This is a genomic window from Spirosoma migulaei, from assembly GCF_054776855.1.
This window is the reverse complement of the sequence record NZ_BAAHBG010000011.1, coordinates 242,143-299,813: the sequence shown is the minus strand read 5'-3', so window position 1 is coordinate 299,813 and position 57,671 is coordinate 242,143. Positions and strand designations below refer to the sequence as shown.

Here is a 57,671-nt window from a genome sequence, read left to right as displayed (position 1 = left end):
CTAATCAGCGAGGCTTTGGCTTTATCGGTCTTTAACGTTGCCAATGCGCCCAGCGCGGCTTTCTGAACGCTTTTATCACTCTTTTGGGCCAATCCTACCAGCGTTCCGGTCAACTCGTCCAGATGCCATAAGCCGATCAATCGAATGGCGCTTGTTGCTACGGCTTCGTCGTCGCTGTCGATAAAGTCCGTAATTCGGTCCAGTTGTCCGGCTGGTTTGACACCCCGACGGGCGGCTTCTTCCAGCGTACTGAGTACCATAGCAAGCTCGTTAGCCGTACTGCTTTTAACCTGTATCTCTTTTCCAAACAGACCGCCCATGTCAGCCGCACTGCCGAACTTCGCTATTGACCCGAGCACGTCCTTCCTGTAGTCTTCCGGCACTTTACCCTGCTGATACAGTTGCCTCAACTGCGTCACCGCTTCCGGGCTGCTCACCGATTTCAGTGCGAAAACGGTTTTGCGGGCATCGCCAAAGAAGTTGGGATCGGTTTTCAGGCGGCTTGCCCATAGGGGTTCTCCTTCGCGAACGGTTTGCCAGAGCGCATAATCCAGGAACTCGTCCATTGGATTGTCCAACACCGATAAAGCCGTCCGGACAGCATCGGGCGTTTTTACGTTTCGTAGCGCAATAACGGCCTCCATCCGTACCTGTGGATGTTTATCTGCTACCGCCTTGGTAAGCAGTGCCGGTACGTTGGATAGCTTAGGATACCATAACTCCAGGGCACGTAAGGCCGCAGCCCGTGCTTTATGGTTTTCGGCATTCAGCAACCGTAGCAAAAGCGGTTCGTTCACCACCTCAAGCGTTTGATAGAGCCAAAGAGCTTCCAGCAGATTATGTTCGTAGTCGGGGTTCGTTTTGTCCAGTTCCTGAACCCATTTCTGAAGTGCTGGAATTACGTCGGTAGCACCACGCGCTTTCAAGACCTGTTTCGCCTGCCCACGGGTCCAGTCTTCGGGTAGCTTTAGGGCGTCTAACAGATCGGGAACACTGGCTTTCGTTAACGCGGGCTTTTTGACCAACGGGCGATTTTTAGCAACAATTCGCCAGATACGACCGTGCTGCTGATCCCGGCGCGGGTCGTGAAAATCTACTTCGCCGTGCTGAATGATTGGGTTATACCAGTCGGCTACGTAAATGGCTCCATCCGGCCCAACGGATATATCGACGGGACGAAATGCGACATTATCCGTCCACATCAGATCCTCCATCTGCTTGGACGCGTACCCACTCCCCTGCTCTTCCAGCTTAAATCGGTTAATCCGATTGGCCCGGAAGTCGTTGGTAATGACGCTCCCCTGCCAGGATTCCGGCAAATGCCGACCCGAAATCATTTCCAGTCCGCTGTGTTTGGGCTGTCCCGGATTTAAGCCCCTGAGAATGCGGGCGGCACCCGGCGAGGTGAGAAACGTAGCCCCCGGAAACGCATAATTGATCCCTTCGAAACCGGCTCCATCGGTCAGGAAGGTTTGCCCCCAACGGTCAAACTGCAATCCCCACGGATTGACCAGACCTTTAGCGTAGATATCCAATTCGAGGTGTTTGGGATTCAATTGCCAAACGCCACCCCCTTCCAGTCGTTTAATCCCCGACGGGGTTTCCACGTGGCTATAGATATAAATAGACTGGTTGAAATACAGCAGCCCTTCGGGTCCCCAACGGAAGGTGTGAATCAGGTGGTGGGTATCCGCAGTACCGAATCCGTTTAAAATCCGGCACTTTTTGTCGGCTTTCCCATCGCCATCCGTATCCATAAAATGCAGGATTTCGGTTGAGTTAGCTACATACACACCGCCATCGCCCGGCAGGATTCCCGTGGGCGTTAACAAGCCTTCGGCAAAAATGGTCGATTTGTCGGCCTTGCCATCGCCATCGGTATCTTCCAGAACAAAGATTTTGTCGTTCGCCGTTTCGCCCGTTTTCAGGTGCGGGTACGCGGTGCTACTTACTACCCACAAGCGGCCGTCGGCATCCCAGTTCATTTGAATGGGCTTGGCAACCAGCGGTTCAGCGGCAAACAGGGTCACTTCAAACCCATCAGCAATCTTGAATGACTCCAGTTCACGCTTCGGGTCGGGGTCGGGATTGTCTTTTCGATTATCCTGGTTGATGGCCGAGGCACTCAGCAGAACGACAGAAAACAGGATAAGTCTACTTATTACGTTCATACTACTTCAAAAAGGAAAGTTGATACACGCTGGATTTGGGCTTGCGGGCTACGGCAATCTGTCCTTCCAGCCACTTAATGAGAATACTTTGTTCTTCGAGGCCTTTCACATGACGGCCCTGCTCATAGGAGCGAAATCCAAGAATATAGGTCGTGTTTAGTGGGCGATACTGGAAGAAAAACAGCTCATTCTTTTTCAGGATCATCTGCCGGAGTTCACGCACCTGTTCAAAATTACTGCCCTGCCGGATCGCAACGCCTTCCTCCCATTGTTTCGCCGAAGCGGTTACTAGTTCCTCGTTATCGGCGGTGAGCGTATAGAACCCCTTTTTCAAGCCCGTTAGTTTAAGCAGCTGTGCCTGATCGGGTAGCCCTTTTGCGTCTGCTGGCGTTGGGAGCGGAAGGTAGCGTTCGTCGATGGTGAAGCGCAGGTTTTCGTTCGTATTGCCAGCGCCCAGCAGCTTAGCCGGTCCCGAAGTCTCCGCGGCCTGTTTTGAGGTGCTGATCGAGATGGGAGCCGTTCGGGGTCCTAGTCCCAGGCTTCGTTCCAGAATCATGGCCAACTGATAGTAGCCGGTTTCGTTCAGGTGAATACCGTTATCGGTCAGTGGCGTTTGTTTACTGATCTCCTGAATCGGCTTAAACATGTCGATATAGCGTTTACCACGCGCAGAAGCCATTTTTGCAATAGCCGATGCATAGACTTCCAGCATGGCATTGCGCTTCGTCAGGCTCTGGACGGAATCAGCGGCCAGGATTGGAATGGGTGACAACAGAATTGCTTGGGCACCTAGCTGATCAATTTTGTCGAGCAGCTTGCCTAAGCCTTCGGTAAAACTGGGCAGACCAGCCTCTCCATCCTGCGCTTCAATACCGCCATACGCCACAAAAACCAGCGTTGGCTGCGCTTTGGTAATGTGTTCCATCAGCAAGTCATAGCCCGTAGGTGGGTTAGTAATCGTGCTGCGGGCTATACCATATACGTTGTCGCCAGTCCAGCCAAGATTTCGGTAGGTAACGTCCCGATCGGGCCAACGGGTGGTGAGGGCTAATTCCAGATAACCGTATTGAAAATCATTTTCGAAGAGTGAGTTTCCCAGGAACACCACTCGATCGCCATTTTTAAGCTCAAACGGGGCATTTGTCGATTCAGTACCAACTTGTGGTTTATTCTGAGCAATGGCCAATCCGAAGGGGAGGAAAAGGAACACCAATAAACTATACCCAAGCGTGGCCTTAATCTTTCTCATACTTTTTTAGTCAACGTCAAGAGGGTTTCGATTTGGTTGGCGGTGTCAGATACACCATACGCCATATCTATTTTCACTCCGAACTATACCTTTCGGATGTGCTCTATAAAGAAGAGAATACGGGTACGGTCTTACTCTTTCTTTTTCTCCTTTTTAACGGTTGCCCAGGCTGTTTTCCGTAACTGTTTAGCAAAAGCCGGATCAACCCCTTCGGGACTAAATGTCAGTTTAACTGGTGATTCGTTATACAGAAACCCATACCATACCAAAGCCCCTAAGTAGCAACCCGCGTCGTTCGCATGGTGCGAATCAAAGGCCAGTTTCCCGTTATCCCAGCGATACCCCATATGCAGGGAATGCGTTTGGTCTGGCAGGTTTGGCGCTTGAAGCTGACGGAAATCAACGGTATTATCCGCCTGGTACGCCCATTTCTTCTTCGCATTCATCTGATAAAAAGCATCGCCATTGGGAATGACCGGAATCCCCAGCTCGTTCGCAATCGTGTGATAGGCCGCTCTTGATTTCTCCCACATTTCCTGTGCACTCTTTGCCGAATCTCCTTTCGAAATTTGACTAAAATCCTTTGAATCGGCCCGGTACGCCCAGGTCTGATGAAAGACTACGTTAGCCCGAGGCTGTAGTTTTTTCACGTACTCATACAACTTACGAGCGTAGGGTCGATACGTTTCCACATCGCCGGAAAGGATGGAAGCCTGCTGAATGGTAACCACATCCCAGACGCCGTCTGACAAGAGCATCTTCAACGATTTTCCGCCATAGGGTTTCCCCTCGGGGTCATCGGGATTCCGTTCTGCTGCTTCGGCATGGTTCCAGTGCCGCTGTAGGGAGCTACCACCAATTTCGGCACGCCCAATCACCAGGTCATGGCCACCCTCTTTGCTTAGTTGCGGCAGGTATTTCGTTGCGTTTTGCGAAAAACTATTACCAATCAGAAATAAGCGCAATGGCTGTTTCCCACCGTTGGTAACGGACTGCGAGAAGGCAGTTCCGACAATAAAGAACAGTATAATAAGGAGTCCTGCCTTTTGTCTGGTATGTCTGAGATCAATCATTTTTGTTATGGAGAAAAGTAGTCTGGACGTCCACGTCCGGGCTAATAAATCAGTATTTGTTCTACCCGGACGTGGACGTCCAGACTACTTCCGTTCTCCGTTCTCGCTTGGCTTTGCCGAGTGAGAATTATATTTTCAACGGCCTCTGGCCGGTGAATTGCGACAGAAACGGGCCAGAGGCCCTTAAACCAATACCCCTCACTCGGCGCAAAGCCAAGCGAGAACGGGAGTATTTGTTCTACCCGGACGTGGACGTCCAGGCTACTCCCGTTCCAACAGAATCCAAACCTGCTTAAATACTTATAACCTTGGCGCAGTAGGTTTATTGGGTGCTTCCCAGGCATTGGCGCCTTTGACATGTAGTTTACGTTTGTACACCTTATCACCGCAAGTTGCGTAGAGTATATCGAAATTCGATCCGCCAAAGCAGATGTTGGATACGTTTCTGTTGGGAATAGGCAGGATGGCATTGACCCGACCTGCCTGATCGCATACCTGAATCCCCAATCGCGAGGCAACGTATAACCGCCCGTCGCGGTCCGTTTTAAGGCCATTTGCCCCTGCATCATCGGCGGTATCTGGTGCGTGAAGCCAGTAATATTTCTGCTTATTAGCCAGCGTGCCATCCGGCTTGATTGAAAAACTATAGACCCAATGCGAGCGATTGTCGGCCACATATAACAGCGTTTGATCGGGTGAAAGCGTCACGCCCGTGGCCGACATAAGACCCGTATCGACCTTGCTCTTTTTGCCATTGGGTTGAATCAGCCACACGCTACTCGGCTCGTTGGCATGCTGAGCCGGGCTGGTGAGGTACCCGTTTCCATTGCTGGCTACAACACTGAAATTCCCCTTGAGTCCGTTGGCGACCGAGCTAGTTTTACCATCATCCCGGCTTAGTTTATCATCCAGGCCTACCTTCCATAGTTTTCCATCCGACCCATCCGAAAAAAATACCTCGCCTTTGGCGTTGGCACTAAGTCCTTCGGCGCGTCGATAACCTTCGCCAACCAGTTGCCAGCCTGCATTGGGCAGTAAAATATCCGTAAGCATCTGATTTTTAGAAGTCCCTGTTTTTACAGGCTCGGGCCACCCTTTCCACAGATAACGCATGGCATCGGGAAAAATAGCCGTTCCATGTTTGCCATTGTGAGCCCCTTCTCCCCAGACGTGCTGTACCTCATAGCCCGAAAATATGAGCGCGCGTTCCATCGTCTGGTTCGCCATCCACCAGTCGCCAGCGTAGATATTGAGGTCGTTAGTACCATCTTGTAGAAAAATACGGAGTGGTTTAGGCTCCGTTTTACGGACCAATGTATGTTCCTGATCGGCCCCGCGTAACCCAACGTATGTACCAATCGTACTGAATACCCGACTAAAGGCGTCCGGGCGTTCCCAGGCCGCGGTGAATGCACAAACCGCCCCGCTGCTTGATCCGCCAATGGCGCGATCGTTACCATTTTTAGATAGGCGTATCGCTCGTCCGTCAGTCGTTTTTCTGGTTTCTACGTCGGGCAAAAGTTCGTCCAGCAGGAAACGGGCATAATTATCGCCCAATCCATCATATTCAAAACTACGATTGAACCGATCGAGCGCAGCGTCTGGATTAGCTGCTTTAACCCGCCCATGCATAACGAATACGCCAATGGTAACGGGCATTTCTTTTTTATGAATCAAATTATCAAAAACGGCCGGGGCCTGCCACTGAATACCGTCCTGATTTATATAAACGCAGGCGGGCTGAGAGGGCTTGTATTGGGCAGGTACATACACCCAGTACTCACGCCAGGTACCCGGAAAGATTGTAGAGGTTTCAAACGTAAATTTGAGTACTTCGCCTTTGGGAACACCCTCCTGAGGCTGGGCATCGGGATGAACCGGATACGATTCGGTTGGTTGGCCCCAAAGCAATAATGGGGTAAAGACCAAAAGGCAAAGCAGAGAAAGCGCTTTCATGTACGTAACGTTTAGGCTTATAAGATAAATTCTATGGTTTCTTCTGAAGCACCTTCTACTTCCAGATCGACTTGACCTTATACAGCGTAAAGTCCTTAACATCAATTCGATTCCCCCAAAACAATAGACCTTCTTTATTGCCTGAGACAGGCTTTCTTTCCATCGAATACGAGTAAGCCCCACCATCAATGAAGACTTCTATGGAGGTTCGGTCCACATAAATATCGGCCATAAGCTCCATACTGCTCATGTTTTCCGGCGAATAGAAGACCTTATTTATCAAGTTGGCATTCAGATCGTAGTCGAGTATTCGCTGGCCGAAAAGAGACAAGCCCGCACTGGTTGCATGCGACAGTTTAACGGTTGTTTTTATCCTGAACTGGTCGAGCTGATTAAACGATTTCAATTTCTGATTGGCATCATCGGCGCTCAGAGACGCCCCGTGCAGAATTGGTTCAACGAGTTGTTCCGTTTCCTTGACCGGTACGCTACTCAATCGCAGGCCATTTTTGGTTGTATGAAGCCTGAGTTCAGTGGGTAGAAGCATCATGTGGTTAAAGGGCATTCCGGGCTGCGGAACCCGGCCCCAGCCAATCTGAATGCGTCGGGGATCACGTTCGGGCATATTGGCAAAAGTTTGTGCCGCATAGATGGTGCCGGTTGTATAGTAGTGTTTTCCCGATTCGGGTGTGAAGGTTTTCCCATCGAATGAGCCGATCATATACGTAGTTGATGCCCCATACATAACCCATTTCGTCTTACTTTTATCGCCATCTATGGGTAATTCGAATAAATCAGGGCATTCCCAAAAACCCGTCACATGGCTCGCATACGTCCATTCCTTCAGGTTTTTTGAGGTATAAATCGAATGCCCGTCCCGTTCGTTCAGAACCATTACCCAATGCTTGCCTGGCTTATACCAAAACACCCGTGGATCACGAGTATCCTTGCTGTTCCATTTCGCTTTCGAATCAATCAGCGGGTTGCGGTCATATTTTGTCCAGGTACGGCCTTTATCCAAACTATACGCCATGCACTGAACTTGTTTTTCCGGATTATCAACGGTAAAAAAGGCAATCATGGCGGGTATGCTCCCTTTGTTAAATCCAGCGGTATTGTCGTAGTCGATTACGGTTGAGCCCGAAAACATGGTTCCCATACTATCGGGCGACAGAGCAGTTGGCAGTTCCTCCCAATGGATCATATCCTTGCTTACTGCATGCCCCCAGGACATGTTTTCCCATTCCCGTTCGTAGGGGTTATGCTGATAAAAAAGATGGTACTCCCCTTCATAGAAAATCAGTCCATTCGGGTCGTTGATCCAGCCCCGGCGGGTTGAGAAGTGGTATTGCGGACGGTTCGTTTCGGTATACAGCGAATCCTGACCCGCAATTTTATCGTCCTGATAAATTTTACTCAATCCGTCTAACTTGCCATCGTAATTAATGGTGATGGTTTTCCCCTGAAGAGCAGCCATATCGCAAAACACCCAATAGTCGGGCTTATCGGCCGCCAGGCGTATCTTAAACGAGCGCTCCTGTTTGTTATTGATCAGGAACTGCATCGTTCCCCTAGTTTGAGTTTGGGAGACCGGCAGATTGAGGTATCGTTTCGTGATTGTTAGGGAAAGCGGTTGTGCCAGAAGTGAACGACTGCCGGATACAATCAATACGGCTAGAACTATACGGGTAAAAGCTAATTTCATCTGATCAGGGTAATTATAAGCTTGAAGCAGCTACTAAGTCAGTTATACTTTTTGAGGTGTAGATCGTCCTTAAGGAATGGAAGTTAGTTGCCGACTGGGAAGACCCTTTGTCGCCCATGTTATCTGCTAGCACACCTCATTACTCTATAAAAGTTGACATGGTTCATAAGCTTTTCCAGCTTTGCGTAACCCCATTAAATTATTTAGATTTTTTCTAAATAAATAAGGCAATTATTTGGAATGAATATAAACAAGAATTACGTTTGTAAGGAATTAAGCGGGTGTGATTTATTTTCTGCCCAGCTTGATCGAATAACCGTAGTCCACTGGAATCCACATCAACCACGTATTCAGTTTTTAATGCCTTCGACCAACCTCAGATTTAGCTTTTTGCTTGTGAGCTATCTGGCTTAAAGCAATTACTGAGGGATGCTAGTGTAATTGTACCCTAGCAGGAAGTCCTGAAAAAACTCGGAACTAAATACGTTTCAGTTCTTCAATAAAACTCGATTGAGTACCTCAAGCCCTAAGCGTGGCGGCTGCTGTTTCGGATTAACGCTCACATCAGTCGCCCGCTCAGGCACAAAACCTGGTAATCATGAATAACTGGATGAAATGCCCTTTACAACTGGCCAAAACACAGCATGGGGAGGTTGTACTCCACAACGATGCCGAATTTCAGTATGCTTTCCGCTTTGGCTCTATACACCGGCTACTCACCGCTGAACAGTTTCACCTTCTTTATCATTCTGCATTGAGCATTGACCTTATTCCTGTTTCAATGCCACCCAACCAACCGGATAGCAGAATGGTATCACCCACTACAGCCATGTTTACACTGTTTGGCCCATTGACCCATGTTGAACTTTTAGAGTTAAAAACCCTGCTAGGCCAAGCAACTTTGTTGATCACAAGCTTAGCGAGAGCTTACGAATCCATTAACTAACAATTGGATAAAACAGGACAGCTATGTGAACTGGATCGGCTCCTGAAGTTACTGTTTCTTCTAAACTAACCCAGTATGAACCAACGAAAAGAACCTCTCTTTCAAAGTTGTTACGGGCAGGCTACAGTTTGTCGTCGTAGTGGTGGATTCTGGCTTGATTTCGGTGAAACCCAGATTTGGCTTTGTCACGAGCGCTTACGGCAATTAGCCCGCAAGGTAAATCACCTGGTGAACGTTTCGGAACGGCCACACGGCCAGGCATTTTCCCAGCAACTATTGTTGTGTCTACCTGGCTCGTCTACCTGGCTCGTATGACACTGTGTCGGTTTTCTCTTTTGACGAATTGCTGGATTTGCAGGCTTTAGTCAATGGCTCACTAGCGATGGTAGATCTGTACGATTTCCTGCACGTTAATCAACTTCATATTGCCAGTTGATGTGCGTGCAGGAGTCTGGCTCGGGTAACTATCCGCACCAGCCAGAGTAGCCTGTATCGGCAAGTACAAATACCTATACGTATATAGCTATACGGTAGCAAAAGAACACTCAGCGTATAAACCTGAAAATAGTATCGCTATTGACTAAATCTGCGGAGAATACTGCTACCGATGTGCTTCTATTGATAGATACCAATTGATCTGTAACCGCATCTCTACCTATACACGTAACGAGTATGAACTATCAGACTGGATTGGCTAATGAGATAGCCATTGATCCGCAGGAATGGAGAGAACGGTTAACGAGTTATTATCGTGAAACAGGCACCAGATCGTCCGCAAAGCAGATATCGGTAGCCATGGCTCTTGGCGAACAAATGGCCTATACAGATGCAGATACCTTATGGTTGTTTATGCGTAGACAAAAAATTCAGATTAGTAGGGCAACTGTTTATAAAACCCTAACGTGGCTGGTTGGGGCTGGTTTTGTTCATAAAAAGGGGAATGGCCATCGAACCGCCCTGTATTTGATTCACTAAATACAGGCCAGATTTTTAGCGACAGAACAAATTATTCAGAAAAATTCTAAATAAGGCTTGTTTACAAGCGCGACATTACTACATTTGTGGACTATTTTTATTCTGTCTAAATAAAAATCACTCTATTATTGGTGCTTGCCTTTTGCCAAACAGGTGCCAATTCTGAATGCTACGCTGTTTGCCAAAGCACTGATATTCAGCAAAAAGATGTTTGCATTCGATACCAGTAAGCCGATTGACTCCCCGCTATTTTGACATAATTACTATGAAAAAGAAGTATACCCGTCACCTATATACAGCATGTCTCCTGGCCCTGCTCATGCATACAACCCGACTCTGGGCGCAACAAACCGTTGGCAGCGTAGAGGGTACAATTTTGCTAGCCGATGGTACACCGGGGGCATTTGCTACCGTACAACTTAAGGGTATCAAAAAAGCCAAAATGGCTAATGGAAATGGTCAATTCACCCTAACTGGTCTGCCGGTCGGCAAACATGAATTGCTACTATCTATGGTTGGTTATGAGACTGTTAATCAGATCATTCAGGTTGAAAACAACAGGCCGGCCAACGTGACTATCCGCCTGAAAGCTGCCAGTAACGCACTCGATGAAGTGGTCGTAACTGGGCAATATGAGCCGCAGTCAATAAAAAAATCGGTGTATCAGGTACGGGTGATCAGTAGCGAACGCATCCGTTTACGGGGCGCTCTGAACGTAATGGGCGTATTGAATAATGAGTTAGGATTTCGGTTCTCCAATGACCTTACGCTGGGCACAACGGATGTACAGTTGATGGGTATGGCCGGGCGTAGCGTAAAAATCCTGCTGGACGGGTTGCCGATGGTTGACCGGGGCGATACGCGGGAAAGCATCAACCAGATCGATATCAACAGCATCGAACGGATTGAGATTGTCGAAGGGCCCATGTCGGTTTCGTATGGCTCAGATGCACTGGCTGGGGTTATCAACATTATCACCAAAAAACCCGGTGCCGAACGGCTGGGAATCACGGCCAGAATTCAGGAAGAAACGGCAGGCTCAGACTATAATTTATTGACCAGGCAAGGTGTTCATCTGCAACATGTAGGTGCCTCTTGGCAAAAGAACGGCTGGAATGTATCGGCTGGCGTGACCAATAATACCTTTGGTGGCTGGCAGGGCCTGTCAGAAGGACGCGTAAATGACTGGCTACCCAAAGATCAATTATTTGGGCATGGTAAATTCGGTTACCGGTCAGCAAGGGCTAATGTGTACTATCGGCTGGATGCCCTGAACGAAAATCTGCTCAGTCAGGGAGCTGAAAATATCAATACAAATCAGGCGCGTGACCAGAAATACATCACCAATCGCTATGTGCATCAGCTTCAGGGCGACTGGAAAGTAAATGACCGATTCCAGCTTACCGGGCAGGCTTCTTACACAGATTACCAGCGCCGGACACAAACCACGATTCTGGATGTAAGCACGGGCTTACGCACCCTATCGCTCGGAACGGGCGAACAGGATGTATCGAAATTTACGAGTCAGACATACCGGGCCACTACTCAATACACGGCATCATCGGTATTTTCCCTGCAATCTGGCATCGACATTAATTTGGATGGAGCGTCTGGTGCCCGGATTTCAGGCTCACCTACCATTAACGACTATGCGCTTTTTGTTTCGTCAACTATCAGCCCTACCGCCCGTATTAGTATTCGTCCGGGTTTGCGTTTCATCAGGAACTCGGTTTACGATGCGCCACCGGTCATTCCGTCCCTTAACGCCAAATTTGCCCTGAGTAACAAGCTCGATTTTCGGGTAGCCTATGCTCGTGGCTTTCGTTCCCCTGCCCTGCGCGAATTGTATTTCAACTTTTTCGATGCCAGCCATTCGATTCGCGGGAATCCGGATCTGAGAGCCGAGACCTCCAACAGTTTTAATGGATCGCTGGCGCTGCAAACCAGCTCGAAAGTCAAATCGACACTCGGCTTTTTCTACAACGACTTCAATAACCTGATCAGCTACGGGGTCGATCCAACGAACCCGAGTATCTCGATGACCATCAACATCGACAAATTCAAAACGACGGGTGCCACCCTGGAGAACGTCTTTACCTGGAAAGATCTGCAAGCTACCGTGGGGTTCTCCTACATCGGTCGTTACAATAGCCTGCTGTCCGACACCACGGCTTATGGCTCGTTACCCACGTTTATCTGGTCGCCGGAGGTCAATACGAACCTGACGTACAACCTGAAAAAGATCGGTACGAAACTGAGCGTTTTCTACAAATACACCGGCAAACGGCCCAGCTACACCGCTACGGTAACCGCCGACAATCAGGTATCGGCCACGTTAACGGAGATCGCGGCTTTCCATTGGGCTGATGCTACGCTCACGAAAACGCTCAATAAATTCCTGACCCTCAACGCGGGTGTTAAAAACCTGCTCAACATTACCCGCCTGGCCAATACCTCAACCGATACAGGCAGTGCGCACAGTACGGCTGGGCCCGTACCCTACAGTTATGGGCGTTCTTATTTCCTTGGGCTCAGCTTTCAATGGTATAAAAACTAGATAATGAATAATGAATAATGAATAATGAATAATGAATAATGAATAATGAATAATGAATAATGAATAATGAATAATGAATAATGAATAATGAATAATGAATAATGAATAATGAATAATGAATAATTACAAAACACTGACTATCAGACATTATGCATCCTCCATTACACATTATTCATTATAAATCAGCTTTGCCAACAAACCTCCTCAATGTTTTTTAATCCTTCAAATTCCAACAATCAAATGAAAAGAGTCTTCATAATCATGTTTGCCCTGGCGGTAAGTACACTGAATGCCTGTAAAGAATCCGATCCCCCACTTCCAGACAATTTAGTGCAATTCGAAAGCGCGGAACAGGGTCTGGATGCAGCCACTAAAGAAGCGACCATTAAACTCAAACTATCACGGGCGGTCGATGCCGCTACACCCGTAACCATACAAGTTACACCTACGGGCATTGCCAGTGGAACCCAGTTCACGACAACACCAGCGCTAACCTCCAATACATTGTCTCTGACAGTGCCAGCGGGTGCCAGCGAAACCTCCTTTAAACTGACCAAAGCCGACAATATTTTTCTCTCCGGCACGGAAACCATTGCATTCGCCATAGCCTCGGCAGGTAGCCCGGTTTTAGTTGGAACGACGAAACAGCTGACGGTTAAATTCACCTCCATTGTATCGGCGGGCACGACACTGACGCTGGATGGTGGAACGGGGGGCTCCAGCGCTATCAATGCCGTGTTCGTCGATTTGAGCAACAATGCCCAAAACGCTGTGAAGCGGGCAAGCTGGGATTTAGGCTTCTCTTCGGGCACTGACTTCCGGGTTATTATCAACAATATGACTGGTGCGGCTGCCATTGCCCTGACCAAAACCGATCTGACACAGGTAACGGCTGCCGATACCGTTGGCCTTGTACTGAGCACAAGTGATTTCAGTCCAGCCGGGTTAAAATTGATAGACGACGTATCGGGTGATCTGACGAAAACAGTAATTCCGGCTATCTCGGCTACCGATGCAGACAACAAAGTGTACATTCTTAACCGGGGTACAGGTGGTGCAACACCCGCCAAAGGTTGGATAAAGCTCAGAGTACTTCGTAATGGCACCACGGGTTATACGCTTCAGTATGCAGGGATTAAAGAAACGACGTTCAAGACCGTTTCAATCACGAAAGACGCGGCCTACAATTTCAACTATGTATCGTTTGATACCGGAGCGGCTGTAGCCGTTGAGCCTGCCAAAGCCAAGTGGGATATTGAATGGACCGGCGGCATCTACTTAACCAGCGATGGTACCAACAACATCCCCTACTACTTCTCCGATCAGGTCTATATCAACTTTCTGGCGGGTGTAACAGCGGCCGAAGTACTGACCAGTACAGTTACGTATGATGCGTATGTCGAAACCAATATTGCAACAACCACCTTCAAAAGCGATCGCTCTGTGATTGGGTCAAACTGGCGGGCAACTACGGGAACACCAATCGGCGTCAAAACCGACCGGTTCTACGTGATTAAGGATGCTGCAGGCAACGTTTACAAACTGAAATTCATCAGCTTCATCTCCAACGATGGTGGCGTACGGGGCAACCCGAAATTCGAATTCAAACTGGTTAAACAAGGTAGCTAATCAAGATAATCATGACGAAATCAATCCTATCCACAACGGGGCTTATTTGCCTTTTGTGGAGCCTGCTGATCGGAAATTATCCGATATATGCAGCCAAACCACCTAAAGAGGAACCGGTTCGTATTGTGTCACTTGATGGCACAGTCAGTGAAATTCTGTGCGAATTAGGCTTACAGTCTCATTTGATCGGGGTCGATGTAACGAGCACCTATCCCGAATCGCTGAAAAGCCTGCCGAAAGTGGGCCATAACCGCAGCATTTCGGCCGAAGGCGTTATTTCGCTAAAGCCAACGCTTGTACTCACGACCCAGGCTGCGGGAACGAAACCAGAAGTGATCGATCAGATTAAAGCTGCGGGCATCAAGGTTATTTCGTTCCAGCAGGAATACAGTGTTGCCGGAGCTAAAAAACTGATTCAGGACGTGGCCACTACCTGCCAGGTTGGTTCGAAAGCCAAGTCAATACTCAAAAAACTGGACGCCGATCTGGCGCAGGTCAGGAAGGCACCAACCAGCCCAAAAGTGCTCTTCATTTACGCTCGGGGTACGGGTACCATGATGGTATCGGGCCGGGGCACGCAGGTTGCCAAAATGATCGAACTGGCGGGCGGTGTCAATGCCACACCTGACTTCGAGAATTATAAACCCCTCACCGCCGAAGCCCTGGTGACGGCCAATCCCGACGTGATTTTGCTGTTCGACAGTGGACTCGAAAGTCTGGGGGGTAACGAAGGCTTATTGAAAGTGCAGGGCATTGCCCAAACGAATGCGGGCAAAAACGGCTGGATCATCGACATGGATGGCCATTTGCTGAGCGGCTTTTCACCCCGTTTAGGAAAAGCATTACAGGAGTTAGCCCAGAAACTTACCCAGAAACCCAAAGCGTAATCACCATGACCAGCACCACGATCGATCCGCCAGAAACGCTAAAGCGAACCCAGAAATCAGTGCTGAGAACAACCCTCAATCCGTGGTTGCTGCCTACGCTGGTTGCCGTATTGGTGGTAACGGTTATCCTGTCGGTAGGGATTGGTGCCGTGCAGGTAACGCCCTATGAAATCGGGCTCATTCTCCGCAAGGCGTTGGGAGAATCGGTGGACGTAGACGGGACGAAAGAGGCCATTCTGCTGGTAATTCGGTTGCCCCGCGTCTGTCTGGCCGTGTTGATCGGTGCGGGATTGGCCATCTCTGGAGCCGCTATTCAAGGGTTGTTCCGGAATCCCCTTGCCGACCCCGGTCTGATTGGGATTTCGGCAGGCGCTTCACTGGCCGCCGTCACAATGATTGTGCTGGAAGTGAAATTTTTCCAAACCCTTACGGGTGTGTTGGGCATGTATGCGTTGTCGGTGGTGGCGTTTGGGGGTGCCTGTGTAACGGCTTTTTTCGTGTACCGGATTGCCCGCATGGCGGGTAAAGACCTGATCACAACCATGCTGCTGACGGGCATTGCCATCAACGCACTGTCGGGCGCGTTAACCGGCATTATGACCTATCTGGCAACCGATGAACAACTTCGCAACATTACGTTCTGGAGTCTGGGTAGTCTGGGAGGGGCTAGCTGGACATCGGTACTGGGAATTTTACCCTTTACGGTTGTGGCGTTAGCGGGTATTCCACGCCTGGCAAAGTCCCTCAATCTGCTGGCTCTGGGCGAGAGTCAGGCCAGTATGCTGGGGGTGAATTTAAAAAGCGTCAAACGACAGGTTATTATTTTCGCCACAATGGCCGTGGGTACATCGGTAGCGGTGGCGGGCATCATTGGTTTCGTTGGGTTGGTCATTCCGCACCTGATCCGAATGGGCGTTGGTTCCGACCACCGCCGAGTGCTAACCGGCTCGGCCTTAGGCGGTGCCATCGTACTAACGCTAGCGGATTCGCTCGCCCGAACGCTGGTTGCTCCGGCAGAACTGCCCATCGGTATTCTTACTGCGCTCGTTGGAACACCCGTTTTCTTATGGATTTTGTTTCGGGACAGACGCCGGCCAGGTGCTTAACTTATCATGACTCACGTTCTCGCTTGGCTGTGCCGAGTGAGGGGTATTAGTTCAAGGGCCTCTGGCCCGTGTGATAAAAAATAATCTCTAAAACGGGCCAGAGGCCCTTGAACCAATACCCCTCACTCGGCGAAGCCAAGCGAGAACATAGAAGCACATAGGGAAGGCACTTAACGTATCACGACTATGCTAGAGGTCAACAATTTGTCGTATCGAATTCGGAATCGGAAACTGCTCGATGGGGTTTCGTTCCAGGCTAAACCGGGTGAATTACTGGCAATCGTTGGGGCAAATGGCGCGGGGAAATCAACCTTGCTCAAGTTGTGCACCCGCGAACTAACGGCTTCGGAAGGTGGAATCCAGCTCTACGGCCGGGCGATTAACACGTATTCCGAAAAAGAGCTTTCCCTGTTTCGGGCGGTGTTACCGCAACAGAACTCGGTGGTGTTTCCGTTTCTGGTCAGCGAGTTAGTCCTGATGGGTCGGTATCCTCATTTCGAGTTTCATCCGTCCGAACAGGATTATCTGATTGCCGAAATGGCTCTTAAAAAAGTGGGCATGTGGGCGTTTGCCAGCCGCATTTTCACGACCTTATCGGGTGGCGAACAACAGCGGGTACAATTGGCGCGGGTGCTGGCCCAAATCTGGGATGTGGAGCAGGGAATTCTATTTTTAGATGAACCCACCACCGGTCTCGATCTGCTGCATCAGCACCAGATGCTGGAACTCGCCCGTGAGTTTACCCAACGAGGCTTTTGCGTCGTCGTGATTCTACATGACCTGAATCTGGCCGCACAGTATGCCGATCAGATCATTATGCTACGGACCGGTCAGGTGGAAGCCGCCGGGACACCCCGCGACGTCATCACGGAGGCCACAATTCTCCGCGTATTCAACTTGAAAGTATGGCTCCTTTCACATCCCGAAATGGACTGCCCTATGGTAGTCCCTCAACATCACCAATTCTCTGACAATCAACTTTAACATTAACTTATCAATACGCCATGACGACAACACAAAGTCTCAAAGAACGCTGGGCTGCGTTCAACCTGGAAAATCCAAAAACCAGAATCCGCGATGCGGCAAAACAATTGGGCGTAAGCGAAGCTGAACTCCTGCAAACGCAGGTTGGCGAAACGGTGCAGCGACTGGACGGTGATTTTCGCGACTTACTGAAAGAGGTGACAACCCTGGGCCATGTGATGGCGCTGACTCGTAATGACAACATCGTTCACGAACGCAAGGGCGTCTACGAAAAAGTATCGTTCAACGATCAGACAGGACTCGTTCTCGGGCCGGACATTGACCTGCGCCTGTTTATGTCGCACTGGCATTTTGGGTTTGCAGTCAATGAAAACGGCCGCAAGAGCCTTCAGTTCTTTGATCTGGATGGCACCGCCGTACATAAGATCTATCTGACGGATAAATCAGACGAAGCTGCCTATGATGCCTTGGTTCAAAAATACCTGGCGGTAGACCAGACGAGCCCGATTGGTACGGTAGCCTATCCTGAAAAAGAAGCCGGTATATCCGACGCTGACGTTGACGTACAGGCATTTCAGGAAGCCTGGTTAGCCATGGAAGATACGCACCAGTTTTTCGGCCTTTTGCGCAAACACAAACTCGACCGGGAACAGGGACTTCGGCTGGCTCCTGAAGGGTACGCGCAGTTGATATCGGCAGAGCAACTACAAAAGCTATTCGAAACCGTGGCTGAACGGGCGCTACCCATTATGATTTTTGCCTCAAGCCCAGGGTGCATTCAGATTCATACCGGGCCGGTTAAGAAGTTAGTCACTACAGGTCCCTGGTATAATGTACTGGACCCCGAGTTCAACATGCATTTGCGTTTAGATCAGGTTCACCATATCTGGGTAACCCGCAAACCAACGAAAGATGGTATCGTAACGGGACTCGATTTATTCGATAGCGAGGGCAACAATATTGCGTTAGTATTCGGGAAACGTAAACCGGGCGTCCCTGAACTAAAAGAGTGGCAGGAAGCTGTAAGCGAAGTGGTTAGCGCTTAGTACACTCTCTGTATTTTTGTGGTGTCAGATGCTTTCATCTGACACTTTTAGGTTTCTCAAAACCTAGTGTTAGTAGGTTTTGAGAAACCGACATCACGGCATGCTATATCGTTTACCGAACTCGCTCCTTTTTAGGGCCCGTTGGTTTGATCACAAACCGGGCAATTACAAGGAGTGGAATACCGAGGGTGAGCCAGGAAAGCGCATCCCAACTACCGTCGCCGACCAGGGCCGATATAAGCCCGACGAGGCTGCTGATTCCCAGTAAAATGGGTATTGTCCAGGTATGTCCGAATGGCTTAGTCACGGTAGTCTCCCTCCTGGGCGTTTAGGGTTAAAATTTCGGTTTCCTCCAACTGCTGGCTGGTTTTAGCCGTTTTGGTTTTCTCCATACGCGCCATCTGCGCTTTGGTGGCTTTGTTTCGGGCAAACCACAAATACAGCCCACTGATCAGGACAACAATCGTAATGATATCGAATATTGCCCAGATGATTTTCAGGGTCAGTCCGCCGTAATCGCCGAAGTGCAGCGGTTGCGAAAGAAACACAGCATTGACGTACCAGGGCATACTTCGCATATCGGTTAGTTTGCCCGTTTTAGCATCAATCAGAGCCGGTTTAGCCAGCCGTTCGGTTAGGGGTGTGCTCCCTTTCATAAAAACGGCGTAATGGTGCTGACTTGAATATAAGGTGCCCGGATAGGCCACAAACGAGGGTTCCATATCGGGAGCGGCTTGCTGGGCCACCTTAAGCGCCTGATCGAGCGGGCTCAATTTACCTTCTAACGGAGCGGCTCCTTTGTAGGGAGCGACCATCTCGGCGAGTTGCCCCTGCTGCCATAGTCCCTGTACCACTTCGGCCAGGGTGTTTACTACCCCCGTGAAGCCAACAACCGTGGCCCAGACGACCGTTACCACGCCAAGCAGGTTATGCAAATCGAGCCACTTCAGCCGGGTTGATTTTTCAGTGCGGACCATCCCGAAATTAAACCGACGCATGATCGGACTGTAGAGCATGAGTCCGGACACAATCGCGGCCACAAACAAAAGCCCCATCAGACCCAGAAACAGCTCTCCCTTGAGCCCCATGAACATATTGATGTGCAATTGCAGCATCACGTACATAAAACCTTCCTGCAACTTGGGCACCTCCAGTACGCGGGCCGTCCGGTTATCAAAAATCACCAGCTTATAGTTATCCGCCGGAGCGGTCATCGAATCCGACAACGTAAAAGTGGTGGTATTGGGCTCGTGCTCGTCCCAGTACACAAAGCGGATAACATTTTTTGGAAATTTCTGACGAACCGCTTCCGCCAGTCGCTCCAGTGGTACAGATGGCGTTCCCGCGGGCATGGCTGGAGCCAGCGGGGGCTTACCTTCCAGTCGCTCAATCTCTTCCGTAAAAATAAGCGGCAAGCCTGTCAGGCAGAGCATGAGCAGGAACGCCGTGCAGATCAGGCTTGTCCATTTGTGGATTTGAAACCAGGTTTTGACTTGTTTGGCGGTACTCATACTGACAGGAGATATAGGCTAAACGAACGAATTAAGCCCCCGGCATGTGCTTACCGGGGGCTATTTTTCTAGAATTTATACGCAACACTGCCCACAAAGCTCCGCAGTTTCTGCGCGTTCATGGTGGTATAGCCAATCCAGTAGTGCTGGTTGGTCAGGTTGTCTACTTTAGCAGCCAGCCGGAATTTCCGTCGGTCGTAAAAGGCCGATGCGTTCAGGACGGTATACGCAGGCAGGATGAATTCACCTAAACTGACACTGTTCTGAATCTTGTTGTCGCTGGCGTAATTACCCCCAAATCCAAAACCAAGGCCTTTGACCAGGTAATCCGGCAATCGGTAGCTGAGCCACAGGTTCGCCCGTACCGGCGAGGAAGCCGTGCTTGGCCGGCGACCATTCACATCCGCGTCTGCATTGGTCAGCTTCGAATCGTTGTAGGAAAAACCGGCTACGACATTGAAACCGGTAAACGGATTCGCAATAACATCGACCTCAACCCCACGGCTTAACTGAGTCCCATCCTGTGTCTGCGCAAACCGAGCGGCTGCCAGTGGATTAGGATCGGTGCGGAGCAGGTTCTTCACCTGAATGTCATAATAGCTGACAGTTGTGCTCAGTCGCCCACCGAAAGCATTCAGTTTCACCCCCGCTTCGAACTGGTTGGCCTGTTCAAGCTTGGCGAATCGTTGCGTCAGGCTATCGACTGCCGTCACATCATAGGCGTTATAGAGGCCCTGATTATTGAAACTGTTCTGGTAGTTCGCGAAGACTGACACCTTGTCTTTAATCGGTTGATACACCAGACCCAATTTGGGCGAGAACGCCGTTTGGTTATAGCCAGCCACTTCGGAACCAACAAGACCGCCCTTATTATGGAAATCATCTACCCGTAAAGCGGCCAGGATGCTGAGTTTGTCGGTCAGGTTGAGCACGTCGGAAACAAAGGCGCTATAGGTATCCCGAATTCCGGTAAGGGGATAATTAAAATCAGGGGCTTTGCTGGCATACAGAGCGGCCATAGCTGCCCCGTTGAATTTGCTGTAATCGTATCCCGTTGTAAGGGGCACTGTATCGTAAGTACTGCCGTAGAACAACTGGTTCGCGTTGGTGTGCAGGTAATCCAGGCCCACAACGATCCGGTTACGCAGACTACCTAGTTGGAAATCACCGTTGAACAGTTGCTGAACTTCAAACACATCGTTGGTACTGTTACGGGTCGATTGATCGGCACGTACGAGCAGGTTTGACCCTAACGTCTTTCCATCCGGAATGATGTAGAAGTAAGGGCCATTCCCGTTCGAGTAGCTGTGACTCGAACTGAAATTAGTCGATGACGTAAATGAAGGTGAGATACGGTAGTTGACCTGACCAAACAGGTTCGTGCTGCGTGATTTCTGCGACAGGCCACTGCCCATGTAGGAGTTGCGGTAATCGACGTTCAACTGATCGGCACGGGTAGCACCGAGCGTATAGCCGGGCACATAGAAAAAGAAATTCTGCTCAACCACATTCTCGATCCGATAAATCTCGGCATCGAGCAAAATCGACAACCGCTCGGTGGGCTTAATTAACAGGCTGGGGGCCAGCGCAAAACTCTTATTGAAGCCTTCGGTCTGAAACGTTCCTTCGTGACTGGCGGCTGAGTTAAGGCGCAGGAGTATGTTACGGCTTTTGTTGAGGGGCGCATTCACATCCACGCTCACCCGCTGGAAATCGTAGTTACCACCCGACACAGCGACTTCGCCCCCGACTGTTTCATAGGGTTTCTTGGTCACCCGATTGACCAGGCCACCGTAGGAGGTTAACGCACTTCCGAACAAGGTCGCAGAAGGGCCTTTGATCACTTCCATTTTTTCCAGATTGACGGCGTCGATGCTGCTCGTGACGTTTCCGGCTAATCCATTACGAAGCTGGCTTTGCACGTAAAACCCTCGAGTGTTGTAATACGCGCCACCATCGCCGGAACGGCCCGTAGCGTTCCACATCTTCTGTAGACCAGGCGCATTTCGCATGGCATCATCCACCGTAAAAATGACCTGTTCGGTCAGCAGCTCTTTGCCAATCGTATTGTACACCTGCGGATTTTCCAGGTTTTTTAAGGGCATCTTGGAAACATAGTCGCTGGACGACCGCGAAAACCGGTTCGTGCGGCTGCCGTTTACGATCACCTCATTCAACTGAGCGGCATTTTCCTGTAAGGTAAAATCGATCGTTATCGGTTGTGCATCCTGTACCGTAACGGTTTGTTCGGTCGTTTTCAGGCCCACTGCCGACACCTGAATCTGATAGGTACCTACTTTAATGTGGCTGATCGTAAAATCACCTTTGGCATTGGTGACGTCTCCTTGTCCTTTTCCTTTCAGGCTGACCGTAACAGCCTCCGCCGGATTCCCATCCGAGGTTTGTACGTGGCCCCGAATAATTGCCGTTTGTTGAGCCAGAGCGGGCAATGTGGTTAACAAAAATAGGAGTCCAAGTAGAGATTTCGTTGTATTCATTTGTACTGAACTATTTAGATTTATTCTAAAGAGTTGCAAAAGAACAACAGAATCCGATCAGATAAAAATTATTTTTATTAATTCTAAATAAAAACCCCTCCATATCTACCTAAATGGAAGGGCAATTGCTGTAGTACCGACCGGGACGGTCGGGCGTGTATCCAACGGCTTCTCATCCGACTGGGACGGTCGGTGCTACAAAAAATCAATCTTAGAGCAGCTCAAACAACAGCATCACTTCGCCCCCCAACTCAATCTGGTCTCCGCTTTGGAGTGGGTAGCTTATACCCGCAATATCAGCCCGCTCCATCGTATCGTTCGGATGGATGAGTTTCGTTTTATTGCCTCCGGCGGGTAGTCCGCCCGGGTCGACAAGGAGGGCGTACCGTCTTTGAACCATATCATAGCGGATCGTTGCATGCGCCCGGCTCACAGCGCCATTGCCAGCTCCTTTTTGAGAGTCGAAACCAGGATCATCGTCATTCAATAGAATAATATCGTTGGTCCGAACCCGTCCCGATGCCGTTTGGGTCGTATGCCCGCGACCGATGCAGAACGTAGTTTGTTGAGCTGAATCGAGGACATACTCAGCCTGCTCCATCTGGCCGACCAGGGCAACGATTCTGGCTAAACGTGGTGAACTTTCCGGCTTCGACTTATCGACGACGACCAGCCCCAAATTCCCTTCCCGATAGGTGCTTTCGGGCAAGTCGTCTGTAAAAAAGGCATAGTCGAACTGCCAGTTTTTAGGAAGCGTAATGTAATTATCGGCCAGTTGGCGACTTAGTTCAGCCTGAAACTTCCCCGGCTGATTTGCCCATAAAGCGACCCGATACAACTCTTCGTCTTCAGGGCTGGGGCCTAAAATAGACAACCGAAGTCCCACAGGCGCGGTATCCGGCTCATTCTGATAAGCCCGAAGTTTACTCACCACAAACCGCATGACCTGTTTCCGCAGCTGAGCAGCGGGCGGAGGACCGGTTGGGGTTGGGGTAACAGGAGATGTCTCACTGCGTTCATTCGCAGGCGTAAACCCAAATAAGTTCTTGACCTTTTCTAATAAGCTCATGGTAAGTTGGTTTAAAAGCTGTTTAAACTTTTAGTTTTCTTGCTAGGATTTGCGCGATTTTTGTCATTCCGACTTTAGGAGGAATCTCAAGCTTCCGTAATAGTCAAGCTTGAGATTCCTCCTAAAGTCGGAATGACAAAAATCGATTTAGTATCAATAGAAATTAGAAAGTTTGAACAGCTTCTTAATGTAGCGTGGATATCCCACCCGCGCTACGGTTAAAAGCTCCCCAAATAACTCCGTTGTTTTAAAATGGGCGCTACTACCGTATTTGCTAAGTTGACCGCATCGGCAGAGGATTCGCCCAGCTCGATCCGCACCGTAACTACGGTATGCGAACGGCCATCGGGCGTAGGGGCGAAAAATACGTACCAGCCATCATTCCGCTGAACGCCCTGCACGATTCGTTCGGGGGTGCCGGTTTTACCCGCCACCCGCGCCACACTAATCTTGCTCCGCCCCGCCGATGGATTCGACTGTTCGATCATAAACTCCGCTAACTGCTCCGCATAATCAGGCCGACGGGCAATGGGTTTCCCTGCACTGATCGACTTGAGTTTTCCGCCCAGATCCAGCACGTAACGCGACGGCTGCAAGACACCTCGGTTAGCAATGGCACCCGCCATCCGGCCCAGGGCTGCGGGGGTGGTTGTCAGTTGCCCCTGCCCCCACGCCAAGCCCGAGAACTCACTCCGGTAGCGTGGTGGATACTGCGTGCTCTGGTACAACTTCCGACGAACGACAAACGAAGAATCACGCCAGTGCTGCCGAATCTGAACACGTTCGACGTCGGTATGGGTATCCGAAAAAGAGTAGCCACCAATCAGATCGACGTTCATGCCCGTGGCCAGATAGAGATCGGCCAGTTCGTTATCCAATGCATTATCGTTCGCCGTTCGGATAAAATAGACGTTGCTCGACCGAACAATCGCCTTCCGCATATCGACCAGTTCTCCACAGGGTTCCGATTCCCGCGTGCCCCGGCGAATGATCTCCTGACACGAAATCGGGTAGCGAACCGCCGAGGCCGACGAGCCCAGTTTATTAAACGCGGCCATCGCCGTCAGAATCTTAGCCGTCGAGCCGGGGGCCGTTGGATAGGTCATACCCAGATCGCGTTCGGTTACCAGGTAGGGTAGTTCCAGCCGATCCCGATCCGAGAGCAACATGACTTCGGGCGTTTTAAGGTTCGGTAACGGGTAAATCGCCGACGCCAGCACATCGCCCGAAGCCGCGTCCAGCACCACTACCGAAAGGCGTTTGTTGCTGTATTCAGACTGAGCCAGTGCCTTCTGCAACGTCACTTGTAGCTCGGCATTTACGCTTAGGTGGAGATCACGGTTTTTGGCTTTTCGTTCGGCAACTTCGCGACTATCGATCCCGGCCCGCAAGGCCGGAGCGAGTTCACTGTAATCATAAACGGATAGCGTCCGCGTTTGCTGAACCGTCGGACTGAACCGATCGGCCTGGTAATCGGTGGCAACAAGGGTCGTTTTACGTGGCCGACTGTTGAATCCCCGCAACTCGCTGAAGTGCGTAGCCTCGGCATAGTAGCCATTGCTTTGCCCCCAGAAGAGTTGTGTATTCAAATCGCCGGTCCAGAAAAACAGGTGCTCGCCGAAGGGGTAATACCGTTGCAGCCGCTTTTGGGTGAGCGTTTGAAGCTGATCAGCAGTCAGCCCACTTTGCCGAAGCCGTGCCGACTGTTGCGTAACCAGTTCGGGCGAGCTTGTTGCCAGCACAAGGCCGTTCCGGTCGTAGACGGTGCCTGCTGCCAGCACACGGGTCAGCCGCTCGATTCGGGGATTGTAGCTGTACACAGGATCGCCGTTGCGGGTCACTACCCGCGCGGGCCGCACAATATACTCGCTACCCTTCCAGCCAACAATCGGCAATAAGCGACCAATCAGAACCACTACGCCGATCAGAAATCCGGCAATACCGGCCATCAGCACCACATCGTAGTTCTTCTCCAGGTATTGCCGTTGCTCTGGTTGTCCCGGCCGATGCGCCACACTGAATACAACGCCCATCGCCATTAAATTGATAATCAGCGAGATTTTGCCGTAACTCAGAAACGGCACACTAATTCCCGTTAAGGGCAACAACCCAATAGAACCACTGGCGATGATCAGGAATTGAACGCCAGTCGCAATGGCGATACCAGCCACCAGGAAAAAACTGAACGGCTGCCCTGCCCGCCGGGCGTGCAACAAGATCCGGTGCAATAGTATGCCCATGAGCAGAAAAACGACCACTACACCCAATCCACCCAGCTCTTCGCCTACACTGGGTAAAATCATGTCGGTATGGGCGGCTGGCATGGCATTGGCATACCCTTTTCCAAGCCCCTGTCCCGTCCAGCCACCAGCGGCCAATGCCCAGAAACTGTGCGCCAGATGATCGCCCCCATATACATCGTTATTCCAGGGATTGAGCCACATGGCTTTCCGGTCCGCCAGGCGGCTCCCCACGAACGGCAACTGATCGCCAAAGGCGAACATCGCGATCACCAGCAGGAGCAATACGGGGGCTTCGGTCAATAAAGCCGCCCACCCCAGTCCGGTTCGCGAACGGGCTTCGCCCTGCCAATACATATACCCGACCAGCACGACTAAACTGAGCAGTGTTGCGATCCAGCCGGGTAATAGCCAGAGTGCGATGCCATAGCCGAGACCTGTTGCCAGGGTCAGGGGCAGGTTTCCCCGAGCGATGCTGTAAAATAGCAAAAACGTAAAGCAGACAACCAGCGACGGCCCCATATCGCCCAGCAGGAGGTAAAGCAGCATGAGCAACCCCGCTCCGGCCAATGCCCCAAAGCTCACCCGAAAACGCCAGCGAAGATCGGGCAGTTGCCTGATTTGCTGCTCATTGGCGGCAAAGAACCCCGCAAAGAAAATCAGCAGCAGGTATTTGGTAATCTCGCTGGGTTGAAATGTCAGGCCCAGGATGGACAGGTTCACCCGTACACCACTGCCCTCCGGCCCCGAACCGGCGAGCAAGGTCAGCGTAGCCAAACCAACGGCCAATACCAGCCATGTCCAGCCCGAAAGCCGGACGGAAGACCGGTTACGGAACGTGAACAGCCAGTCAAAACGCCAGTCGGCATAAAAACGACCGATATTCAGTTGCGATAAAATCGTCATCCCCGCCAGACCAAGCGCAATCCCTTGCAAGGTTTGCCAGGCGTAAAGCATATCCTGCAAGGGGTCCTGAATGGCCAGAAGTGTCAGCACCGATATACCCGTCAACAACATTAGGATGGGCAACAGCAACGGATCGGGTTGAAAGCGCCGGAGGTCCCAAACACACTGCACGGCCCAGAACGCCAGCATAAACAGCACCACAACCGCCCAGAACTGCATCGTAAACGCAGTTGGCGTGCGAACGGCAAACGCATGATCGGTCTTGAGCTGCCCGTACACCGTTGAGCCAATGAGCCGCAACTGATGCCGACGGGCGTTAAAGGTATAGTTTTGATCACTGGTCAGATGGCTCGTGCCCCGTCGGCTACCAAATTCGAAACCGGGCTTAAGCGGCACAACGCTATAACCTGAACCACTCGGCAGGCCTGTGAAGGAAAACTGCCCATCGGCATCCGTTCGGGCGTAGGTGAACCGGTCAGCGAGTGTATCGGGTTGGGCGGTGGCAGGATGGCGCTTTAATTGCACCAGTACATCTGCCATTGGTTTTTCGTCGCGCATAACCCGGCCCGAAATTTCCTCCGTTCCGCTTCCTGCGCTAACAGCCGATGGGTATGCTTTGGGATTGTTTAGCTCACGGACATACAGCACCGAGTCGAAACCCATTTGCTGACGGGACAACTGCAACCGACTCTGGAAATCGCCCCCCCCAATCCGACTACGCCAGGGAATGGGTGCCAGCACCGAAAACAGCCGTTTGTTTAGTCCTCCCAAATTATCGGGCGCGCCGTTTTGCCGAAGCTTGGTCGCCATTGAATCGGCGACCAATGCCCTGTCTTTCGGGTCGCTGTAATAATTGCCGCTATTGAGTAATCGCTGGATTGCTGCTGATTTCAAACCAGTGTTGAGCGTCAACGCCTGACCATTGGCAAAAGCTTCTTTGGCCTGGCTCAGTGCAGGCAACAGGTTCATATACAGCCGCCCAAACAGCAGTAGTAACAGAACCGATGCGCCTACTAAATACAATCGCCCGGACGGGACGGAGGTTACTTTCATGTGTTGGTGGTGATGCTCTAAAACTCCCAGACTCCCTAAAGGGCAAGATTCTTATAGCCCCTCACGTTCTCGCTCGGCAAAGCCAAGCGAGAACGTGGATGTGCGGTGAGCCAAGTCCCTTTTAGGGGATTTAGGGGTTTTTAGATGTATGTCAATTAAAACGTCCTCGTCGTATCAACAACAGCATTCGATGAATCGGGTACAGTTACAGGCGTTTCCGGTATGGGTTCCGAATTACGTTCTGTTGTGGTCGAATCGGTGGTGTTTTCCATTGGGTAGTCTGATGAGGTTTCTGTCGTGTCTTCGGCCATCGTGTCGGTAACCGACGAATCTGGCATTGTTAACGTCGAATCTGCTACTATCTGGGCTTTTTTGTTGGCTTCGTCCTGGTGGTTCTTGTACAGAATAGCCAGCCCAATCAGTAAGGTCACGATAAAGCAGGCCAGCCCGATCGTCCAACCGTTCGATCGTTGCTCAGGTTCGTAATCAGGTAGCGGGGCAACGGGTGCCACCGGCCTCGGTGCCTGTATCGGGGCCGCCATCGTCCGCGACGAAACGGGTGCCCGGCGGTCCATAGATCGACCAACCTGTAATTGCTCCACATTCGTCTGCCCCAGCAGAAACACGAGTTCGTTGACATCACTCAGTCGTTCGGCTGGATTTTTGGCTAACGTCCATTCCAGAATCGTATCCAGACTTGGCGGCAGGTTGTTTCCCGAAGGCAATTGCAGAGCCGGCGGTGGTGTTCGCAGCACATGGCCCATGAACGTGGCGATTCCGGCACTGTCGGTCATCGAAAACGGCACTCTCCCCGACAGGCATTCATACAAAACGACACCCAGCGAATAATAATCCGTGGCCTCATCAACTCCCCGTGGATTGTCGAACTGCTCGGGCGACGCATATTCGTAGGTCATCAGCGATTGACCCGTCATCGTTTGCGACTGTTCGCGGATGCGGGCAACGCCAAAGTCTGTCAGTAGAAAATGAAGTTCGCCACTGGGCAGCGGCCGGAAGAGAATATTCTCAGGCTTTATATCGCGATGAATAATACCCCGTGAATGAATTGCCTTAAAGGCTTCGGCCATTTGCAGGCCCAGTCGAATCGTATTGGGTACATCCAGATACCCCTGTTCGCCCAGCAGCGTACGCAGGTTTCCACCCTCGACCCATTCCATAACGATAAATGGCATGGGCATATCCAACTGCACCTCCCGCACTCGCACCACGTTCGGATGCTGGATGTCGGTCATTAGTTGCGATTCGAGTCGAAACCGCCGGAGCGTATCGGCATCCGTATTGAGCGTGAAGTGTTTAATGGCCACCAAATCGCCCGTTGCCAGATGGCGTGCCTTCAGGACACGAGCGTTCGAGCGGCCCAACTCACCGATAATTTCGTAACCCGGGAAATGCGTATTGACGCTTACGGTTGGCATGAGTCAATTAATGATATAGAACGCTGATTGTTATGATTGTTAAGATGGAATATGATTTTCTGCATTCGTCAACTAGTATTAGATGAAAATTCAAAACAATCTTAATAATCATACTAATCTGCGTTCTATTGTGTTGAATCAGCAGTCATCAGTGAATCCAACGATGGAGCAAACTGATGCTCGACAATTTTGTACGTAAGTTTAGTACCCCGGTCGCTGTTGGGTGCGGTCTCGATTAACGACGATTTTGGCCCGATGTCACGGAAATACACTTTCTCCGATTTATACAGACCTCCACTTTCCTTGTAATAATTCACCTTAACGGCCACCGACGAAAACGTGACCTGGCTCGGGTTCGTCAGTTGAAGTTGTACGTTTTTGATGCCCCCAAATAAACCAACCCGGTAATCGTTTACTTTAACCGTCAGCCCCTCAACGGCGGCAAGAGCCTCCTGCCGGAGTTGTTCCCTTTGTATGGCTTCCTCCGCTTCCCGTTGATGGATGGCAGTCTCTTCGTTCAAATCAGGTCGCCCAGACGTATCGGCATTGGTTATTGGTGTATCGGCAAGCGCCGTAGGATTTCTGGCTTTCTGGTTGAGAATGGCGTAATACAGGCCAATGCCTCCAAGCAGCAGGACAACGATAAGCAAAGGCCAGTTTATGCCCGCCCGTGTGGGTTTACGGGGACCTCGGCTCGGTACAGACGTAACCACGGGCACCTCTTCCGGAACAGCGTTTACAACCTCAACCTCGTTTTGTACGGGTTCACTGATTACTACGGGCTTCGTTGATTCTGGAGTTGAAGGCCGCGTAGAGGTGGCACGATTAGCCTGCAAATAGTTCAGTTCGGCCTGTTTAAGCAACCAGGTTAGCTCATCCGGATCGCTGAGTCGGTCGGCGGCTTTCTTTTGCAACAAGCCCTGAAGCAACTCGGCGAACGCGCTAAGGGACTGTTCGGTGGTGGTGATCGTCAGCGCGGGCGGGGCTTCCGTCAGCACTTTGTTCATGAAGGTTACGATGCCGGTATGGTCGTCTAACGCAAAGGGTACACTTCCATGCAGGCACTCATACAGGACCACCCCCAGCGAGTAATAATCCGTTGCAACACCCACGCCTTTCGGATCGTTGAACTGCTCGGGCGATGCATATTCGTAGGTCATCAATGATTGGCCCGTCATCGTATTCGAATGCTCGTGCAGGCGGGCCACCCCGAAATCGGTCAACAGAAAGTGGAGTTCACCACTGGGCAAAGGTCGAAACAAGATATTCTCGGGCTTAATATCGCGGTGAACGATGCCCTGTGGGTGAATCGCCTTAAACGCACTGGCCATTTGCAGGCCCAGGCGAATGGTGGTTGGCACGTCAAGCTGGCCCTTACCGGCAATGAGCTGGTGCAGGTTTCCGCCCTCAATCAGCTCCATGACAACATACGGCAATTCAGCCTCCAGTTGTACCTCCCGGACCTTCACCACATTGGGATGAGCAATGCTGGTCATAATTGCCGATTCCCGCTGAAACCGCCGGAGGGTTTCGGCATCGGTGTTGAGGGCAAAATGCTTTATCGCCACCAGATCGCCCGTTGCCAGATGACGTGCCTTGAGAATGCGCGCGTTACTGCGACCCAATTCACTCAGCACTTCGTAACCCGGAAACCGCGTGTCAAATCGAATCGTGGACATTACTAGTGTAGTGTTTTTTTGGTTGAATCAGGCTGCTTTTGTACCGAAATCGTAACAACGGCGTTGCGGAAGGTATCCTGCCGAACAGTCGCGTTAATGGGCAGCCCCACGTTTGTAAAGTACACGTTCGAGAGCTGTACCTTCGTATCCCGGGTTGTCTCGATACCCGTCCTGAACCCATTGATCACGATATTTTCCAGTTGCACAGTGCCTGATCGGGTAATTTGAAACGCTACGGATGCCTGTGCCGAATCGGCGGGCATCAGGACCGTCAGCCGGGCATTGCCCAGGACACGTTGCAGCGAATCGGTGAATAGCAATGGCCCGGTAAGCCGGAACGTATCGGCGGGCAACACCAGCCGGTGGTCTTTACTTCGGTAGGCGATTTGTAGCAATGAATCGAGTTTGGAAAGCGTTTCCGTTACTGCCGATGTTGCATTAGGTTGGCTACTGATGGGCAGGCTATCAACCACCGGCCTGTCGGATTGACTGGCTGGTTGATATTGATACCACACAATTGCCGCAATCAACCCGATGGCTACCACACCAAACAGCGCCCATAATCCAGTCGAACTACGCTTAACCGGTTTTGTTGCAACGGAAGCTGTTTTGTTGGCTTCAGACGTAACGGGAACGGCGGGCAGTTTCGGCGCGGGTGCCTTTTCGGGGCTGGCAGATGTGATCGACTGGTCGGGGGCTGGCGCGTTGTTTCGGGCGAGCACGACGGTAATATTATCGTTGCCACCCTGTTCATTAGCCAGTCGAATCAAGGCGGTTATCTGGTCATCAAGGCTTATTTTTTGATCCAGAATCGCTTTGATCTGCGCCTGCGTGATCATATCCGTCAGGCCGTCACTACAGAGCAGCAACTGATCGCCCGGTAGAAAATCGGTCTCCCCCGACTCCAAAAAATCAGGATCATCGACCCGGTGTTCTGTGGAGCCAACGTCCCGCAAAATTTCGTTCCGGCGCGGGTGTTGCATGGCTTCGGCCTCGGTGAGTTCCTGGGCATCTTCCCGAACACCAACCAGCGAGTGATCGTAGGTAAGTTTTTCCAGGACTCCCTGCCGATACCGGTATAAACGGGTATCGCCCACATGAACGAAATACAACTTCCCCGACTGACTATCCGCAACAGCGGTGGTCAGAACGCAGCACATCTGCGCTAATCGCAACTCCTGCTGCCTCTGGGTATTGATTTGATTATTAGCGAACACGACCGCTTCGCGTAACATCGATAAGGGGTTGCCGTTGGGCGTGGCCATGTATTGCTCAATCGACTCCTTCGCAATAGCCGCAGCCCGATCGCCCCCGGCATAACCGCCAACGCCATCGATAACCGCCAGCAACGCGCTGCTATCTGCCCAAATCGTTGAGCAGACAAAGGTGTCCTGATTATCCTTTCGGCGCTGACCTACATCGGTCTGACCGGCAATTAGTAATGAATTCATGGAGTAACGCGGGTGGAAGCCCGCGATTCTGATATAAAATCGCGGGTTTCCACCCGCGTTACGCGTTACTATATTATCGGGGTAAATCCTGAAAATGTTTTACAACTAGTAAAACGACGAACAGGAATAGTACGAAAACAAGGAGCGCATCGATCATGGCTAGGCAGTCCGTTGAAAGTGTAGCGTAACCATACTATTGAGCAGAATCTGGGCCTTGTCGGGTAAGGCATACCACTGCGGACTGGCGGGTTCACTACGGGGAATAAGCTGTTCATTCACGCGGGTTTCATTTCGGCTGAATGACGCGAGTTGAAAGCTCTCCGTTGCATCGTCGTACCGAATGCGGGCGTGTGGGTTCGAAACGTAGGCCGACTCAAGCAGCAGGTAATTTGGAAAATGCTGATTATCGGGTTCTTTCCGGGCCACCACAATCTCCCGATCGCGCATCAGGTACGAATCCTCTTTGTTTAGCTCGGCAATGTAGTAGTTGATCTCGGCCAGTCCGGCGGCAAGGCTACGCGGTAAAACCGTCGCGTTTCGGGTGGCGGAGCCCGGCATGGGTGGCCGTTCGTTCAGAGCGGGCGACGAATCAAATTTAAACTTTACCACAAACGCACCCGGCTCGCGGAAGTCGATATGCTGAAACGTGTTCAGGTCAACATCTACTTTTTCGTAGCGGTTGGTTTGCTTTACCCGGCGGGTTACGTGCAGTTTATCCGGCGACTGGCGCTGTTCATTGCCAGGCAGAATACCCGTCAGGGCACCCACAACGTAGACATCCGACGGGCTGACGTCTTCTCCCCCAAACTCCCGGCCACCGCCAAACTTAACGAACCAGCTTAAGGCCACCGGCGCTACCCGTTCATACTGCCCTTTCTGCGACTCGATAATGGCTTTAAAGGATTTTACGGCTTCATCGACAATAACCGGAAAGGCATTCTGGCGCTCCTCGTAGGTGTCCGGATGCAGGATAACCAGAAAGTGCGCATTGAACAGCATACTTGTCCCAACCGATTCCCGATGGATGGAATCCTCGAAGGAGGCCACCAACTCATCCAGAATCCGTTTGTTGGTCACCGTAGCCACAGGGCGGGTTTGGGGTTGGCTGGCGGGTACCAGTAAATTGCCTAATTTATGAAGCCAGTTGGGCTGATCGGCCATGAGAGAACGTGACTAGGTGGTTGCTACACCCTTAAACGATAAATTTCAGCGTTTTCTTTTGGCAATCGTTAAGTTGTGAGCAACTGAGCCTGTTTATTAACTCAACAGACACTAACGAACTCAGGAAAGGCTTTTTTTTATTGTGTTGCCCGTGCATATCATTGTTTCACAATGCGGCTTTCCCAAACTCCCTTATCTGTTTCACATCGAATCAGGTAAACTCCGGCAGGCCAGGATTGCGTAGTTAATTCAAGGTTGCCGGTGGCCTGGGGTGGTCCAGCTACACGCATGACAACAACGCCTTGCATAGTAATCACCTGTACGGTTCGCATCTGAATGGATTGATCGTACCGAATGTTTAAAACAGACGCTACCGGATTGGGCATCAACTGTATTACTGGTTCATTGGCTGGCTGGCTAAGGGCGGTTAGTAAGCCAACTTGAACAGATGCTGGCGTGCCAAGAGTACCTATTCCACAGGAATTCGAAACACTTACCAGGCGATAGGTGGTAAAGCGATTTGGAAATACATTGTGGATGAGAGGGCTACGACTGGTTGCTAAATAAACTGTTTGTAAGGAATCAGCGAGTCTTATGGACCAGGGAGCGCTTCCCGTCAGATTAATAGTCAGACTAACAGGCTTACCAGACTCGAAATAAGGAGGGCCACTCAGCGTTGCTCCCGCTGGGGAACGAACTGCAATAGGAAAAGGACTGGCTGAGCTTACTACATTTGTTTCGAGTAACCGAACACGTAACCGGTACGTGTTGCCGGATGGCGTATTCAGGGGAATCGTTGCGGTTAAGGAACTGGCCTCACCAACGGTTGGTATATCCTGAAATGATAAACCCAGGGGATCTGACAACTGGACACGATAAGTTTGTGATCCTCCGCTTGATCCGCGAATAGTAAGTGGCACACGCACCTTCTCGCCGGCACAAATGCTCGTCAGAAAAAATCCAGCCAGGGATAGAGTAACTGAGCTAAGTGGCAATACATCTACAATTGCACTACCGGATACTTGTCCGCTTCCGCAGGCGTTTTGCACTGATTTCAGCGTAAACGTAGTTGACTGACTGGGTTGAACCACAATATTTATGTCACCCTCCTCAGTCGAGTTGCCAGTCTGCCCAGTCGATAATTCGTATTGATAAGGGCCTCCACCTGACAAGTTTAGTCGGATATAGGTTACCTCACCACTATTAATGATTGTATTACCCTGTAAACTAGCCACTGCGGGTTGCACAATCCGAATTGATTCAACATTACTAAACACATTATCCGGGCGCGTACTAATCACTTTGATATAGTATGGGGTTCCGGCCAATAAATCCGCCGGGAGCCTAACCTGTAGCGGGCCAGTTATTGAGTCGAAGCGAGCCAGTTCACGGTCATCCGATTTTAGGACTGCCTCAGAAGAGGTACTCAACAGGATGCGTAGCTGATTGCCAGAGTCAAAATCGCCGGAGCTAACTGCCGTTAGCGACAGTAGATTACCGGGACAAATACCCGTTGTATACGTATTAACGATCCGCAGGTTGATTTTTGCTTTGACCGTTACGGTTACCTGCCCGGCCGATGTTCCATAGCCACATTGATTAAACGCCGTTCGTAGGCTATAGGTCGTTTTATGTTGGGGTGTTACGCCGATTGATCGAACGGTTTCATCACTATCGTTATCATTAGAAAACTGCTGATCCACTTCGCTATCTCCCTCACTGGCATACGAACGGTTGTCTATATAAGCAAAAAAAGGCGCACTTCCTTTGGCCCCAATTCGCAGTTGAACAGCACCTTGAGCTGGATCATACACAGTTTCGCCAGCGGCTGATAAGGTAACCGCCACGGTTCGACGCATATACACCTGCACCGGCGCTACCCCACCAACTACATCCTTGTTTTTAGACACAACCCGTATGTAGTACGAATTATTGGGCATTGAGCTACCACCGAGTCGGATATTGGAATGTTGAAGCGTATCGGGTAAGCGGACAAGCAACTCGCCCGGATAAGGGGATGGCAGCGAAGGAATATCATAAAAACCACCGGTTCGTCTACGGCTTATCTGAACTGAAAACGCGGCATCTGCTGGCGCGTTCCCCTTCGTTGTAAAGGGCACATTTAGGAGGCTGCCCGCACACAGGACGCCAAGGTCCTTTAAATTTGTCGTGATGCTGAAGGGTCGAACAAACAGCGTATCCGTTGATCGGATAGTGCCAGCACCACAACCATTTTGAACCGACTCCAGGTAGTAGTTGCCAGGTACCGAAATCTCTATATTGGGAAGGTTGTTGTTTTCATAATGAAAGATCTTCCGAAAATCTCTTCCATTGGTAAAAGTTATGTCAAAGGGTTGGCCACCTGAAACGCCCAGATTCATGGGATATTCAATCTGCTCGTAAAGCAGGGGAACAGTTCTCCCATTTGGGTAGTAGGACGCAACAGCTGGCTTTTGCACCGAAAACCGTTCCGGCTCACTTACTGCCAGTGGGTCGGTGGTCACGATCCGAATAAATGTTTCGGGAAGCGCATCCTTGCCCAGGGTTATCTGTATAGGGCTTTGAGAACCTGAGCCAATCGTCTGCTGTACAACAAACCGACTGGTCATGTAATCGAATGTACCCAACTCAACTGAATAGACTGTCGCTGTCGTTGATGTACCGGTTACATCAAATGCAATACTGGCACTGGTTCCAACGCATCCCGATTTGGGATTGGAATCACTGAGTCGGATGCGAAGCGGGTTCGGATTATCGTACTGAATGGGCTGTTGACTGACAACACCTATACCACAAACGTTGGACATGCTTAAGACACTGAAGGTGGATGTTGGATAACCTTTCAGCGGCAGGATATACCCAAATGCACTCGCTGGTGGCATGGCAATATCAGTTCGTCCGTCGTTCAGTCTGAACGTAACGGGAATGGTGCCGCTAAAAACCAGCCGCAGTGATTTCTGACTGTTCGACTCATCGATCTGAAACGTCGTCAGCCGGGGAGCCGTCTGAACCGAAAGCGTATTCCAATCAGAAGGTGATAACAGATCAGTGCCTTCTATACGAAATTTAGTTTGGCCCGATATAATCGTTGGTATCACAAGGCGTAATACTCCGGCTGAAAGTGAGGCTGGAACCAACAGCGTATCTAATCGGTAAGGCCATTCCTGCTGCCCATAGGCTATTCGCACTGAAAGGCGATTGGTTGCCGGTATCGTACCCCCAATTGTTACGGGCACTTGCCATTCTGTACCTGCACAAGCGGTTAAATTATCCGGCGAACTGATTTTCAGCCCTGGCCCTACCTGCACCGTAACCGCTCCCGTTGCAGGCCCGCTGCCACAACCAGTTGAAAACGATTGGACTCGGTACGTGGTGGTCTGCATAGGTGAAACGGTATGCGAAAACCGGTTCTCAATGACCTCATTCGGATTATATAGGTAATCCCATTGCTGCTGATCCAACACGGTCCCATCGCTTAATGTAATCGCAATGGGATCTTTACCGGTTGCCACCATTGGCAATTCTGCCGTGGCCCCCCACATGATGTTAATGGTGCTGTTTGTGAGCTGAATAGCTGGCTTTCTGCGTACCACCACGAAGCCATTCAACCGACTGACCACGTTAGGTTTATCCGCGATAACGGTGAGATAATAATAGTCAGATGGAGGTATCGATTCTGGCATTACGGCCGTCAGCCCATTGGGTGTCGCTTCGGCCGGAAACTGGGCGGCCAAACTATCCTGATACGTACGCACCTGAATGGTAAAATGGTTACCCGTTTCAAACGATCCGCTGGTCGAATACGCGATATTGAATTGACTACCCGCGCATACCTGGGCGGGTAGCACCGACAGCAGCCGAAGTCCAACCGGGCTAACGCGCACAGCCGCTGCTCCGCTGCCAATGCCATTACCACACACCTCTGTCGTAACCGAAGCAATGGTGTAGGTAGTACTCTGGGCTGCTCGGACTAAATAGTTGCGGGTAGTTTTCGGAGGAACATAGTTAAGCCAACTGAGTGGAATAATTGTGCCATCGTTCAAGGTGATTTTAGCATCAGCGGGTCCACTGTACGTGTATTCAATGGGTATTGGCTCAAACGGCCCTACTACGTCTTTCTGAACGGCCCGGATGCTGGCCGTTGGCCTTGGGGCTATCAGGAAGGGCTGACTGAGAGGAGAGGTCAACGCCGGATTCGACGAACGGAGCGTCATTCGGTACTCACCGGGTGGAATGTCATCTGGATATCGCAACTGAAGCCCGAAATCGGAAACCGCCGTAGCGGATAGTTCCCGGCTAACGATACCATTGGTGCTTTCTAGTTTGATGACAAACTGATTATCGGAAGCAAATTTAACGCCATTGGCCCCAAAATCGGCGGACACCAATGCGCCTGGACAGTTGCTCCGTCCCGGATTTATGTAAATCGACTGAGCATAGCCATTGCTAATCGAAAGAAGGCTAAAAAAGGCCAATAAAAATCTAACCATCAGTATTTTATCAGGCGATACGTCAATGTTGTTTGATTAACATTAACCCGAAGAAAATACATACCAACGGGTAAATCATGAACGGGCAGCGAGGCTGCTTTAGCGGGCTGGTACGTTTTACGGCGAACAAGCCGACCATCTGTAGACCAAAGCTCAATTTCCAGTGGCACTATGGGTAAGTTTTCGATAAAAATGTCCTCACTTACCGGATTAGGGAAAACCTGAATGGAAAGTCCGGTGGGTTCTATAGCGGTTATCAGCTCTAACCGTACAATACCAGTACCCTGGATGAGGCCAGGGCCGCAGTCATTCTTAACGCCCAATAGCCTAAACGTGGCGGGCAATGAACCAGCTGGCAGGCTTACAATTGTTACAGGCTCAGTGACCTGCCAAATTCTGGTAGCGCTCCCATCCTGCCCCAGCGTTACCGAAACCGGTACAGAGCCGGTCACACTAAGCGTGAGATTGGCAGGTTTACCGGGAGCGGTGAACGGTGGCCCTAGAATTGATCCTGTTGTTTTTTCCAGAATCGTTACCGGCGACAGCATTACGGAACTGGCAACTGTCGGATCAGAATTCGTAACCCGGAAGCGATAATTAATACCAGTCGGTAAACCCATAGGCAACACGGCTCGCAATGGGCTGGTCTGGCCAATCGTGGGTACAGGAGCGTATTGATCACCATTTCGGTCGGAAAGCTGGACTGTCAGCGTACTGGTAGCGATTCCCGCTGCCGTATAGTCAATCAGTACCGTATCGCCCCCGCACAGCCTACCACTTACCCGGTCCGTTGTAATGAAACTGGAGCTTGTCGGGTTGACCGAAATCGTTAGTGAACCGCTAACGGAACCAGCACCACACACATTACTGGCAGAAGTAAGCCTGTATGTACCACTCTGGCTGGGTGTTAATTCAATGACGGGTGCTCCTGTTTGCCACATACCAACAGACCCGTTAGACAGACTGTAGTTTATCGGAAACGTTCCGCTAATCACTGGTTTGATAACAAGTTTCTGACCAGCATTGATCACAAGATTACCCGTCAGTTGGGCCGTTACAGGAGCGGCTATGCGTAGGGGTACCGATGTGCTCAGTTGAGGGTCAGCCGACCGAAGTCGCAAAGTATAATCACCCGGCAATAAATCTGTGGGCAGTGTAAGCGAGAGCGTTCCCTCACGGGCGGTTGTACGGCTTAGTTCCCGACTGGAATTATCCGCGCTAACGAGTTCGGCCACAACGTTTATGCCATTACTCCAGTCGCCAGTGGTGTTATAGGCAACGGCCAATGTTTTCCCGGCGCAGGTCAGTTGCTGCAAACCGGGTATAGGTGTGGTTATGTTGAGCGTTGGCCGTACGGAGACCGTCGCTTCTCCGGATACAGTTCCGTAACCACAGCCATTACGCACAAACGCCAATGAATACGTTGTTTTGTGACGGGGAACCATAATGTACAAGGTTCCATTGGGATCCGTAACACTGTCAAAGTAAGTACCCGAATAGTCTGGTTCATAATTACGAATGCCGTAGGTCGTGAAATTGTCGGCATTGGTTACGCTTACCAGTATGGTTACAGTTGGGTCGGCAACGGAAGAACTGCCTGGTTTGAGGCCGATCGTGGCCGTTGGTGGTTCAAAAACTCGAAAGAAAGGTGATGTCTGACTAATGATGCCCGTCTTCCGACCAACAACACGTACCTGGTAGTTACCATAGGGATTGGCCGTAAATGAATCGGGCAAACGTCCTACCAGTGGGTTACCGGTTGAGGTTAACGCTATGGTTTCAAACGGAGCACTGTTTCCCCTGGAAACCTGGAGATCAAAGACTTCGTCGGCCGGCACACTCCCGATTGTAGCGTACGGCACAGAAAGTAGTCCGCTTCGGCAAGTGGCTACCTTTTGCTCCAGCGTTGTTGTGGCATAGTTACCCGGATTGCTTGGTGTCGTAATATAGAGCCGATACGATATTACGGTTATCGTTCGTTCATCGGAGAGGGCCGTTGTACCACAGGCATTCGTAATCGATTTCAGCCGGTAGGTCGTTGTTTTATCGGGTTTAACCGGTATAGCCACCATTCCATCGAGATTAGCCCAACCAGCGTCATAAGCAGTAACCGGGTAGGCGTCTCCGTCAGCCGTCAGCAACGTGTAAGGCCTACCTCCCTTTGCGCCTACTGATAGCGTTGCCGATTCACCGGCAATGATTTCTGTGGAACCTGGAGAGATGGAGGCAGTCGGCTTTTTATGAATCGTTAAAAATACGTCCCGACTAGTCAACGCTACGTTTTCGGCTTCTATCCGCAGGGAATACGTACTTGCTTCTACATCGGGCAGTACGACTGTTATTGGACTTTTCAGGGCCCGGCCAATGACCACAGGTACAACCGAATTGGACCCGTAAATACTATATCCATATAGGGTTACGCGATAGCGAACGGAGTCGGCAATGGCGCCTGTAGTCTGAAAAGGGATTGAAATAGATTCCCCCGCACAGAAGATTCGATCTGGCAGGGCATCCACTAATATCTGTCGATTCTCAGCCTGTTTGATAACCACTTGTTTAGACTTATCCGAAAACTGACGTGTACCGCATTTATTACTGACTTCCGTAAGCATATAAGTCGTGCTTTGCGTTGGCATATCGCCAAACACAGCGTAAGGGTAATCACTCGAATTAGGCAATTGATTGGCGGGGAATCGCCATTGTCGACTACCTTCGGCCACACTGATTGTTATGGGCAGGTTACTTTTCGCATCGACCATAATCCGAATTGGCTCCGGTTTGTTAAGGGTTGATGGATACCCTACATCCCACCCATCAGCACCCAGTTGCGTAAACAAGTTGATATTAGCCAGCACGGGTACATAACCAATCGCAAAGCGGCTGGGGCTGATGGTACTAACAATGGCAGGATTCTGCGTTACCACGCGTACATCCGAGCTAACGTAATACGTACCGTCTAATCCTGGCGATACACCAAGCGACTGACTTGTCAGCGTAGCCACTACGGTGTCTTTCTGCAAAACAGCAGGTAGGGAAATCCCTCCAATCTGTACCTGAAACGTAGTCTGCGCCGTAAATTGGGCATTGGTCTGTATGGGAACACGAATAGTCTGGTCAATACAGGGACGCTCATCCGCCAGTTTACCGGCAATGATACCGTTTGTAACCTCCACCCGCACCGTACCTGTAGTTTTTACAGGGCCACAGGCGCCTGTTGCAGAGCGGATAGTGTACGTAGTGGATACACTGGGCTTTACAACTACTTCGTACTGTCCGGGCACTGGCTGATAGGCACCTGGCTTATACTCCAATTGTGTACCCTCACTTAGCGTACACTGCACATTTTGTCCCGTTAATCGAACCACTAATGTTGCGGTTTCTCCAAAGCGAATGGCTTTCACATCCGTTTCCAGTATTGCCGATGGGATTGGATACACCGAAAGCGCACGGCCACTATAAAGCCCACCTAATGGGCTGCTCACTAAGGCGGGAGATGTTGATACGAGCCGGATATAATTTCCCCAGCCTTCAGGTATACTGGCTGGTAGGGTAATCTCCAGCGGACTCCGATCACCTTTTGTTGGCAAGTCAACGTAGTCACCTTTTTCATTCGTGACCTGTACCGTAAATCGGTTTCCACTGTCAAACGTACCATTGGCACTAAAACCGATCTGAACTGTTGCACCAGAGCATGGTGCTTCTGGCGCAATGGTGGTTAGCTGTAGACCGAAAGGAGTCACAGTAACGGTTTGCTGACCAAACGTGGTGCCTTCTCCGCAGGCGTTTTCTACTTTAGTTACCCGATACGTAGTCGTTTTAGTACCTGGATAGGCAACGAAGGAGGCAGCTTTGTCTTTACTAAGCATCAGGCTATCATTGATTGTAACCCGATACGGATTGTAAGCGGTTATATCCGAGCCAAAAAGCTGAATGGGAATCGTAACACTTTCATAGGGCGCAACTGTCAGCGGACGCTCAACAATTCGAGCAGTTGGCTTGCGCTGGGGATAAAAATAGGTACTGGCAATCCCTATCGTTTTCGGGTTCGACGCCAGCACACGTAGCCGATAAGCACCTGGCAGAATTGTGTCTGGTAAGGTAATTTCAAGGGTAGGTGCATTACCCTTCGTCGGAAGATCCTGATAAGTTGGGGTAGTTGCACTACCGCCAATAAGCTGTATAGTGAAGACATTATCGGCACCATATGTGCCCGTGGTTGTGATTGGTACCTGGATGGCCGTTCCACCACATGTTCCATTATAAGGCGGCTGCACAATATTGACACTGTTCACTTGAGCACAGACTGTAACACGGCTACCAACTAACCATAAAAAAAAGCAAAAACGTCTTAGTAAAAACTTCCCCATACTATTCACATTGTGTGCAGACATAAAAACTGCTAAAACCTATACTACTCAAAAATCACACATAGTACGTATTTTTTCTCCTAAAACGTATATTAAATTACAGAAAGAATATTTATTTATACACCCAAAATATCTCTTAGGGACAAATATAGCACCACCTTCCCTATTCAATTCACCAACTGATAGCGATAAAAACCGTAGCTTAATACCTTTGGCAGGGTAAATCGCGCATGTCCGGTCGAATCTATTTTCAGCTTAACGGTTTTCCCCTGCCCCATCAGGTGGGTAAACTGATACGTTCCCGGTGGCACATTAGTGAGTTTCAGCCGGGCCGTATTGGATTTGTTTTTCTCCCGGAACACCAATACATAGCCTGTTGCCTTCTGGTCCAGAATGGATTGAAAGCCCGTCCAGCTTGTTCCCGACGGCTCATCACCAATCGGAAAAATCTGGCCACTATGCCACTCCTGCCACTGTTTCTTATAGGTTTTAATCAAGTCAGCAATGGCAAACGCTTCGGCAGGCAGATTTCGAGCCTCCATCCAGGCCAGTGATTGGGCAGGTATGGTACTGGCAAATAGGTAGTCGAAGGAATAGTACGTCGGACTGAAGTTATCCCCTTTCGGGTAACGATCCTGATTCCGCCATTTATTCAGAAACTCAATCTGTAACCGCTGGGGTGGTACATACCGGGACAGCATCCATAAATTTCGCAGCGTGTAATGCGGGTAGTAATTGGCCCAGTCGGTGTAGCGGTTCTCTAAAAACAGGTTGCCGTATTCATAAAAGTAATGATAGCCAAACCGCCGACCCGCCGTCACATCCAGATTAAATACGGCTTCGCCATGCGTGCTGGCCATCACGGTATCCAGCATTTTCCGGAAATTGATTTCGGCCTGCTTATCGGCAATTCGAACGCCATCAATTTTCCACATGCGAATCCCATACGTATTGTATTGATCGATCATGACCTGGGCATCGCGATCCCAATACTTGAAACTACTATCCACACTTGGGTTAAACCAGGTGGATAGGGTAATGCCTTGTTTCTTACCCGCTTCCATAATCTGACTAAAACCTGTTGGGAATTTCTTCGGATCTGGCAACCAATAGTCGGGTTTGCGCCAGATGTCTTTAAAACTACCGCCCTGGAAGGCCGAATTGGCACTTTTTCCCTGTTGCCAGCCATCGTCGAGCTGAAAATGAGTGATGCCCAACTTAGCGCCTAATTCCAGCTCCCGCAGAACAAATGATTCGTTAATGTTCTTGTCCTGGCCCCGGTCGCCCCAGGTGTTGAGCAAAATCATTTCATCCCGATTTGGCTTGCGCACCCGCAAATTTTGCTGATAAATACGTAAGGCGGCCAATTGCCCCTGCTCGCCACCCGAACTAACCCCCAGCACCAAACTATAGCCTCGAACCCACTCATCCGGTCGTAAATCGCCGGGACCCAGTCCAACGCCTGCGGCACGAGCCTCATCAATTTTCAACGAGAAATCGAAGCCCGGATAGGCTAGTTGTACACCCGAGACGGGCGCTTCCTTGAGCCAGAACAGACCTGCATCCGTCCCGACTTCGTTCAGAAACAGCAAGTTTCCCCGCATCCGAACTTCCTGTCGATACGCTAACCGGCTATATTCCTGAACGAGCGTATTGTTCTGGTCGGTGGCGTCGAAAAACTCGACCGATTTTCCTTTCCAATGTGGCCCTGGCAACGCCAGTCGGTCAATAACAACGGTGTTTGACTCACCCTCTTTTTGAGCCGCCTGCGATTCGATATTCCGTAAATCATAGGCTTGCTGAACCTGCTCCTGCCAACCCGATGCACTACCTTTCAGGTAATAATCGCAGGCAATAGCGGGGCAGTTCGGGTAAATCCGAAAGACGCGCTTCACCCATACGGTACCCAGAGCCACAACAACTTCAGCTTCCAGATGCGCCGGTGTACTGGGTGTTTCAGCCATTGTTTTAACCGCGAACTCACCACGTGTGGGATCGCCGGTTTTAGCGGGCAAAGCAAAGTCTACGCCCTTGCTGGCCAGCGCCCATGTTTTGCCCGTTCGTTTATCGGTAAGGGATAACGAGCTAAGATTCCCGTTCTGAAACAGGTACGTTCGCTGGATCAGCGAATTACCCAGAATCAAGGTATCTCCTTTGCGGATGGCCTGACAGCTACTGAGATCAGACTGGCTCTGGCTGGTCAGGCAGAAGAACCAGAAGAAAATGAAGAGTAATGGTTTCATAACTACTGTAAATTCGGGATTAACCACGTGCCCCCAACGTTCCTGCTTGGCTTACCGTTCTCCCCGTTCTCGCTTGGCTTCGCCGAGTGAGGACTATTTTTTAAACGGCCTCTGGCCGGTATTGATTTCCGACAAAAACGGGCCAGAGGCCCTTGAAATGATATCCCTCACTCGGCGAAGCCAAGCGAGAACGGAGAACGGAGACGGGTCAACGCATCAGGCAAATAAAAAGGGAACAGACAGAAGTTGTTCCCTTTTTATTGAATAGAATCTTAGAATTAATACCCTGGGTTTTGCTGAATTTTTGCTTTGTTGATATCAATCTGGCTTTGCGGAATTGGATCGACCAGATTGTTCTCGGTGAGCACGTTCACCAATCGAATTTGATCTTTTTTGCTGTTCAGAACCGGAATAGCGCGATCCGTCCGGACAAGGTCGTACCAGCGTTGACCTTCAAACGCAAACTCAACCCGACGTTCCTGCTCCATAGCTAAGCGGAATGCCTGCTGATTAGGAATATCGGCCGCCGTTTTACTGGCCAGACCCGCGCGGTTCCGAATCCTGTTCAGGTTGGCAAGCGCATCGCCAGACGCTTGATAGCCAACTTCGTTCAGGCTTTCAGCATACATCAGCAGAACGTCGGCATAACGAATGATCGGAATGTTGTTCCCGTTATCGCCATTGGTAGCGGGTGTATCGTAATACTTTTTTACGAAGTTGTAGGGGATCGTCTGGCCGCTGGCGTTCACATAGGATGTAGCCAGTGAAACAGCTTTCCGCACATCGCCTGCTTCGTACGCATTTACCATGTCGGCGCTGGGTTGGTTGTTTCCTCCGCCCCCAAAGGCAATGACTGCATTCCCCGAGTTTTCGGGCGCAAATGAATTAGGCCAGGAATTACCTTCGCCCGATCCACCCGATTTGAACTGCACATCAAACACCGATTCCTTATTGTTTTTGTTGCTCACTTTAAATACATCGGCATAACTCGGCAAAATGTCATAGATGCCTAGATCGATCACTTCTTTGAGCTTGGCGGCTGACTGAGCATATTTCTTTTCGGTCAGGTACACTTTTCCGAGCAGCGCTTTGGCGGCACCTTTTGTGGCGCGCCCAATCTCAGCCGTTGCGTATGAAATGGGCAATACCCCTTCGGCATCGGTCAGGTCTTTCTCAATCTGCGCATACACATCAGCTTTCGGTGATCGGCCATACTCGTAACCTTCATCAGGATTAGAAACGGATTTCAATATCAACGGCACATCGCCAAAGGTGCGCACCAGGTTGAAATAGACCAGTGCCCGGAGGAATTTTGTCTCGGCTATGTAGCGATTTTTCAGTGTCTCATCCATCTTGACCCCACCAATTTTGTCCAGAATCGTGTTGAAGCGGGCAATTGCGGTGTAGCTGTCATTCCAGCGTCCGGAAATAAATGGGTTGGTCGTTCGGATATAAAATCGGTCGAACTCATCCTGATCGGTTACGGAGCCAGAAGCCGGCGGCACCGTGTTGTCAGAGGCCACATCGCCAAAAACATAGCTGTTCCCGAACACACCACCCGATTGGAGCGACGCATAGGCACCGTTCACAGCATTCTTGAAGTCGTCGGCAGTTTGGTAAAAGTTGTCGGCAGTGGCCGATGAAATTGGTTTTAAGTCCAGAAATTCTTTGCTGCATGAGCTAAGGAACAGACTCACCAACAGGGATATATATACTTTAGATGCTTTCATTGTTTTCGTTGTTTAGAAACCCAGGTTAAGACCAATGGTGAATGTTTTCGCTAATGGATAATAGCCGTAGTCAACTCCACCGGTTAATGGGCCTTCGTAATTACTCACTTCGGGGTTGTAGTTCAGGTATTTTGTCCAGGTGTGCAGATTCTGGGCCGATACATACACCCGAGCCTGCTGAATTTTGGCTTTATTCAACAAGGCTTTTGGTAACTGGTAGCCTAAGCTGATGTTCTGAATACGCAGGTACGAACCATCTTCAACCCAGCGCGACGAAACGGCGTTGTTGTTCCCCGTTGTGCGGGCATTGGCGCGGGGTGTTACGCCATCGCCCGGGTTACTCTCCGACCGCCAGCGGGTCAGTACCGTTGTGATCTGATTGGCATTCCCTTCCAGGTTCTCGAAGAAGCGACGACTCAGGTTCAGCACCTGTCCGCCCTGCGTGCCCTGAAGCGCAATGTTCAGATCAAAGCCTTTGTAGCTGAAGCTGTTGGTCATGCTGTAAATGAATTTGGGCTGGTTGTTCCCGATAATGGTCCGGTCGTCGGCCGTAATTTTGCCATCTCCATTTACATCTTCGAATTTCACATCGCCCGGTTTGGCTGTTGCATCGTGCGGATAGCTGTTCAGATCGGCCTGGCTTTGAAAAATGCCGATTTGTTTGTAGCCGTAAAAACTCCCGATGGGTGATCCAATCTGGGTAATGTTCGTCTGATCCACACCACTATTGCTCCGAATGGGATCGCCTGTAGGTCCGAGTGCCAGTACTTTGTTCCGGTTAAACGACAGGTTCGCGCTGGTATTCCACACAAAAGCACCGGTAATGTTGCGCGTGTTGAGGGCAAACTCCCAGCCTTTGTTTTCCATCTTACCAATGTTTTTCACCGCCGAAGAAAAGCCCGTTACGGTTGGCACATTCACCGACAACAGCAGGTCTTTGGTAATTCGCTGGTAATAGTCGACGATCAGGTAGATCCGGTTGTTGAGCAAACCCAGGTCAATACCCGCATCGAACTGCTGGCTCTTTTCCCAACCCAATTTGCTGTTCCCCAGCGAACCAGGGGCTAATCCGTTAGCCAGTGCGTTATTATAACTGTAGTTATCAGATCGGAGCGTAGCCGCATAAGGATAAAAATCGTTGCCAAACGCATTATTGCCGGAGAATCCATACGCAACCCGAAGTTTACCTTCCGACAAGGCGCGAATTCCTTTCATAAAACTTTCTTCGGTAAAGCGCCAGCCTAATGAGCCAGCGGGGAACGTACCCCAGCGATTTTCGGGCCCGAAGATAGACGATCCATCCCGACGCACAGACACATTGGCCAGATACCGGCTTTTATAATTGTAATTCAGACGGGCAAAATAAGACGTCGAGGCATTGGCCCGTGCACTAGATGTAATGGTAGAGGTGGTTCCATTGGCACTGGCATTCAGCGTTTCAACAACATCATTGGCGTACGAGCTACCCGTTCCTAAGCTGTACTGATATTGGTAACGAGTGGATTCCATACCAACCAGCACATCCAGGTTATGGGCGTCATTAAAGGTTTTGCTGTACGTCAGGGTTTGGTTAAACAACCAGCTCAGGCCCTGCTCCGATTCCGCTCTACCCGTGGCGGCATTGGGGGGCAGCAACTGGTTAAGTGGAATCCGGGAGGTCCGGTACCCATTCCGACGATACCCTGTGTAATTGATATTTCCCGATGCCCGGTATTTGAAAGCCTTCAGGAAACTGTATTCCACATAGGTGTTAGCCAGCAGGTTGGTTTGCTGATACTGACTATGGTTTTCGGTGATGTTGGCAATTGGGTTCGTGATACCCGGATAGTTGTAGGGCGCGGCCAGTTCGGTTTGTGACGAATAGGTCGTTCCATCGGCCGCATAAATGGGGGCCATCGGCATAGCCGACAAAGCAGCATTGATGATCCCGTTATTGGCCCAGTGTCCTTCGGCCGTAACTTCCTGCTGCTGCTTGAACGATGGGTTAATGTTCAACCCCACCCGTAACTCAGGTGTGATATTCACATCGACATTAGCCCGCAGGGTGTACCGGTCGAGGGTCGAGCCCTTAATGATTCCGTCCTGCTTGAGGTAGCCACCGCTAATCAGATAACGAGCTTTATCGGTACCGCCTGATACACCAAGCTGGTAGTTACTGATCTTGGCCTTTCTGAAAATCATGTCCTGGTAGTTATTGTAGGGCAGATTCGCAACTCGGGTCGGATCATCGAAGTTAAACCAGTCATACAGGTCACCTCTTGGGTAACGATAACGCAGGTAAGAGGTTGGCCGAACACTGTTTGGATCATTGATGCTGGCACCCGGTACATTTTCGATGTAGGCGGTGTTCGATGATTCCTTACCAAATTCAGCAAACTGCTGAGAATTGAGCAGATCAAGCTTTTTGGTCACCTCCTGAAACCCGGTGTACACGTCCAGGTTGACATTGGTTTTGCCATTTTTACCGCGTTTGGTCGTGACCAGAATGACGCCGTTAGACCCCTTGGAACCGTAAATAGCGGCCGAGGAGGCATCTTTCAGGACATCGATACTTTCGATATCGTTACTATTGAGCAGGCTAAATACATTGGCATCCACAATGTTTCCATCCACAACAATCAGCGGTGAATTGCCCGCGCTAATAGAGCCAAACCCTCTGACCTTGATGGCGGGCGTGCTGCCGGGCGTACCGTTATTCTGTTGCACAACAACACCGGCAATTTTTCCCTGGAGGGCCGTTGCTGCGTTTGATACGGGCATATCTCTTAATTCGGACATCGGCACCGACGCAATAGCCGCCGTTACCGCTTCCCGTTTCTGGGTGCCGTAGCCCACCACCACCACTTCATTCAGCGTTTTATTGTCGTTCACCAGCTTGACGGATAGCTGATTACTGTTTCCCAGCGGCACCTCCTGGCTCTGGTAGCCAACAAAGCTAAAGACCAGAACAGGCGTTCCTTCTTCAGGAACGGTCAGTCGATATTGGCCCTGGGCATCGGTTGTGGTACCGCGCTGGCTGCCTTTCACCACGACACTCACGCCGGGTAGTCCCTCACCGGTATCGTCGGTAACGGTTCCGGTAACGATGCGGTCGGCGGTTACGCTCATTGGCACCTGACTGGTCTTGAGAGGCTGGATCATTTCCGGACCGGCCGAGTTCAGCAGAATACGCTTGCCCGTTAACTGATAGCTCAGTTGGAGTGGGCGCAGGAGTTTTTCAAGTACCGCCGACAGTCGTTCGTTGGCAACGTTTAGGGATACTTTTCGCTTGGCCTGAATAAGCTTGTCGCTGTACATAAATTCAACATCGGCCTCGCGCTCAATGGTTTTCAGGATATTTTTGATGGTCACATCCTCCAGTTGCAGGCTAATCTGGCGATCTAATGGCGATTGGGCATCAACGGTTGTGGCATACGTCATGCCCGCAAAAAGCAGCAGGAGTATGCAGCCCTGAACGAGCGGAGTTTTCATAAAGACCAGAGCAAGCGTTCGTAAAGGTCTAGTTCGTTTCATAGAATTGATTGTGAGTAAAAGGTAAAAAATTGCGTTAGTAACACCCAGGGGCGCTAATAACAATTTGAGCATCAACGATTTGATAAGAGGCTTTTATGGTTTGGCAAATCAGGTTAAGTTTCTCCAGCAGCGGTTCATCCTGAAATTTTGCCGTTATCGTACACTGTTTCAGCAGTTGTTCATCGAAGACGATATCGATCCCGTAGGCTTCCTCCAGTTGGGCGAAAACCTTGGTGACGGAGGTTTCGTCGTAGACAAACACGTCGTTTGCAAAGCGGTGCCTGATAATGGTTGGATCGGGCATAATGGTCCGATGGAAATTACCTTCCTGACGATTAAAAACTACCTGCTGGTTGGGCGTCAGGACAAGGCCGGGTACATCGCTGTTCACTTCTTTTTCAGCACGCTGCCAATCGCTTCGGGCAAAAACAGACACCCGCCCCGTACGAACAGCGACCTGCACATTGCTTTGATTTTCGAAGGCTTTAACCGTGAAGCTGGTCCCTAGAACGCGGGTAACCACTTCATTGGCATGGACATAAAACGGCTGTAGCGGATTTTTCTGAACGTTAAAAAAAGCTTCGCCGGTTAAATAAACCTCCCGCTTGGCCCCCGTAAAGTGCTCACTGAAACTAATCCGGCTGGCGGGCTGAAGCAGCACCAGACTACCATCAGGCAGCGGCACCGACAAGGGCGCATTGGTGGTATTTATTTTTTCAATAAGAGCAACTGGCGACGACTTAATCAGCTGTGTATAGATGGGTTGTTCAACTGGCTTACGGAATACCCAAACCGACCAGCCAAGGCCTGCCGTCAGCACGAGCATGGCCGCCACTCGCGCCCACCACATAAACTGGCTGGTGGAAGGCGAGCCCAGCGTGCGCCGTTGATGCGTCTGTGCCCGAATCTGGTAAACCTGATTCTGTACCTTCTCTTCTGAAATATCCCGGTATGGTTTTACATCCAGACCAACGATAAGTAGCCTCGCCTGCTGAGCGATTTCCTGTTTATCCGGATGCCTGTGAAGCCAATCCTGCCAGAATTCCCATTCCTCCGGGGGGCTTTCCTGCCGCGCCCATCGATTGAATGACTCATCTAACAAAAAATCGTCGAGTTGAAAATCCTGGTAGTTTTTCATGAAGGAATAAGCTAAAACCTAGCCTCTAGTACCAACATGCAGTCGCCCTACCAATCCTACTGGAAAGAATGTGTTTTTTTTGAAAAAATAGCACTGGAGAGTGGGAATCCCTGATAATCAGGAATGCGCAGTCACAACATCGAGTAACGCCAGGAAGAAAGCCATATCGCCCTGCCAGGTAGTCCGCAATTTTTGAAGAGCCTCGTGCAGAATATTGTACACCGACTGGCGGTTTAGGGACATGACCTCCCCAATCTGCTCGTGGGTCAGGTTCTGGTAGAACTTAAGGAAAATGACTTCTTTTTGCCGACGGGAAAGCTTATTGAGCAGTGCTTCCAGTTGCTGAACCTGATCGCGGGAAACTTCCTGGGTAATAAGTTGAGCCTCGATGGAGAATTCTACTTCAAAGAAATAATTTTCCTCCAGAGCTTCCCAGTTGGAACCCCATTTGGCCCGCCCCCTGAAGATCCGGCGACGAAGCGATTTAAGCAGATAGAACTTCACAAACTCCGTTTCGTTAACGGTATTCCGGCGTTGCCAGAGTTCAACGAACACATCCTGAATACAATCTTTAACGTACTCATCGTCAGCATCCAGCCGGATACCGTAGCGAAAAAGTGTTTGATAATAGCGCTGAACAAGCTGGTCAAAAGCAATGGTATCGCCCGTTCGGAAACGTTGCCAAAGTACGGTATCATCCACTAGGTCGGCTTTCATGGGCAGGCTGTATGCACTTTTACCGGAAGCAAAATACGAATGAATCTACTCTAAAAATAAGTGAGTAATCAAGCCGCATTAAGTAAGATTAGAGTCTGTTGATTCTAGTACAATAGAATTAGACGTTCTTATAATCAATCATCTATCGGCTAATAACCTTAACCAAAGCGCCCCTTTTTACCCGATCATCCGCTTTGAGCCCATTTAATATACCGGCCTCTTCGACTCGATTAGCAGGCATTCCCAAAGCGGTTACCACTTCACGAAAGGAACCATCGCGGGGAGACGATTTTACTACTACACGTTCTGCCTTGCGATTGAGTTTATCAGGATCGGAGAGCGAGCGGAAATTTTCGGCTACCTGTTTAAACGTACTAAAACTGCTGTTGAAATCGGCACCAGCCGCCAATCCATGCAGTGCATAAACGGCATTGTTATACTGAATCAGCCAAGTGCCAATCTGGAGTGCCGTTTTAGGGTCTTGTTGCTGTTGCTGCCCCTGCTGCTGTTGTTGCTGTTGCCGCGAAATGAGCACATAAGCCGGATTGCCGTTAATTGTGGTTTTACTAGTTTCCAGTACGTTCAGGCTTAGTTCTTTTACTAAATTCTGGGCAGCCTCGTCGAGTGAGTTCCCTTTCGCTAGCATTAGAATCATCGCTGATTTTCCATCTTTAGCCGCCATTTGGAACTGGCTTGGTGAATTTTGAGACTGCCAACTGTTGGGTACAGGAAATTGAAACCGTAGTTCAGGATGATAAAAATATCCGTTTTCAACAAAACCCTGCTTAGGATCTTCACCATACATAATGCCATCAATCAGTCGCAGATATCGGTCGCGATCTACCTGGTAAGAAGCTGGATTCTTGGCCTGGTAGTCTTTTGCCAGTTCATGTACACGCGTGAAACGATTACCAGGATCGGGGTGAGTCGACATAAACTGAGGTATGGCCTGACCTGAGTTGTCGGAAAGGCGTTTAAGCGTTCCAAAAAAATCAGCCATCTGGTGTGCATCATAGCCAATCTTACTGGAGTATTCTACCCCGAGTTTGTCGGACTCCGATTCGTGGTCGCGGCTGTATTTTAGGGATAAAAGGCCCAGTCCCTGTTGAAGTGCTTCGATATTTTCCCCAACAACCTGAGGAGCCAGTACGGCCCCGCCAATTAGCGCAATTGTACTGAGCAACTGGCTTTTCTGAGAACGGGCCGCGTGCTTGGCCGTTATATGACCGATTTCGTGGCCCAGTACACCGGCAAATTCAGCTTCATTGTTGAAGTGAGCCAAAATGCCACGCGTGAAATAAACATAGCCCCCCGGTACGGCAAAGGCATTAACAATCGGCGAATCAACGATGTAGAACTGGTAAGGAAGATCGGGCCGATGCGAAACTTTGGCCATTGCTTTTCCTTTTTCGTTCATAAAAGCCTGAAGGTTTTTGTCTTCATATAAACCCATCGTGGCAATAACCGACGGGTGCGATTCTTTACCAATGGCAATTTCCTGCTCGGTCGACATCAGACTTATTTCGCGCTTCCCTGTAACAGGATTACGAGCGCAGGCAAAACCAGATAAGAGTGCAATGAAAATAATAAGTTGTCTGAAATTTGTGAGTGTACACATGGCAGGAAATATAGAAACGTGTAGAGCGTCGTTCCACCTAAAAGGTCAACCAGATCGTCGCTAAATCCAATATAAACACAAGATAGACCTCTATTTGTTTTAATGTCATTTTAATAATGAAGCTATTTAACCGTTGGTAATGTTTAAATTTTTCAAAAACGATGTACAATACACTTTTAGACTGTAGTACCAACCGTCTTGGTTGGACGGGAAATAAGTAGCTTAACTAATGATTGGAACGGCTAATAGTTCGTAAAAAAAATACCCACATTTTCAAGGGAGACAAGGCCGTTTTAAGCGCTTTGCGGCTGGTACACCTGTTACTCATGCCCTAGTTTACCGACCAGACTATTGAATTAGAAGCTGCTATTTTTTGCAATGGGAGCCCTTTTTAAAAGAAATTCGCTATTTTTTCAAAAAGACACTACGGGTAAAATTGTCCAATTAAGTCTTTGATTCGTTTTAGCATTTTTCGAGTCAATGGCTATCTTTACAGTAGTGTCTTCTACCCCTTCACCCGACCCCTGGACTTCGCCATCCCTAAACGGAGAAAAGCCCATGTCGACGGTATACGATTCAGAACTTTTCCTGCGAAAAGCGTTTGAACAGGAACCCCGTAAGGGATTTGAGTTGCTGTTTCGCCAGTATTACACGCCTTTGTGCAGCCACGCCGTCCGGTTTGTGTATTCGCGCCAACTGGCCGAAGATCTGGTCAGTGAGGTATTTTATCAGTTCTACCGCACAGAGGCTTATCGAAAAGTACGCTCCTCCTTCATCAGTTATCTGTTCACGGCCGTTCGGAATGAAGCGTATACGCACCTGCGCAAAGAATTCGGCAAAACAGACTCCATCGACTCCACTACCGAGAACCATTTACAGGGCAATCAGCCCCAACCCGATTCGGAAGTTCACTTCAACAACCTATACCTGGCCGTTACGGAGGCCATTAACCACTTGCCCGCCCAATGTCGCCGGGTGTTTCTGCTGAGTCGGTTCGAGAACAAAAAATACGACGAGATCGCTGCTGAATTGCAGATTTCGCCCCGAACCGTTGAAGTCCACATTTCCAAAGCGCTGAAACACCTGCGCCAGACCCTGCGCGAGGAATGGACCCTGCTGCTGTGCCTTCTCAATCTTTTTTTCCAGTGAACTAAGGGGAAATACAGCTTTCGGAGTCTCTCGTCCAAATTCCACGACTATGAACCATTCGCTTTCAAAACAGAACCTGTTCGCCTATCTGGCTGGGCAGGCCACTCCCCTCGAACGACAACTGGTGGAGGAATGGCTAAAGAATCCGGCCAATACCGAAACCTTCCATACCTGGCTGCTTGAATGGGAAATGCGCTCCCTGCAATTCATACCGGATCAGGAAGCGGCTTTTGACAAACTAACTAAACGCCTGGAGCAGGCCGACGCGCCGGAAACGGTTGAACCGGCCGCACCGATCCGGCAACTGCCCGTTCAGGTATGGGGCTGGAAACCCTACTTAGTGGCCGCAACGGTCTTACTGGCGCTGAGTCTGGCCTTCAGTCCCGTACGAAACAAGCTACTCTACCAGACCTACCAGACCGTTTCGGGTCAGATGCAGGCGATCCGGCTCGACGATGGAACCGACGTTACCCTGAAACCCAACTCATCGCTTCGGGTGCCCCGCTTTGGGTTTCAGCGCGATATCCGACAGGTGACGCTAACGGGAGAAGGCCGTTTTTCGGTAACGCACAAGCCCGATCATCAGCGATTTGTCGTTAAAACATCCGATCAGTTTCAGGTTGAAGTGCTGGGTACCGAGTTCACGGTGTATGCCCGAAAACAGGGGACGAATGTGGTACTGGACCGGGGTAAAATTCGGATCGATTATAAAACCGCTACGCAAAAAAAGCAGGTGGTGATGAAACCCGGCGAGATGGTTACGCTGAGTGAGCAGGGAACCATTCAATTACGGAAACTAGCTCCCGTCAAGAGCCTTATCGCCCAAAAAGAAACCCTATTTCTATTCCGAAATACGTCTTTGTGGGAGGCCTGTTACCTGATTGGTGAACATTTTGGGCTTAAAGTCGAAATTACGGATGACTCGCTGGCCCACCGGACCCTCTCCGGCAATTTTCGGGCTCGCTCAGCCAATGAACTGCTGGATCTACTAACAGCTACGTCCAACCTCCGCATCGATTCTACCGGCAATACCCTCCTCCTGAAAGAAAACTAATTAGTCCTACTCTTTTTTACCATTAACCTCAATGAAGAAAACTGTACACCGCCTGGGTTTACTGGCTGTTTTATTGACGGGCTATCCCGTAAGTAGCTTTTGTCAGACGCTCGCATCGGCTCAGGTACTGCCACGCTCGGGGAGCCGAAACGCGCAGACCCAACTCAAAACCGTTTTACTCGATTTGCAGCGCCATTACCGAGCCGAAATTGTTTTTGAAGACCAGATCATGGTAGGTAAAATTGTCGCCACCGATGCGTTGAACCTGAATCTATCGCTGGAGAAAAACCTGAACCAGTTGCTAAAAAATACAGGCTTGCGGGTTCGAAAAATCCGGAAAGACACCTACGTGATTACCGAAGCCCGACGCGAAAAATCAACGGTCTCAAACCGGGAAGCAGACCCCACAGAATCCAGTACGCCACCTACGGCAACCGACACCCGAACAACCCTGACTGTACCAGAGCAAGCGGTGTCGCACCTGACGGACGTGGCCGACCTCAGTGTGGCAGGCACCGTAACCGACGAATCCGGAGCGGTATTGCCGGGGGTGAGCGTTATCCTGAAAGGAACAACCCGGGGTACCACGACCGACAGCAAGGGTTTTTATCAGGTAAATGTGCCCGATCAGACTGCTGTGCTGGTGTTCAGTTTTGTCGGGTACCTGTCGCAGGAAGTAACGGTTGGCAATCGAACAACCCTCGGCATCAAGCTTGAAACTGATACTAAAGCCTTGTCGGAAGTGGTGGTTGTGGGCTATGGGACCCAGAAAAAAGTGAACCTGACGGGGGCCGTATCATCCGTTTCCAGCGAGGAGATCACGCGCCGTCCCGTTGGGCAAACGTCCTCCGCCTTACAGGGGTTGATGCCGGGTGTAACCGTTACGCAACGGTCAGGCCGACCGGGTGCCGACGGCGGTTCCATCCGGATTCGGGGTTTTGGGACTTTGGGGGGTGACAATGGGAGCAGTCCGGACCCACTGGTGCTTATCGACAACATTGAAGGCTCAATGAACAGCATCGACCCGAATCTGATCGAATCAGTTTCTGTCCTGAAAGACGCGGCTTCAGCTTCGATTTATGGATCACGGGCGGCTAATGGGGTCATTCTGATCACCACCAAACGGGCCAAAGGAAGCAAGATTTCCGTCAACTACAATAATTACATCGGCTGGCAAACGCCTACCAATTTACCCAAAATGGCCAACGCCATCGACCATATGCTGCTCACCAACGAAGCATATGTAAATGTGGGCCGTTCGCCCTTGTATTCCGACGATTTAATTCAGAAATACCGAACTATAGGGGCAACTAACCGTGATTTATATCCTGATACAAACTGGCAAAAAGAAGTTTTAACCGGGTCAGGTCTGCAACAAAGCCATTTTCTGAGTATCAACGGCGGAAGCGACAAAATACGCTTTCTGACCTCAGTAGGCTATTTTGACCAGAAAGGAATTATTGAAAATTCTACGTTCAGACGGTACACGCTCCGGAATAACGCCGACATCCAATTTTCTAAAAAGTTCAGTGCCCGTGTCGATCTTCAGCTCGTAGCAGCCACTACTGTAGAGCCGGGTCGGAGTGCTGACGAAGTGTTCCACTGGATGAACCGGATTCCCGCCAACCAGATTGGTATTAATTCCAACGGCACCTGGGGTGATGGCTGGAATGGCGATAACCCAATCGCCATGTCGCGCGATGGCGGCACCAAAAAGAACAACAGTCCTTACGCCTTCCTGAACGCAGCACTAGTGTATAAACCGGCACCCTGGCTGACGGCCGAAGTGGCCTACGCTCCGAAATACGCCCTGTCGGTCGACAAGAATTTTAACAAAGCCGTTCAGACCTACAAACCCGACGGTACGCTCAGTTTTTTAGCTCCTGCGAAAAGTACGCTGACCGAAGGTGACAGTCGCTCGTTGTACACGACCTTACGTGGAACGCTGACGTTTGATAAGGCCTACGGCGATCACGGCTTGAAAGTACTAGCCGGTTTCTCTCGGGAAGATTTCCGTAACGACTATTCGACGGCTTACCGGGAAGGTTTTTTATTGCCGGACTATCAGGTGCTGAATGCCGGAGCTGCTGATATTCAGCGAACTACGGGTGGGGCATCCGAATGGGCGTTACAGTCCGCATTCGGGCGGGTCAATTATGATTATAAACAGAAATATCTACTGGAAGTCAATGCCCGATACGACGGTTCTTCCCGCTTCGCCAAAGGACATAAATATGGTTTTTTCCCTTCGGTATCGGCAGGCTGGCGGATTTCTCAGGAATCCTTTATGCAACCTAACAAACCAGCTCATCGAAATTGGACGAATGGCGACGTCGGGAGAGCCGGATTATATGGAACTGGTCC

The 57,671-nt window shown here is 50.3% G+C and carries 34 protein-coding genes (1 of these 34 running past the window's edge); 12 read left to right on the top strand and 22 right to left on the bottom strand.

Annotated elements, in window-relative coordinates:
* The 5 genes from ACYVGO_RS14970 to ACYVGO_RS14950 form a co-directional block, all read right to left on the bottom strand.
* Window positions 1-2,171: the 5' portion of a PVC-type heme-binding CxxCH protein gene (locus tag ACYVGO_RS14970; RefSeq protein WP_460969962.1), read on the bottom strand. 1,294 nt of this gene lie to the left of the window's left edge; 2,171 of the gene's 3,465 nt are visible here — the first part of the coding sequence; its start codon is at window positions 2,169-2,171; its stop codon lies beyond the left edge, outside the window.
* A gap of 1 nt (window position 2,172) precedes the next feature.
* Window positions 2,173-3,420, bottom strand: a complete 1,248-nt coding sequence (locus tag ACYVGO_RS14965; RefSeq protein WP_460969961.1) for a GDSL-type esterase/lipase family protein — start codon at window positions 3,418-3,420, stop codon at window positions 2,173-2,175.
* A 131-nt stretch (window positions 3,421-3,551) separates the two neighbouring features.
* Window positions 3,552-4,493 carry a DUF4886 domain-containing protein gene (locus tag ACYVGO_RS14960; RefSeq protein ID WP_460969960.1) on the bottom strand — a complete coding sequence of 314 codons (942 nt, stop codon included), beginning with the start codon at window positions 4,491-4,493 and terminating at the stop codon, window positions 3,552-3,554.
* A 300-nt stretch (window positions 4,494-4,793) separates the two neighbouring features.
* On the bottom strand, window positions 4,794-6,449 hold the full coding sequence (locus ACYVGO_RS14955; RefSeq protein ID WP_460969959.1) for an SMP-30/gluconolactonase/LRE family protein: 1,656 nt from the start codon (window positions 6,447-6,449) through the stop codon (window positions 4,794-4,796).
* A gap of 55 nt (window positions 6,450-6,504) precedes the next feature.
* Window positions 6,505-8,154, bottom strand: a complete 1,650-nt coding sequence (locus ACYVGO_RS14950) for a DUF4980 domain-containing protein (protein ID WP_460969958.1) — start codon at window positions 8,152-8,154, stop codon at window positions 6,505-6,507.
* A gap of 598 nt (window positions 8,155-8,752) precedes the next feature.
* On the opposite strand from ACYVGO_RS14950, the gene ACYVGO_RS14945 reads away from it, so the two are divergent.
* From ACYVGO_RS14945 to ACYVGO_RS14905, 9 genes are all read left to right on the top strand, one after another.
* Window positions 8,753-9,100 carry a hypothetical protein gene (locus ACYVGO_RS14945; protein WP_460969957.1) on the top strand — a complete coding sequence of 116 codons (348 nt, stop codon included), beginning with the start codon at window positions 8,753-8,755 and terminating at the stop codon, window positions 9,098-9,100.
* A gap of 75 nt (window positions 9,101-9,175) precedes the next feature.
* Complete coding sequence (locus ACYVGO_RS14940) at window positions 9,176-9,415, top strand: hypothetical protein (RefSeq protein ID WP_460969956.1); 240 nt, start codon at window positions 9,176-9,178, stop codon at window positions 9,413-9,415.
* A gap of 357 nt (window positions 9,416-9,772) precedes the next feature.
* Window positions 9,773-10,075: a transcriptional repressor gene (locus tag ACYVGO_RS14935; protein ID WP_460969954.1), complete on the top strand. Its 303-nt coding sequence runs from the start codon at window positions 9,773-9,775 to the stop codon at window positions 10,073-10,075.
* Between the two features lie 265 nt (window positions 10,076-10,340).
* Window positions 10,341-12,632, top strand: a complete 2,292-nt coding sequence (locus ACYVGO_RS14930) for a TonB-dependent receptor (RefSeq protein ID WP_460969953.1) — start codon at window positions 10,341-10,343, stop codon at window positions 12,630-12,632.
* 240 nt (window positions 12,633-12,872) lie between these two features.
* Window positions 12,873-14,261, top strand: coding sequence for an HmuY family protein (locus ACYVGO_RS14925; protein ID WP_460969952.1), 1,389 nt, complete (start codon window positions 12,873-12,875; stop codon window positions 14,259-14,261).
* A gap of 11 nt (window positions 14,262-14,272) precedes the next feature.
* Window positions 14,273-15,148, top strand: coding sequence for a heme/hemin ABC transporter substrate-binding protein (locus ACYVGO_RS14920; RefSeq protein WP_460969951.1), 876 nt, complete (start codon window positions 14,273-14,275; stop codon window positions 15,146-15,148).
* A 5-nt stretch (window positions 15,149-15,153) separates the two neighbouring features.
* A complete protein-coding gene (locus ACYVGO_RS14915; protein ID WP_460969950.1) occupies window positions 15,154-16,254 on the top strand; it encodes a FecCD family ABC transporter permease in 1,101 nt (366 codons plus the stop codon).
* Between the two features lie 186 nt (window positions 16,255-16,440).
* Window positions 16,441-17,238, top strand: coding sequence for a heme ABC transporter ATP-binding protein (locus ACYVGO_RS14910; protein ID WP_460969949.1), 798 nt, complete (start codon window positions 16,441-16,443; stop codon window positions 17,236-17,238).
* A gap of 20 nt (window positions 17,239-17,258) precedes the next feature.
* Window positions 17,259-18,284, top strand: a complete 1,026-nt coding sequence (locus ACYVGO_RS14905) for a hemin-degrading factor (protein ID WP_460969948.1) — start codon at window positions 17,259-17,261, stop codon at window positions 18,282-18,284.
* A 112-nt stretch (window positions 18,285-18,396) separates the two neighbouring features.
* Here ACYVGO_RS14905 and ACYVGO_RS14900 read toward each other — a convergent pair whose 3' ends face one another.
* The 17 genes from ACYVGO_RS14900 to ACYVGO_RS14820 all read right to left on the bottom strand — a co-directional run bounded on the left by ACYVGO_RS14900 (window position 18,397) and on the right by ACYVGO_RS14820 (window position 53,104).
* The gene (locus ACYVGO_RS14900; RefSeq protein WP_210422409.1) at window positions 18,397-18,591 is read right to left on the bottom strand and encodes a hypothetical protein; all 195 of its coding nucleotides are present in this window, start codon (window positions 18,589-18,591) and stop codon (window positions 18,397-18,399) included.
* Entirely contained in the window at window positions 18,584-19,795 is a 1,212-nt protein-coding gene (locus ACYVGO_RS14895; RefSeq protein ID WP_460969947.1) for a PepSY-associated TM helix domain-containing protein, read from the bottom strand. The genes ACYVGO_RS14900 and ACYVGO_RS14895 overlap by 8 nt, the downstream gene beginning before the upstream one ends.
* A gap of 68 nt (window positions 19,796-19,863) precedes the next feature.
* The gene (locus ACYVGO_RS14890) at window positions 19,864-22,293 is read right to left on the bottom strand and encodes a TonB-dependent receptor domain-containing protein (RefSeq protein ID WP_460969946.1); all 2,430 of its coding nucleotides are present in this window, start codon (window positions 22,291-22,293) and stop codon (window positions 19,864-19,866) included.
* A 211-nt stretch (window positions 22,294-22,504) separates the two neighbouring features.
* Window positions 22,505-23,362: an FHA domain-containing protein gene (locus tag ACYVGO_RS14885; RefSeq protein WP_460969945.1), complete on the bottom strand. Its 858-nt coding sequence runs from the start codon at window positions 23,360-23,362 to the stop codon at window positions 22,505-22,507.
* A gap of 218 nt (window positions 23,363-23,580) precedes the next feature.
* Window positions 23,581-27,561 (bottom strand): FtsW/RodA/SpoVE family cell cycle protein, encoded by a 3,981-nt coding sequence (locus tag ACYVGO_RS14880; protein WP_460969944.1) that lies wholly within the window; start codon window positions 27,559-27,561, stop codon window positions 23,581-23,583.
* Between the two features lie 155 nt (window positions 27,562-27,716).
* The gene (locus ACYVGO_RS14875) at window positions 27,717-28,997 is read right to left on the bottom strand and encodes a serine/threonine-protein kinase (RefSeq protein WP_460969943.1); all 1,281 of its coding nucleotides are present in this window, start codon (window positions 28,995-28,997) and stop codon (window positions 27,717-27,719) included.
* Window positions 28,998-29,122: 125 nt separating this feature from the next.
* Window positions 29,123-30,676, bottom strand: coding sequence for a serine/threonine protein kinase (locus ACYVGO_RS14870; protein WP_460969942.1), 1,554 nt, complete (start codon window positions 30,674-30,676; stop codon window positions 29,123-29,125).
* Window positions 30,677-30,678: 2 nt separating this feature from the next.
* A complete protein-coding gene (locus tag ACYVGO_RS14865) occupies window positions 30,679-32,127 on the bottom strand; it encodes a PP2C family protein-serine/threonine phosphatase (RefSeq protein WP_460969941.1) in 1,449 nt (482 codons plus the stop codon).
* A gap of 159 nt (window positions 32,128-32,286) precedes the next feature.
* Complete coding sequence (locus ACYVGO_RS14860) at window positions 32,287-33,288, bottom strand: FHA domain-containing protein (RefSeq protein ID WP_460969940.1); 1,002 nt, start codon at window positions 33,286-33,288, stop codon at window positions 32,287-32,289.
* A gap of 158 nt (window positions 33,289-33,446) precedes the next feature.
* Window positions 33,447-37,778, bottom strand: coding sequence for a T9SS type A sorting domain-containing protein (locus ACYVGO_RS14855; protein ID WP_460969939.1), 4,332 nt, complete (start codon window positions 37,776-37,778; stop codon window positions 33,447-33,449).
* Complete coding sequence (locus ACYVGO_RS14850; protein ID WP_460969938.1) at window positions 37,778-42,070, bottom strand: T9SS type A sorting domain-containing protein; 4,293 nt, start codon at window positions 42,068-42,070, stop codon at window positions 37,778-37,780. The genes ACYVGO_RS14855 and ACYVGO_RS14850 overlap by 1 nt, the downstream gene beginning before the upstream one ends.
* A 242-nt stretch (window positions 42,071-42,312) precedes the next feature.
* On the bottom strand, window positions 42,313-44,388 hold the full coding sequence (locus tag ACYVGO_RS14845; protein WP_460969937.1) for an alpha-galactosidase: 2,076 nt from the start codon (window positions 44,386-44,388) through the stop codon (window positions 42,313-42,315).
* A 278-nt stretch (window positions 44,389-44,666) separates the two neighbouring features.
* Complete coding sequence (locus tag ACYVGO_RS14840; RefSeq protein WP_460969936.1) at window positions 44,667-46,118, bottom strand: RagB/SusD family nutrient uptake outer membrane protein; 1,452 nt, start codon at window positions 46,116-46,118, stop codon at window positions 44,667-44,669.
* A 12-nt stretch (window positions 46,119-46,130) separates the two neighbouring features.
* Window positions 46,131-49,631, bottom strand: a complete 3,501-nt coding sequence (locus ACYVGO_RS14835) for a TonB-dependent receptor (RefSeq protein WP_460969935.1) — start codon at window positions 49,629-49,631, stop codon at window positions 46,131-46,133.
* A 34-nt stretch (window positions 49,632-49,665) separates the two neighbouring features.
* Entirely contained in the window at window positions 49,666-50,769 is a 1,104-nt protein-coding gene (locus ACYVGO_RS14830; protein ID WP_460969934.1) for a FecR family protein, read from the bottom strand.
* 117 nt (window positions 50,770-50,886) lie between these two features.
* The gene (locus tag ACYVGO_RS14825) at window positions 50,887-51,486 is read right to left on the bottom strand and encodes an RNA polymerase sigma factor (RefSeq protein ID WP_460969933.1); all 600 of its coding nucleotides are present in this window, start codon (window positions 51,484-51,486) and stop codon (window positions 50,887-50,889) included.
* A 142-nt stretch (window positions 51,487-51,628) separates the two neighbouring features.
* Window positions 51,629-53,104, bottom strand: coding sequence for a M48 family metalloprotease (locus tag ACYVGO_RS14820; protein WP_460969932.1), 1,476 nt, complete (start codon window positions 53,102-53,104; stop codon window positions 51,629-51,631).
* A gap of 480 nt (window positions 53,105-53,584) precedes the next feature.
* Between ACYVGO_RS14820 and ACYVGO_RS14815 the strand changes: the two genes are divergently transcribed.
* From ACYVGO_RS14815 to ACYVGO_RS14805, 3 genes are all read left to right on the top strand, one after another.
* Complete coding sequence (locus ACYVGO_RS14815; protein ID WP_460969931.1) at window positions 53,585-54,253, top strand: RNA polymerase sigma factor; 669 nt, start codon at window positions 53,585-53,587, stop codon at window positions 54,251-54,253.
* Between the two features lie 49 nt (window positions 54,254-54,302).
* Window positions 54,303-55,307 (top strand): FecR domain-containing protein, encoded by a 1,005-nt coding sequence (locus ACYVGO_RS14810; protein WP_460969930.1) that lies wholly within the window; start codon window positions 54,303-54,305, stop codon window positions 55,305-55,307.
* A 31-nt stretch (window positions 55,308-55,338) separates the two neighbouring features.
* Window positions 55,339-57,671 (top strand): SusC/RagA family TonB-linked outer membrane protein (locus ACYVGO_RS14805; RefSeq protein ID WP_460969929.1); only part of this gene is annotated, 2,333 nt, incomplete at its 3' end.

What these genes read in the sequence shown, in the direction of transcription:
- ACYVGO_RS14825 (WP_460969933.1), bottom strand. Translation starts at nt 51,486, where the DNA reads ATGAAAGCCGACCTAGTGGATGATACCGTACTTTGGCAACGTTTCCGA.
- ACYVGO_RS14865 (WP_460969941.1), bottom strand. Translation starts at nt 32,127, where the DNA reads ATGAATTCATTACTAATTGCCGGTCAGACCGATGTAGGTCAGCGCCGA.
- ACYVGO_RS14820 (WP_460969932.1), bottom strand. Translation starts at nt 53,104, where the DNA reads ATGTGTACACTCACAAATTTCAGACAACTTATTATTTTCATTGCACTC.
- ACYVGO_RS14840 (WP_460969936.1), bottom strand. Translation starts at nt 46,118, where the DNA reads ATGAAAGCATCTAAAGTATATATATCCCTGTTGGTGAGTCTGTTCCTT.
- ACYVGO_RS14930 (WP_460969953.1), top strand. Translation starts at nt 10,341, where the DNA reads ATGAAAAAGAAGTATACCCGTCACCTATATACAGCATGTCTCCTGGCC.
- ACYVGO_RS14835 (WP_460969935.1), bottom strand. Translation starts at nt 49,631, where the DNA reads ATGAAACGAACTAGACCTTTACGAACGCTTGCTCTGGTCTTTATGAAA.
- ACYVGO_RS14905 (WP_460969948.1), top strand. Translation starts at nt 17,259, where the DNA reads ATGACGACAACACAAAGTCTCAAAGAACGCTGGGCTGCGTTCAACCTG.
- ACYVGO_RS14935 (WP_460969954.1), top strand. Translation starts at nt 9,773, where the DNA reads ATGAACTATCAGACTGGATTGGCTAATGAGATAGCCATTGATCCGCAG.
- ACYVGO_RS14845 (WP_460969937.1), bottom strand. Translation starts at nt 44,388, where the DNA reads ATGAAACCATTACTCTTCATTTTCTTCTGGTTCTTCTGCCTGACCAGC.
- ACYVGO_RS14940 (WP_460969956.1), top strand. Translation starts at nt 9,176, where the DNA reads ATGAACCAACGAAAAGAACCTCTCTTTCAAAGTTGTTACGGGCAGGCT.
- ACYVGO_RS14880 (WP_460969944.1), bottom strand. Translation starts at nt 27,561, where the DNA reads ATGAAAGTAACCTCCGTCCCGTCCGGGCGATTGTATTTAGTAGGCGCA.
- ACYVGO_RS14945 (WP_460969957.1), top strand. Translation starts at nt 8,753, where the DNA reads ATGAATAACTGGATGAAATGCCCTTTACAACTGGCCAAAACACAGCAT.
- ACYVGO_RS14860 (WP_460969940.1), bottom strand. Translation starts at nt 33,288, where the DNA reads ATGGCCGATCAGCCCAACTGGCTTCATAAATTAGGCAATTTACTGGTA.
- ACYVGO_RS14815 (WP_460969931.1), top strand. Translation starts at nt 53,585, where the DNA reads ATGGCTATCTTTACAGTAGTGTCTTCTACCCCTTCACCCGACCCCTGG.
- ACYVGO_RS14920 (WP_460969951.1), top strand. Translation starts at nt 14,273, where the DNA reads ATGACGAAATCAATCCTATCCACAACGGGGCTTATTTGCCTTTTGTGG.
- ACYVGO_RS14855 (WP_460969939.1), bottom strand. Translation starts at nt 37,778, where the DNA reads ATGGTTAGATTTTTATTGGCCTTTTTTAGCCTTCTTTCGATTAGCAAT.
- ACYVGO_RS14885 (WP_460969945.1), bottom strand. Translation starts at nt 23,362, where the DNA reads ATGAGCTTATTAGAAAAGGTCAAGAACTTATTTGGGTTTACGCCTGCG.
- ACYVGO_RS14875 (WP_460969943.1), bottom strand. Translation starts at nt 28,997, where the DNA reads ATGCCAACCGTAAGCGTCAATACGCATTTCCCGGGTTACGAAATTATC.
- ACYVGO_RS14925 (WP_460969952.1), top strand. Translation starts at nt 12,873, where the DNA reads ATGAAAAGAGTCTTCATAATCATGTTTGCCCTGGCGGTAAGTACACTG.
- ACYVGO_RS14895 (WP_460969947.1), bottom strand. Translation starts at nt 19,795, where the DNA reads ATGAGTACCGCCAAACAAGTCAAAACCTGGTTTCAAATCCACAAATGG.
- ACYVGO_RS14960 (WP_460969960.1), bottom strand. Translation starts at nt 4,493, where the DNA reads ATGATTGATCTCAGACATACCAGACAAAAGGCAGGACTCCTTATTATA.
- ACYVGO_RS14950 (WP_460969958.1), bottom strand. Translation starts at nt 8,154, where the DNA reads ATGAAATTAGCTTTTACCCGTATAGTTCTAGCCGTATTGATTGTATCC.
- ACYVGO_RS14955 (WP_460969959.1), bottom strand. Translation starts at nt 6,449, where the DNA reads ATGAAAGCGCTTTCTCTGCTTTGCCTTTTGGTCTTTACCCCATTATTG.
- ACYVGO_RS14870 (WP_460969942.1), bottom strand. Translation starts at nt 30,676, where the DNA reads ATGTCCACGATTCGATTTGACACGCGGTTTCCGGGTTACGAAGTGCTG.
- ACYVGO_RS14910 (WP_460969949.1), top strand. Translation starts at nt 16,441, where the DNA reads ATGCTAGAGGTCAACAATTTGTCGTATCGAATTCGGAATCGGAAACTG.
- ACYVGO_RS14965 (WP_460969961.1), bottom strand. Translation starts at nt 3,420, where the DNA reads ATGAGAAAGATTAAGGCCACGCTTGGGTATAGTTTATTGGTGTTCCTT.
- ACYVGO_RS14830 (WP_460969934.1), bottom strand. Translation starts at nt 50,769, where the DNA reads ATGAAAAACTACCAGGATTTTCAACTCGACGATTTTTTGTTAGATGAG.
- ACYVGO_RS14890 (WP_460969946.1), bottom strand. Translation starts at nt 22,293, where the DNA reads ATGAATACAACGAAATCTCTACTTGGACTCCTATTTTTGTTAACCACA.
- ACYVGO_RS14915 (WP_460969950.1), top strand. Translation starts at nt 15,154, where the DNA reads ATGACCAGCACCACGATCGATCCGCCAGAAACGCTAAAGCGAACCCAG.
- ACYVGO_RS14810 (WP_460969930.1), top strand. Translation starts at nt 54,303, where the DNA reads ATGAACCATTCGCTTTCAAAACAGAACCTGTTCGCCTATCTGGCTGGG.